Source organism: Alteromonas marina, assembly GCF_000808575.1.
Taxonomy (GTDB): Bacteria; Pseudomonadota; Gammaproteobacteria; order Enterobacterales; family Alteromonadaceae; genus Alteromonas; species Alteromonas marina_A.
The window spans coordinates 1-57,671 of sequence record NZ_JWLW01000002.1; the positions used below are offsets into that span (position 1 = coordinate 1).

The window sequence follows — 57,671 nt, forward strand, 5'->3', positions numbered from 1 at the left end:
AATTTTTAAAGAACATTCACCTAAAGCCGCTGCTTCTTAGTGACTCACCCTGTTCGAGTGAGGTGCGCATTTTACACCGTTTATTTTCGATGTCAACCATGTTTTTAAACTTTTTATTTGTTTGAAAACTTGATTTCGCACTTGTTGCTAAGTTGGCTTTGTTTTTCTCGAAGCCCCCTCAGAACGTGGAGCGCATTATAGATACCTCTTGTGAAAGATCAATACTTAAATCGGATTTTTTTGCTTTTTAAGCCACTTTTGGTGTTAACCGCTCATTTCTGCATCATTTCTATGGACTCAATGCATCTTTAGACTAGTTTTTTCACATTTTATTGTTCAAATTGTTACAAATGAGTAAACTATGTACAGCCTCCAACACCATAATAAACAATAGAAAGGTAGGTATATGAAAGTAGGCTTTATTCAATGCGCTGTTATTAGCGCTATTTTTGCAATTGCAGGTTACTTGTTATTTTCTTCTGCTAGTTTAAACGTCCATGTTCCATTGACCGTATCAGCAGCCCTGCTGATCAGCGGTATCGTTACTCCTTGGCTAGCGTCTCTTATTCAAAGTTCATCTTCCTCAGATGCTAGAGCACATTCTAATGACGGATCAGTAGAAACTTTATATGTAGGTAATTTGCCATACCGAGCAAACGAAAACGCGGTGAAAGAGTACTTCAGTAGTTTTATCGAAGTGCAGTCGGTTCGCTTAATGAAGGATCGTAAAACTGGAAAGAGAAAAGGCTACGGTTTTATCGAGGTTGTCACAGACGATCTTAACAGTGTTATTGATAAGACAAACGACTCAATCTTTCAGGAACGAACACTTAAGGTTCGTCCTGCAAAGGATAAAGTCGAACACGCATAGCCCTGTATACTCAAGTATCAGTTATTCAACAAAAGCCCGGTTAGCTTTCTTCCGGGCTTTTTATTTTGGTAGACCACTAACTTTCGCTAGTTTCAGCAGATTGAGGAAGACCCTCTAACAGGGTTTGGTTAAATGAGCGGAATCTATTTATTGCTGATATGAGGTCGGGTACCTGAACATCTTCCATTTCGTTAATGATACCAGCTATTAAAGCATTGTAGTCTTCACTGCTCTCTAGCTTGCTTTCTGCATTCGCAAAAGTATCCATCATCTTCTCTAAGTATTGAGCAATGGGACTAACCACATTTCCAAACTGCCCGTTATCGCTTTTATCCTCGTTGTAATGCTGGATATTCTCGTATGTTTTTAACACTTCGGTTTGCGTAGTCCTATTCAACTGCAACGCATAGCCAACCAACTCTTTATCGTCAAAGCCTAAACTTAGTGCGTCTTCGAAAGCTTTGTCTATATCTCCGCTGTAGAAAGTATCGGCAAGATCCTGAACTTGACCGACCAAATCAGCGATCGATTCCAACTCATCTGCATCAAGTTCGCCTTTCAATGAAAAACTAATACCGCTTCGTTCATAGTATTGGTAAGAAGTTTGTTGTTGGTATGATGCTGTAAAATTGTTTTCACCTTGCTCACCACTGCCGCCAGATTGCTCCTGAGATGCCTGGGCTTGGAAGTTAAGTTGTTGAGACGCTTGGAACGAGCGAAGACTCTCAAAACTAAAACTCACTTCGTCCCCATCTTTAGTTCGAATCAGCAAGCTCCCGCTTTTCTCATCCGATGCAGCTACTGCGTTTAAGGATGAAAGTGATACGGCGTTCGGCTGCTGGCGACCGAATATGTCACTTTCCAGATCGTTTATTCCTGTATCGATGAGATCGCGACTTCTTACCATTCCTTGTTCAATCTCTTCATTCATGAAACCCGCTAGGTCTTTTTCAGCCATAGCAAAGCCTCGGCTTACGCCTTCTCTCGCTTGGCTAAATAAACCATTTAACTTCTCATCGCTTGCACCACCATCAGCTGCTCCACGAATAACACCGCCTACAAACTTAAGTACATTTCTGGCAACCTTTTCAAAATCGAACAAACTGCTCGACTTCTCTTCAATATTTTTCTCTTTGGTTGCTTGCGGCTTTTGGCCATCTATTTCTAAGGCTTGATTAAGGCTACTACTTACCACACGCAAGCCAATGCTAGTTTGGCTACTTGAAACAGATACTGAAGCCGCCTGTTGTTTAGAAAATTCAGCTGCTTGCTGCAATCCATCTTGCTGCAACTGTTTTTTTAATGCTTCATTCGGGTGAACAGATGCCTTTTGATCTGCTTTTTGATCAACCTTCTGATCGCCCATGAAAGCCTTAATTTGACCCACGTTCATAATTTGATCCTCACTATCCTCTTTCTTATTATCGGCTAAGAATCAGTATTGTTTAATTTTAATACAGATTTTTTTCTACCTGCTCCTCAATAATAGTGCAGAAGTGGATTGCGCTTGTTGCAGTTATTTTCTAAGAGACTACAATTCGCGACCTCAACAGTGACTGGAGAATTTTATGACCGCGACCGACCAACAAGGCTATCAAACTCAGTTGGACGAAAAAGTAGAACGTCTTACTGCGTTACTTTCTCCGTTCAATGCGCCTGACTTGTCCGTATTTCCATCGCAACCAACTCACTACCGTATGCGTGCCGAATTTAGAGTATGGCATGAGGGTGATGATTTATTTCACATCATGTTCAATCAGGAAACGAAAGAGAAGTATCGCGTAGATAGTTTTCCTCCTGCTTGTAAAACAATAAACGATGCTATGGCATTGTTGCTTGAAGAAGTAAGACCGAATGAAGCGCTAAGAAAGAAGCTTTTTCAAATCGATTATCTCTCTGCGCTGTCTGGTGAACTTGTTATCAGCCTTTTATACCACCGTCAGTTAGATGAAAATTGGGAACAGGCTGCAAGAGAGTTAAAAACGAAACTCGAGGCTCACTTTCCGAAAGTAAACATTATCGGCCGAGCGAGAAAGCAAAAGCTTATTATCAATGACGATTTTGTTATTGAGCGCTTACCCGTTAATGGCAAAGAATTCATATTCAAACATATAGAAAATAGTTTCACCCAGCCCAATGCTGAAGTGAACTGTAAAATGATTGAATGGGCGCTAGATTGTGTAAAGCCGCTCTCAGGCGATTTACTGGAAATGTATTGCGGTGCAGGTAACTTTTCGCTGCCACTAGCACTTCACTTCGATAATGTAGTAGGTACGGAAATAGCTAAGCCTTCCGTGCAGGCCGCGCAGTTTAATATTGAGCAAAATCAGCTTAACAATGTGAAAATCGTTAGGTTGGCCGCTGAAGAATTCACTCAGGCTATGAAGGGTGAGCGCACATTTAGTCGCTTAGAAGGCATTGACCTAAATACCTATAATTTCACGACTGTATTGGTGGATCCGCCAAGAGCTGGGCTAGATGAAGACTCACTTAGAATGATTCAAGATTACGATAATATCGTGTATATCTCGTGTAACCCTGAAACCTTGGCGCAAAATCTTGAGCTTTTGAGTGAAACTCACATCGTTGCTCAATCGGCGCTATTCGATCAATTCCCGTTTACTCATCACATTGAGGCTGGCGTTTTACTTACACGCAAGAGCTAGTGCATCGTTAAAATCGATGGGCCTTTGAAAAGACAAAGGCCCCTATCACTATAAGGTTGTATTAGAATAAGAAGGCTTTTGATTAAAGCTAGCGATAGAGACCTCAATGGTCGCACGCCACTGATTCAACTATGCGTTTTTTTGCGTTGCGCCAATTTGAACAAAACGTAGTTGCGCTTTCACTCTCTCACCAATTTCGCGGCGAAGTTTATCATCAGCTTCTAGTGCTTCAGCACCAGCACTGAATACAAGTCTTACCATGGCATCAGCTTGCAGCTGCGCACACGCATATTCCACACCTTGCTGTTCAATAATGTAGTCGGTCAACTCGTCGATGAAATGCTGAATCTCTCTAAATACTGCTAGTCGATAAGCTGACGAGGTACCGGTATGTTCGCGAAGTAATAGACGAAATACGTTAGTGTTGGCAGCGATAAACTCCATGAAAGTCTCAACGGAGGTGTGGATGACGCCGCCACCAGAGGCAATACGTCGCCTTGCCTGACGCATAAGCTGACGCAGTGCTAAACCAGCTTCATCTACCAGAGTTAAACCCAATTCATCCATATCTTTGAAGTGTCGATAAAAAGACGTAGGCGCTATACCAGCTTCTCTGGCTACTTCACGCAAGCTGATTGCCGATAAGCTGCGGTTTTCATCTAGCAAAGAAAATGCAGCATGGATGATATTTTGGCGGGTTTTTAATTTCTGTTCTTGTCGACTCACATTAGCACCATATGTTGATTTAGCTTTTAACGGCCTGATGATTTTTAGCGCTCGGGATTGAAGCCCTAGCGTCATCTGAATAGCCATTAACGCAATCAAACTCCGCACATCAAAGACTAGCACGTGTAGTTTATCGCAACACACACCAGTGGGGAAATAGAAACAGAATCATCTCTTTTATAAACAAGGATTAAGCAGAAAAATCCGTAAATAACGAGCGCTTCAGCGTAGCTTTACTATAATTAAACTTTACACATGTAAGCAGAACTAATCGGGGTTTTGCTTGCCTGAAGCCTCGTAAAACGATAAATTAGCGAACAGTTGTAAGCCAAGTTGTATAAAATGAAAAAACCTCCTCTTATCCTAACGAATGTGCTGGTATTTATAATATCAGGCGCAATTGCATTTATAGGTGTGCCGCTTTGGGTGGCATATCAGGGTATCGATTGGGCAGAAATCGGTACCGCTATATTCCTATTCTATTTCACCGGTATGTCGATAACTGCTGGGTATCACCGCTTATGGTCGCATAAAACCTACGATGCCAACATTGTAGTTCGTGTCGTATTAGCGATTGGTGGGGCAATGGCCCTGCAAAATAGTATTTTGCACTGGTCGTCAGATCATCGCATTCACCATCGCCATGTAGACGACAACGACAAAGACCCCTACTCTGCAAAGAAAGGGCTTTGGTTTGCGCACATTGGCTGGATGTTACGCGAGTATCAAGCTAAGCGTTACGACGATTACAGCAACTGTAAAGACCTACAAAAAGATAGCGTTGTGATGTGGCAGCATAAGTACTACTTACCTATTGTACTCGCAGCTAACTTTGGAATTACTGGTCTGTTGGGTTATCTTAACGGCGACGTGATGGGCATGATTTTGGTAGCCGGCGTACTTCGACTAGTGCTAGTCCACCACGTAACCTTTTTCATTAATTCCCTTGCTCACTTCTGGGGTAGTCAGCCATATACAGACAAGAATACCGCTCGTGATAACGGCATACTTGCATTCTTTACCTTTGGTGAGGGCTACCACAATTACCACCATATTTTTGAGTACGATTATCGGAATGGCATTCGCTGGTACCAGTTCGATCCTACCAAGTGGCTAATCAGAGGTCTGTCTTTTGTAGGTTTGACGTCGAACCTTCGTAAAGTACCTGAAGAGCGCATCGAAAAAGCCCTAGCGGCGATGCAGCTTCAAAGGGCAAGTGAAAAAGTATCACTACTGCCGAACGCGGAAGAAATGATGCACACTATTCAAGAAGAGTACGACTTGTTGATGCAGCGTATGAGTGAATACTATGCCACGAAAAAACGCGTGATGCGCGTTAAGCAACGCACCTTAAAGCGGAGTATTGAAGGACTTGAGCTTGCATATAAATATAAAGAGCTGAAACACGCCTTTGCTGTTCAGAAAGAAAAATGGACACAATTGCAGAGTTTGTCGCTTCAAATGGCATAACTACTTTCTTTACCCTTGTATTCGTAAAAAACCACATAAGTCTATGCTTATGTGGTTTTTTTTGATCTATAGTTGGAATGACACATCAAGTAAGGTAGTTATACTGGAGTTTGTAAGGTTGGGATAAAAACTTAGCTTTATTCTGAGTTAGATGTTCAAGCTACATCATAAACTGAATTATGGCGGTTACTGTGATTTCAGACGCCACATCATAGAAGTAATAATACGGGAAGGTAACATGGCAACGAAGCAAAAAACAAAAGCTCCATCGTATCACTATGACGCAATAGTTATCGGCACAGGTCCTGGTGGAGAAGGTGTTGCAATGCAGCTTGCCAAAGCCGGAAAAAAAGTGGCGGTTGTTGAGCGCTACGAGGCAGTGGGAGGGGGCTGTACCCATTGGGGTACCATTCCATCGAAAGCCCTTCGTCACTCAGTAAGCCGTCTTATTGAATATAACTCTTCTCCCTTGTTTGCCGACAACCACTTAAGTAAAAGTCTTACGTTCTCTGACATCATGCGCCATGCTAGCGGTGTGGTAAAAAGCCAAACTAGACTTCGTTCTTCATTCTACGATAGAAACCGCGTAACGCTATTTCACGGCGAAGCCAGTTTCGTAGATGCGCATACGTTAGAGATAACCCGTAAAGATGGCTCTAAAGATACAGTCACTGCTGGCCAAATTGCTATTGCCACAGGGTCGCGTCCTTATTGTCCTAAAGACATCGACTTTGGTCACCCGCGTATTTATAACTCAGACACTATCCTATCTTTAGATCACGATCCTAAGTCCATCATCATTTATGGTGCAGGGGTAATCGGCTCCGAATATGCCAGCATCTTCAGAGGTTTAGGTGTCAAAGTTGACCTGGTAAACATGCGCGATCGACTTTTATCTTTCCTAGATGACGAGATCTCTGACGCGCTCAGTTATCACCTGTGGAACAATGGCGTACTCATTCGTCATAATGAAGCCTATTCTTCGGTTGATGCTACCGATGACTCGGTTATTTTAAACTTAGAGTCAGGCAAGCGCATGCGTGCAGATTGTCTTCTGTTTGCTAACGGAAGAACGGGTAATACAGATACACTTAAACTCGAAAATATTGGTTTGAAAGCTGATGGCAGAGGTCAGCTTAGAGTGAATGAAAATTATCAGACCGACGTAGACAATGTCTTTGCGGTCGGCGATGTGATTGGTTATCCAAGCTTAGCATCTGCAGCTTACAACCAAGGTCGTTTTGCCGCGGAAGCTATGCTTGGCATAAAAACGCATTCGGCGTTGGTAGAAGATATACCCTCTGGTATTTATACTATTCCGGAAATCAGTTCTGTAGGAAAAACAGAGCAAGAACTTACCGCAGCAAAAGTGCCTTATGAAGTAGGAAGAGCCCAGTTCAAACATTTGGCCAGAGCGCAAATTGCGTCTACGCAGACAGGAAGTTTGAAAATTTTGTTCCATCGTGAAACAAAAGAAATCTTAGGTATTCATTGTTTCGGCGAACGTGCCTCAGAGATTGTTCATATCGGCCAAGCTATCATGCAGCAAAAAGGCGAAGGAAATACCATAGACTACTTCGTTAACACCACATTTAACTATCCGACCATGGCCGAAGCTTATCGAGTTGCTGCTATTAATGGGCTGAATAGGATTTTCTAGCAGGCACAAAAAAGCCGGCGAAATTGTCGCCGGCTTAATATGCGTTAACTATAAAATTAGTTACGGTTCGCAGCAAGCGCGTTAAGCGAATCTTTATGTGCTACGATGTCGATGTGCATATTTTCTTGATCGAATGTCATTGTTGCAATGGCGTAGTCACCCTGACTGTCGCTTGCAATGTCAATCAACTTTGCTTGTGCATCACGGAAACGAATGTTATTGCCGATTTGATCAGACATACATTGGTTATTCATTTCGAATGTTTTCGCATCCATGCAATCGAAAAGCTGGTTTTCACCAGATTCCGCATGCGCAATACCAAAGGCTGCTGAAAGAGCTAATGTTAGTACTACTTTACGCATGTTTCTTCTCCTGTGCTACAGTCTACTACTGTCACTATTAAACATACTGTATATACATAAGATAGTCAAACTGAGATCATAGTTTTGTGACAAAAGTATGACAAAGAGAAATATTTGGAGAAAAATGTGAAAGGCCACGATGCATTGGTGGTTAAAGCGAGAAATTGTAGACTGTGTACCCCTCACCTACCGCATCAACCCAACCCCATATTTAGCACTGCACCATCAACCAAGGTGCTTATTATTGGGCAAGCACCGGGGTTAAAAGCTCATGAACGCACCATTGCGTTTGATGATCCCAGCGGGGATCGGTTACGCGATTGGTTGTCTGTCTCGAGGGAGATCTTTTATAACCCACGCTTAATTTCGGTGCTGCCAATGGGCTTCTGCTTTCCAGGTTATAAAAATGGAGCCGATGCCCCGCCAAGAAAAGAATGTGCCCCCGCTTGGCATAATGACTTTCTTCTTCATTTAAAACCTAAAGTAACGCTTTACGTGGGACGTTACTCGCAACAGTATTATTTACCGAAACACAAAACGTTAACTGAGGCGGTACGCAGTCCAACTGAAACACATTTCGTACTGCCCCATCCGTCTGGTAGAAACAACAGGTGGCTCACTAAAAATCCTTGGTTTGAATTAGATATCCTTCCGAAGTTGCGAGACACTATAGAGTCTGTATTGAAAGTTTAATCGTGCTCTTCAAGAAACGCTAAAAGCGCGTCGAACGGCATGGGCTTCGCGTATAAGTAGCCCTGGGCCTCATCACAACCGAGCTTTATCATGTAACTCGCCTGCTCTCTTTTTTCCACGCCTTCAGCAATAGTCAGTAAGCCTAGCTTGTTACCCAGCGTTACTATGGTTTCAGCTAACACTGCACTTGCGCCTGGCTTAATATCTTTAACGAATGAACGATCAACCTTTAGCCGGTCTAGCGGTAGCTGCTGTAGATAACTCATGGAGGAGAAGCCTGTTCCAAAGTCATCAATGGCTATTTTAACGCCGAATTCTTTTAGTGAACGCAATGCATCAATAACAATTTGTGGTTCATCCATCACCACACTCTCTGTTATTTCGAGCTCTAATAAGCTCGGGTCGCAGTTAGCTTTGGAAAGTGCTTGTTGCACTTTCTCCACAAATAACCTGTCGCGAAACTGCGGAATAGAAATATTAACCGCTACTCGGAGATGCCCATAGCCTTTTTCTTTTAACGCTTGAAGACGTCGGCATGATTCTTCTAATACCCACTCACCGATATCAACGATAAGACCTGAATATTCAGCTAGTGGTACAAAAACAGCTGGGGAAATATAACCACCCTCGCCATCCGGCCAGCGCAATAGACCTTCCATCCCAACCACTTTTTCACTAAGTAAATCCACTTGCGGTTGAAACCAAAGCTGTAACTTCCGTGCCGCAAAGTCACTGCGAAGTCGGCGAATCATATCTAGACGCCAAGTGGTCTGATCTTCAATATCTTTGGCGTAATATTCGAAGTTATCTGTCAGATTTTTCTTAGCACGGTTTAACGCAATATTCGTGCGCTTTAATATTTCAATGCCGATGTGGCGTTTATTATCTAACTTGCACAATCCAAGTGTTATATTCACCGGAAGTGTGTGATCACCGACTGTGAATGAAGACTGAAAAATCTTGTTGATTGATTTGGGGCAAACTAATTCATCTGGACCAATTAACCCGAACACGTCGGCACCTATACGCCCCTTTTGAACCTTGGCATCTAGAGAAGATTGAAAGCGATCGCTAATTGCTCGTAAAAGCTCATTCCCTGCCTCTTGTCCAAGACCGTCATTGATATCTGAGAAGTGATTCACGTCGATAAGAGCGACCGTATAATTTTCACCAGCGAATATATGAGGTTTATCTAGCATGTTGATAAACTCGTTACGGTTAGGTAAACGCGTTAACCAATCTCTAAACGCAGCATTTCTTAGCTCATGAAAAAGATTAACGTTTTCATAACCCACAGAGATGCTGGATAGGAAAACTTCTAGTAAGTTTTTATCTAATTCACTAATCTCGTGCGTTTGCTTAACGTAAACCGCTGCTTCAAAGCCAGCTCTACTTATGAAAAGAACGGAACAACTAGGCTCAAAGACATGCTTTTTAAGGCGTAAACAGCGACTCACATTCTCTTCGATTTCACTATTTTTGACATCTACAACCGGGTGGTTAATAAATTTGGCATATTCCCCCGCGGCTCCGAGTACATATACTTGTTCGTCCTCTCTGTCTAGCAATGATCCTGCTCTAGCGCATAATAGACCTTCAGAATCGAGCCCGATTAAAGAACTGATTTGGGTAACCACCCCTTCGCAGAATTCTTTAACTGAATGTTCTTCAAATAAGTTAGCCGAGGACGTAATAATCTTTTCTAAGCCAGCACGGCTTTGACTTATGGTGATAATCTGCTGGTAAGAGCGAAGTGAGGAGATAATGGTCGTAAGCAGTTTAGCGCGGGTAAGTTCTGTTTTCGTTTTGTAGTCGTTAATATCGTAAACTTTAATGACCTGCTCTTCTGGAGCATACCCTGGTTGCCCTGTACGCAGTATTATGCGGGGCTCGAAGAGCTTCATATCTTCGCGAATGTATTTAACAACGTCGAAGCCAGCATCGTCAGTTTCCATCACCACATCAAGTAGAATGATGGCAATACTGTTACCATGCTCATGGAGCTTCTCTTTGGCCTGTTTTGCAGAATAAGCGTGGATGAAATTTAACTTTCGATCATTTACGATGAGGTCAGACAGGGCAAGGCGCGTTACCGTGTGAATCTCTTCATCATCATCGACAATAAGAATATTCCAGTCTTTACCGAGTAAAATCTGCTCTTCAACTGAACCATCATCGTCTAAAAAAACTAACTCGTCGTTATCGTAATCCATTGCCGACATTACCGCTCATTTCCTCGATACATACAAAACAAGAATGCATGACTTACTGTATTAAGGAGACGATTACATTGATAAATGGGTTACGCAATGCAATAGTGCTCACATGGTACATGCTAATTTACATTCATTTTATTTAAACAAACATGAAGATAACACCTCAGCACATTTCTCCTGAGATGAAAAAAACTCAGAAGACAGAAGTCAATGGCACAATAACAGCGACTAGCCAACCTGCAGCTGAGAAAGTAGCAAACTCTACACAAACCGATGCAAGTCGCCAACGCATGCTAACGTGGTTCGCTAGAGTGGGAATTAGCCCTTCCATGTTGTCTCCCGATCCTAAAAAGCAAAAACACGCCTTAGAACGAAGAAAACAAATTCTAGAAACCCAAAAAGCGAGCAATCTTCAAGCTGTTCTAAATATAGCACTAAATGTCTCAATCAACGAACAAACTAGCGATAATCTTGATCCCGACTGGTTTTTTGCATTTAGTACGATGGCTGAAGAGATTTATAGCCCACCAATGCAGGAATTATGGGGAAAGATTTTTGCCGTAGAAGTAGCGCGTCCAGGCAGCTTTTCACTACGCACCCTGCAGCTACTTAAGACACTCACTCACAGAGATGCAAAGGTATTTAACAAAGCAGTTAACATAGCAAGTCGAAAGAGTAATGATACCGTTCCGCGCATATTGGTAGGGTATCATAAGCGCAAGGGTCTTTTATCGTTCCTGAGAAAGCCTATTCCAGAGCAAATAAACTTAGCCTCTGTTGGCCTCAGTTACCCTGATTTACTCTCTCTGCAAGAAATGAAATTGATTTATGCCAGTGAAATCGAGAGTGCAGAGTACTCTGAAGGGCAGCAGGTTACTTGGCGATGTGTTAATGAGAACATAACACTCACATGTAAAGCGCCGGGAGTGGCATTAGTTTATTATAAATTTACTTCAGTGGGTAGCGAGCTTTATAAACTAGTGACTAAGTCTACTAACGAAACGTATCTACAAGAAATCAAGCAAGTATTGAGTGAGGTATTCAACATAAGTTAAATACCGTCACCAAACTCGTGTAATCCACATTCGCGCTTCAAACCAAAGAAACGGGTATCTTGTTCACTCATTCCTTCTTGAAGCGATTGGGTTGTGTGCCAGTCACCAATTGAAACATAACCTTGTTCCCACAGCGGGTGATAAGAAAGGTTATTGTCTTTAAGATAATAGTGAAGGTCTTTATTACTCCAATCGATAATCGGATACAGCTTGAACTGCTGCCCTACTTTCTGTAGAACAGGCAGCTTGCCACGGGTATCAGATTGACTTCTGCGCAACCCCGCAAACCACGTACCTGCTTTTAGATCACGTAATGCACGCTGCATTGGCTCAACTTTGTTCATCTTGTTGTATTTTTCAATACCGTCGATGCCTTGCTCCCAAAGTCTGCCAAATCTAGCTTCCTGCCAAGCAGATGACATTTCTGCGCTATAAACGTGTAAGTTTAAATTAAGCTTTTCGACTAGCTCATCAATAAACTTATAGGTTTCTGGAAACAGATACCCGGTATCGGTAAGCACAACAGGAATATCCGGTTGTGCTTGGGTAAGCATATGCAGCATAACCGCCGATTGTGCTCCAAAGCTTGAAGACACAATATGAGTATCAGGCAAGTTGTCCAGCGCCCAAGCTACTCGCTCCTGCGCTGTCATTTTCTCCAACGTTTCATTGATATCAGCAAGGGCTTCCTTACTGATATCAAGCGTTAGTGGTTGCTGCTTAATCGCTGTATTATTCGTCATAGAAATCCCGTGCGGAGTCTATTACTGGTTTTACAACACCAGCGCGAACGACATAATCACCAAAAGCTTCACCAGATTCACGCTCTTTGGCCCATTGACCAAGCAGCGTATCTAGTTCCGCCATGATTTCCTGTTCACTAATGTTTTCTCGATACATACGAGGAATGCGTGTGCCTTCCCGGTTGCCACCTAAGTGCAAGTTGTACTTGCCTGGGCCTTTCCCGACTAAGCCGACTTCTGACAACATCGCGCGACCACAGCCATTAGGGCAGCCAGTTACGCGGAAGATAACACTGTCTTCTTCTAACCCGTGCTTGGCAAGCAAGCCTTCTAGCTCGGTAACAGCATCTGGCAGGTAACGCTCAGCTTCTGCCATAGCCAGTGGACAAGTTGGCAATGCAACACAAGCCATTGAGTCTAGACGCTGGTTAGAAATTGATGGAGCTATTAGTCCATGTTCCCGAGCCAAGGCTTCTACTTTGTCTTTCTCCTGGGGTGGAACACCAGCAATGATCAGATTTTGGTTTGCGGTTAATCGGAAATCCCCTTTATGGATTTTGGCAATTTCTGCACAGCCCGTTTTCAGCGTTTTACCCGGGTAATCTAAAATACGACCGTTCTCAATGAATACCGTAAGGTGGTATTTACCATCAATACCCTCTACCCAGCCAAAGCGGTCACCTCGGTCAGTAAACTCGTAAGGACGACTATCCTGGAAAGTCACGCCCGCGCGTTTTTCAACTTCAGCTTTAAAGTTGTCTACGCCAACACGCTCTAGGGTGTATTTGGTTTTTGCATTTTTACGATTAACACGGTTACCCCAGTCACGCTGTGTGGTTACCACCGCCGCGGCAACATCTAGCGTATTTTCAAGTGGAATAAATCCAAAGTCAGAGGCTTTGCGCGGGTACGTGCTCTTGTCGCCGTGAGTCATTGCAAGGCCACCGCCAACAAGTACGTTAAAACCAACTAGCTGACCATTTTCTGCAATCGCCACAAAATTCAGGTCGTTCGCGTGAACATCTACGTCGTTTTGCGGAGGAATAACCACGGTAGTTTTAAACTTACGCGGCAGATAGTTATCACCTAAAATAGGCTCAACAGGTTTTTCAGTAGTCTCAACCTTTTCACCGTCTAACCAGATTTCAGCATAAGCGCGAGTCTTAGGAAGTAAGTGTTCACTTATCTTTTTCGCCCATTCAAATGCCTGAAGGTGAAGCTCGGATTCAACTGGGTTAGATGTACATAGTACGTTTCTATTTACATCGCCCGCTGTTGCAATAGAGTCGATGCCAGCTTTATTTAGCATTTGGTGCATAGACTTAATCTTAGGCTTTAACACACCGTGAAACTGAAATGTTTGACGAGTGGTTAAACGAATACTGCCGTACATAGTGTGGTCAGCGGCAAACTTATCGATCGCTAACCATTGGTCAGGCGTGATAACGCCGCCCGGTAATCGAGCGCGCAGCATCACATTGTGAAGTGGCTCTAGTTTCTGTTTTGCACGTTCAGCCCGAATGTCACGGTCGTCTTGCTGGTACATACCGTGGAAGCGAATAAGCTGGAAGTTATCAGCTGTGAAGCCACCGGTAAGATCATCTTTAAGATCGGTAGTGATGGTACCGCGCAAATTATTACTCTCGCGCTTTAGACGCTCGTTGTCAGCCAGTTTGCCCTCAACGATAAATGGTGATTTTTCGTTACTCATTAATAGACATCCTTCTGATAACGTTTCGCTTTACGTAACTCTACAACATAGGCTTTTGCATCGGCTTCAGATTTACCGCCGTGCTCTTGCACAATACTAATAAGGGCATTTTCAACATCTTTAGCCATGTGCATTGCATCGCCACACACATAGAAGTGTGCGCCCTGCTCTAGCCATTCGTACACTTCTTTACCGTTTTCTAATAAGCGGTGCTGAACATATACTTTTTCTTCTTGGTCACGAGAAAATGCCAGCGTAATTTTATCTAGTAGACCTTCTTTAACGTAGCCTTGCCACTCTACCTGGTATAGGAAATCTTGGGTGAAATGTGGGTTACCGAAGAACAGCCAATTTTTACCTTCAGCGCCTTGCACATCACGCTCTTGCATGAAAGATCTGAACGGCGCAATACCTGTACCCGGGCCTACCATGATCACTGGCGTGTTAGGGTCTGCTGGTAAACGGAAGTTATCATTGTTTTCAACGAAGACTTCTACCTCACCATTTTCTTCTAAATATTCGCACAAGAAGCCAGACGCACCACCTTGATGACGGTGACCAAACGCTTCATAGTCAACGTGAGCTACAGTGAGATGTACTTCTTCTTCCACCTCAGCCTGGCTTGATGCGATAGAGTACAAACGAGGTGTTAATGGACGCAATGCATCTACTAGCTGCTGTTCAGACAATCTACCTGGGTGGTCGCGCACAATATCGATGATTTGACGTTCAGCCATATAAGTACGCAGCTGCGCCTTATCTTCCATCAAAGCAGCTAATGATTCAGAACCTGTTGCAGCCTGATATGACTTAATAAAGTTAGGGTAACTTAACGTTAATTCAAGTTTAGACGTTAAGGCTTCAGTTAACGACATTGACGCATCACCTACAGATACTTCAGCATTACCATCTAACGACAAAATGCTAATAAGCTCTGATACCAAAGAAGCAGCGTTCTTGAACCAAACACCTAGCGCATCACCTGGCTTGTAGGTAATGCCGCTATCTTCAAGGCTAATTTCGATGTGACGGATATCTTTAACTGAATCGCGCCCCGTAATCTTCTGTGCGTCGATTAACGTTGCTTTGAACGGTGCTTTTTTGGTGTAAGTTTGTGCTGCTACGCCTTGTACTGCTGCACCAGTTTGCGCCGCTACCGCAGTCTGTGGGGCAGCGCTAAAATCATCTTTTAATGATTCAATAAGCTTGTTTAGCCATGCTTCGGCCTCAGCTTCATAATCAACATCACAATCCAAACGCTCAACGATAGACTTACCGCCAAGCTTACCTAAACGCTCATCAAAGTCTTTACCCGTTTGGCAGAAAAACTCGTAACTGCTATCGCCTAATCCCAACACCGCGTATTTGGTACTTGCCAGCTTAGGTGCTTTTTTGCCAGCCAAGAATTCATGTAGCTCAATAGCATCGTCTGGTGCATCACCTTCACCATGGGTACTAACAAATACCGCAACGTGAGTTTCTGCTTTCAAGTTACGTGGCTTGTAATCTGCCATGCTAACCAGCTTGCTATTAAAGCCCGCTTCTTCTGCTTTCGCTTGACACTGTGCTGCAACACCTTTTGCATTACCGGTTTGTGAACCGTACAAAATAGTAAGCGTTGGCGCGTCACCCGCTACTGCAGGCGCGCTTTGTAACATTGGGGCAACCGAACCGCCTTGTGCAGCCGCCATGCCTGCCGCATAGCCACTTACCCAAGTAAGTTGATCACGATTTAAGCCTGCAATGGCTTGCGTAATCGCATTCCACTGCTGTTCGTTTAATACCGCGCCTGGCGCTGAGTTCGAATTAGAATCTTGTGACATAGTCTTTTAGCCTTTTATCAATGGCGCTAAGGCTAACGGCTTTCTACAAGAAGAGAAAAGAATAAATGAAACTTTTTTATTACTGAAAGTGCTAATGACTGTGTGAATAGGTAATAACGCGCGTAAACATTTTCCTTGGAAATTAAAAAAGGCGTGAACTGCACAAGCAGCCACGCCTTTAAAAACAGATAGTTAGTGCTTAAAAATGAAGTTCTAAGCCTGCGAATACACCGTCAAATTCCATGTCAGCATAAACATCGTCAAGGTCTTCAATATCAACTGTTACGTTTCTGTAACCAACTTGAAGGGTCATATCGACGGCTAAGCTCTCAATAAATGAATATTGAACCGCAGCTTGATAGTCGCTTAGCTCGTGATCATCGAATGACAAATAGCTGCCTTCAAAATATGCAGACAATCCAGTAAATGGAAGACCCAGCTGTACTTTTGAATACGCCATTGGAACAATACCAGAGAACTCTGCAGAGCCACTCGTGTCGCTATCACGCTCTACAACGCTTAGTGCTCCGTCGATATACTTTGCATTTATACCCAAATCAAAGCTGACTAAATCATTGTCGAATAGCTCGTAATATAAAATGAAATCCGTTGTATCAATTTCAATGTCCGTATTTACAACAGCATCATTTCGAAATAATTCATCATCAAAAGTAAATTCGGATTGAAGCGCTGTAGTCCCAGAATTCTCTAACGTAGTGTGATTCACTTTCACGTTCGGTAAAAAAGGCACAGGATGTTCAAAGGCAATATATAACGCCGTATTGGTTTCATCGTCAAAATTGAAATCAGCGGTGTTATTGTTATCAGCAAAACCACCTTGTGTATCGGTTTGCCACATTTGTGCACCAACATACACGCCAGCAATAGTGTCTGCGTGAGATGAAACTGAAAATAATGCGCATCCCAATGCGGCAGCGATAAGACCCTTTTTCATTAATTATCCTTGATTAAGAAGTTCTGATATTTCAATTAAAGCAGCGTTTGCACGAGAAATATAGTTAGCCATAACTAAAGAGTGATTAGCTAACATACCAAAGCCACTGCCGTTTAAAATCATCGGACTGAATACAGACTGTTGTGTTGCTTCCAGTTCGCGAATAATCTGCTGAAGACTTACTAAAGCATTTTTATCTTCTAGCACATCAATAAATTCAATTTCTACGGCTTTAAGAAAGTGCAGTAAAGCCCATGTTGCACCGCGCGCTTCATAAAAATTGTCATCGAGTTTCCACCAGCTAGTCTGAACAACACGTTGGTTAGTGCTTGGAGTAGATTGCTTTGCATTTGCATCTCCAGCTAAATCCGTATTAATCCTAGCAGACCCTACGCTGGCACTGAGTCTTTGTGAATAGCTACCCAACCGTTTTTCGACCTGTTTCAGCCATTCGCGCAAATTATCTGCACGGGTGTAAAACTGGCTATCGGAGTTTCGCGTATTTGCCAGTTCGTCGCGATATTTTTTCAATAATTCAATACCTTCGGCGTAGCTCGATTCAGACGAAGGCAATGCCCAGCTTTTGTGGTCCATATTAAACTTGGGGTGGGCTTTGGTGAGGTAAGGGTTTTCAATTGATTGAGATTGAGAACGGCTGAAATCTTTACGCATAGAAAGAGCCAGATCACGCACCATTTCCAGTGCACCAAACTCCCACGCTGGCATATTGTCTAGAAAAATTCCGGGAGGAAGAACATCATTTGAAAGGTAGCCACCAGGCTTATCTAGTAAAGTCTCTGAAACATCAATCATGGTGGTAGTTAATGTGTAACCCGCAATGCTTGTTGGGTTCTCTACAGGTGAATTCTGCTCCAAGCGTTTTCTTACATCGAACGTATCTGGCGACAAACTCCAATACCACCCGATTAACCAGAAAAGTAAAAAGATCACCACAGCGACAATCGCTATCCGTTTTGAGTTAATAGATTGTCTCATATAAACACCAACCTTCCTTTTTAAATAACAAATAGCCGACAGTGGTCAGCTATTTGAAACAACTAATATTACGTGAAAAATGCGAAACCTTTATGACGGTTACCGTTATAACACCACCTTTTACTACGTTAACACAATTTAAATTTATTTATGTTAATTATAAAGTATGGCGCATGTTTACGTCATTTTGTCGCTCATAAGCAGCAGATTTACGATTTTTAAGAGCATATAGGGCAATACCGATTAGTATAATTGGCCAGAAAGCACTGACACCCAATACGAGCAAAGCCAAAAAGCCTGCACCTAAAGCTAAAAGAATCGTCCCCATAACGCTTATAGCAACAACAAAGCCCACTATGGCAAGGGCAACACCGATTAACGAAAGCACTGCCACGTTTTCCCAAGGACTTAGCAACTCGTCAGATATAACAAGGTGCATGCCTAGCCAGCTATCTACAAGGCTTCCCAAGCAATTCACCAAAATAATGGCGATAACTAACGCAATTAAAAAGTTTTTCATTACACTAATCTCGGTAATAGAATAACGGCAGCCACATAGGCCACTAGTGTAATGGGGGTGGCGATGAATAAGCCCGCTACCGCTGCCGCTCTTACCCATACTGCATCAATATCAAAATAACGTGCAACCCCTGCACACACACCTGAAATAATGCCAGAATCAAGGTCTCTATAAATTCGTTTCTGTGATGGTACTTTCATCATTTTCTCCAAAATGTTTCTTCGATATCTACAATATAAGTTGGCGGCACCCAAGGTCGCTTAAGCGACCTTTTTCTTCTTAAGTTCTGCCAGTTCTTTTTCGATCGCTTCGTTTGCTTCCATCGCATCGAACTCGGCCTGCAAAGATGTTGCTTCATTCGACTTTGCTAGGTCGTACGCATCCACTTGCGCTTCCAGATGGTCAATGCGCTGCTCGTAGCTTTCGAAACGCATCATTGCGTCATCGATTTTGCCCTCGTGATCAGCTTGCTTCACTTTCAAGCGTGTTTGCGCTGAATGTTTGCGCTGAACTAAGGTTTTTTGCTTAGCTTTGGCTTCAGCCAACTTACTGTTCAAGCGAGCAGTATCGCCTTGAATCTTTTCGATACTTTCCGCAAGGTGCGCTTCCTGCTCTTCAAGAGACGCAAGTTTAGACACATATTTTTGCTTCTCTATAAGCGCCGCTTTTGCCAATGACTCTTTTTCGTTGTTCATTGCAATTTGTGCTTTGTGCTGCCACCCTTCTACTTCTTTATTTGCTGCTGCGATATGACGCGCTAAGGTTTTTTGCTGTGCAATAAAGCGCGCCGCGTCAGTGCGAACTTCAACCAGGGTTTCTTCCATTTCTTGAATAATCAAACGAATGATTTTTTCAGGATCTTCAGCTTTATCTAACATCGCGTTGATGTTTGCTTGAACAATATCGTTAATGCGTGAAAACATACCCATGATTCTTTCTCCGTTAAAAGTGGTGTTGTAGTTCCCAGCATTTATTCTTAAGTTCACACACTGCTGGTTACCGCTGACTGAGTTCTCCTCAACACTTTTAGTATTACAATGACCATGCCATTTATTTAAAGTATTGATAAGTATAGACTTATTTAAAAATAACAGCCTGACAATTTGTACACTTTAATAGCAGATACGATAAATTAGTGTATTTAACTAACTGAATTGTTAAATTGACCACTTCTAATCGTCAGCATTCAATCTTTAACATTTCAAACATGCTTACATCGTGATTTAAGCAAAAAAAAGCGCCTTTCGGCGCTTCTGCTAATTAACAATATTTATCTAGTCTGCATCTTCTTCTGTTGAACTACCGTCTGAAGTAGCGGCAGCCACTAAATCAGTCACACTGACCTTACCGCTTCCTCGTTCTTCTTGTGGGCTAAGTTCAAAGTGATAAGTTGCGTTTGCTACTGCTTGATATACGTCAGCCTTAATCTCTTGAGATGTGCTGGCGACTGCATTAGTAACTACATTGGTCAAAAACGATTGAAGCACTGACTCTTCTGCATTTGCTACGCTGCTTGCCATGCTTGCTGTCAGTAAAGTTGCTGCGATTAGTGAAGTTTTCATGATATCCCTCTAAATTTAGTCAGTGCAACAACACACCGTTGTTGCGATACTTAGAGGATTGCGAGAGCTGTGCCAACTCCTTAAAAACAACTTAAGCAGCTGATATATATAAACTTTAAGAAAAGCTCGCGTAAACGCGAGCCTTTAATGAAATTGAACAAACATTAAACTTTGGTCAAAAATACTAAGTTATTAGTCTTTTTGACTATTGTACTCAGCAACTTCTTTTTGCGCGCTCTCTACGGCATCTAATGCATTAAGAAGTAAATTAGGATCTGGATTCTTACCCGTACCATTTTGACTTAAATATCTACGCCAAATACGTCCACCCGCTTGCCCTTGATAAAGGCCCAATATATGCCGTGCAGCATGCCAGGGTTTAAAATACGGGTCGTCTTGGCGTTCAATGTATTGCTGCATTTGAAGCACTATCTCACGTCGCGACAAACTCTGAGCATTAGTATCGCCAAATATGTCTTTATCAACGGTAGACATGATATACGGGTTTGCGTAAACCTCGCGTCCTACCATTACACCGTCAACGTTCTCTAACTGTTGCTGAGTTTCAGCAAGTGTTTTAATACCGCCGTTAATACTAATAGATAACTCAGGGCGCGCCTGTTTAAGCCTGTGAACCCGAGGGTAATTCAAAGGCGGAATTTCACGATTTTCTTTTGGGCTTAAACCTTGTAGCCACGCTTTCCTTGCGTGAACAATAAAGGTATCGCATCCGGCATCTGCCACGGTATCGATGAAACGAGCGAAGTCTTCATCTTCGTCCATATCATCAATGCCAATACGGCACTTTACCGTAACGGGAATATCTACCGTTGCCTGCATAGCCTTAACGCAGCTGGCTACCACTTCAGGTTGCGCCATTAAACACGCACCAAAACTGCCATTTTTAACTCTATCACTTGGGCAGCCTACGTTTATGTTGACTTCATCGTAGCCGCGCTCTTGTGATAATTCAGCACACTTGGCCATGTCAGACGGATCACTGCCTCCCAATTGAACCGCCACAGGGTGTTCTTCTTGGTTATAACCAAGGTAATCGCCTTTACCGTAAATGATCGCGCCCGTTGTTACCATTTCGGTATAAAGCAGCGTATGCTTAGACATTAATCGTAAAAAGTAGCGACAATGGCGGTCTGTCCAATCCAGCATTGGAGCGACAGAGAATTTACGATTTAATGGGATGATAGACACGACAATAACCTCAAAAACAATTGGTACCTTTAGACCTCGCTTACACGAGAGCGGCGTATAGTACCTATGTTCAATAAAAAAACAATGTTGCTTTCTATTATTTAAGAGGCTTAATCGCCCCTCATAAAAGCAGCCTGATTTGCCATACCTTTATTTGATAATCATGAATAAGTTAACTTACTGAAAAGAAAATGTTTTTGCTTAAGGCGTTTTTACAGATATTCGCCATTATTATGCTTTTTGCGTATTTCCAAGTTAGCGATTAGTCGCTATTGTATAAAGCAACAATAAAAATTATTAGCACAGACAAAAATGTGATAGCAGTATGTAGGTATGTACAATCCTAAACACTGCACCTTCCGGAGACACTTTATGGCGGACAAGAAGCCGAAGGATCAGCACGCGCAAGACGTTTCTAAAACAGAAAGCGCTCCTCAACCCGCTGATGAGCTTGCACAACTTAGAGAAATACTATTCGGTCAAACAAACCGTGCTTTTCGAGCAGATCTTTCTGCCCTAGAATCACGGGTGAACGACAGTTTTACAAAACTAAACGCACATCTTGATGACCAGTTCAATGATATACGTAAGCTTATCGATCAGCAGATCACCGAACTTTCAAACCAGTTAGCCAGTGCCAATGACAACCATAGTAATGTGCAAGAGCAGTTACAGCACACTACAGATAAGCTACAAAGTGAATTAGAAATAGCCGAAACTGCTGCCAAGAATGACAACGACGCGCTAGAGGCGCATGTAGTTAAAGAACTGGAGTCACTGGACAACTTGTTTAGCAAACGTCATCAAGAGTTGTTAGAAAAGCTACAGCAGGTTACTAGCGAACTTTCAGAGAGTAAAACCGACAGGAAAACACTGGCAAACTTACTTTCAACCATGGCAACCAACCTCGCGACCGATCATTAATTAATGAGTGACAAGGTGCCGCCGTCTGAAATGCCGGACAGCTCTCTTGAAAAAGTCAGAGAGCTGCTTATTGGTCGGGATGACAAGTTCGTTCAAGAGCAGCTGCAGCGCGATGCCAAAGGCATCGTGACTAATGTTGTCTCCGAAGCGCTGTTTGATCGAGAAACAAAAGATGGTTCGGTTAACAAGGTACTCGTTCCCCTTGTAGAAAAGTCGCTGCACCGTTCTATAGAAGCCAATAGCGAAAAGATTGTCGGCACACTTTATCCGTTAGTCGGCACGCTGGTAAGAAAGGCGGTGTCTTCATTTCTTGTAGAATTTGTCGAGCGCACAAACGCGCTAATTGAAAATAGCTTCAGCCCTAAAAGTGTATCGTGGCGTTTCAAGGCATGGCAATCTGGGGTCGGATACTCAGAATACGTTGCGTCGCAAATTTACCAATATCAAGTTCAACAACTTCTTGTCATACATCGTGAAACCGGCACCCTACTGCATAGTATTTCATCTGATCCAGAAAAAGAAAAAGATGCTGACCTAATTTCATCAATGCTGGTAGCCATTAATGACTTTGTTGCCGACGCTTTTGGTGTTACCGCTACCGAGTCTGACAACGAGTTGGGCGAGATAAAAACCGAAGACTTCACGCTATTAATTAAAATTGGACCGCAAGCTCTGCTTGTTGCAGCTGTTACTGGGAGCATCCCGCCAGAGGTACGCGGAAAACTGCAACAAGCTCTAGAGGAGTTTCACCAATTTTATCAGCAGCCGTTAATTCATTACGATGGTGACAACGCTCCGTTTGATGGTTGTGAGGCTATTCTTTCTGATTGCTTGATCAGTGAAAGAAAAGAAGGTGAAGGTAAAAAATCAAAACGCATAGTAGGCGCTGCGGTGATAGTAGTTATCTTTGCCGCACTAGCAATATTGTCGTTTATGCGATTGTCACTTAGTATTTTAAAAAGTGATTTGCACGAGCTTACTCCTCCCCCAGGTATCATAGTAACAGACACCTATATTTCTAACGGCAACGTGCACGCCAAAGTGCTGCGCGACCCCGTAGCCATCAACATAGAAGAATGGCTAAATGAAAGTGCCATTGATGCGGACAAAGTCACCATTATTGAGGAGCCATTTGTTTCTTTAAAACCGAGTGTAGTCGAGCGCAAACTTGAGAGGCTAATTGACGACTATCCACTTAGTGAATCAGAAAGCATTTCAGTTGAAAAAGGTGATAATCGCCGCTTTGTTATCTCAGGCACCGTATTTACTCCTACCGCAGTTAACCTTACTCAGCAAATAAGCGCGATACCAGGTATTTCAGCGATTACCGTTGATACAAATACACTTGATGTACAAGCGGCTTATGAAGTCGATGATGCAGTCCTTCAAAAAGCTGCGTTAAATCGACTAGTTAACAAGGTTTCTTCACAAAATGTACTTTTTGCTACTAACCAAGAAGCGCTTTCTGAAGTACAGTTAGCAAAACTAGAAGCACTTGCAAACGACATAAAACAATTACTAACGTTTGCAGACAAGACAAGTACTGTGGTTAGTATTGTCGTGATGGGCGCCAGCGACAATTCAGGGTCAAGCGCCCGCAACCGCGCTTTGAGCCAAAAAAGAGCAGAGAATGTTGTGAATTCATTAATTTCACTAGGCATAGAAAGTGATATTCTTATACCCGTAAGCTTAGGAGAGCTACCATTGCAGAAAGCATCAATGGGGCGTTCAGTTATGTTGAATGTTTTAATATCCAGTGAGCAATAGTAAGGAAGCTATACGGTGATACAGAAAAAAGTTTGTATTTTAGGGCCCACTGGGGTTGGCAAAACAAGCCTAGTAAAGCAATTCGTTGAAGGTATTTTCTCTGAAAAGTACAAAACGACTATTGGCGTTAAAATTGACAAAAAACAAGTCAATAAAGAAGGCCGAGGCGTTCAGCTTCTGCTATGGGATTTAGAAGGCATCGATAGATACTGTGGTTTTAATCCCCGCTACCTTCGTGGGGCTAGTGCCTATATTATCGTGGTTGACCAGACTCGCTCTCAATCTTTGCTTGAGGGAATAGAAATTCTCGACCTTGCCAGAGAGCATTATCCCGACATTCCCGCATTTTTTGTTGTAAATAAAACCGATCTTCCTACAAGCTGGCATTGGAGTGAAGAAGAGTTAAATAACTACGCACAGAGGTTTGCTTCACTTACCAAAACAAGTGCGAAAACCGGTGAAAACGTAGAAAAGTTGTTCAGTACAATAGCGTTTTGGTAGGAGAATGGCATGGATATCCATTTGTTGAATGCGTTGGGCATAACTAACTGTGCGTTGTTTAAATATAACCCCGAAGATGACATCACGTGTTTAACACCGGAACTTCCATGGTTGGCAGACGTGGTTTCACTTGACGACAACAACAAACTGCAAAGAAAGCACATACCCTCTATTTTTTTAGACGACTTCTTTATTGACGTTGATGAAGTATGGAAAGGCGACACCTCGTTTACACTTTCTTCAGGCTTTTGGACCGAGCAAACCGAAGATGAAGTTTTGCGTCTTGAAGCCTTGGCTATAAATAGCGCATCAGGCTCTCGCTATCTTGTAGTGAAGAACGTTGAAGAGCAGTTCGACGAAAAACAACAAACGCTGCAAGCTGCTAGAGAATTACTGCTAAGCCACCATGAAATTGTGGGGCAGCACGAATATATTAGGCATAGATTGAATAGTGTACTGCGCAAGAATACCCGCCTGCAAAAGTTAGTACCGCCCATCCAGCAAGCTATTCATAATATAGAAACTGGCGTTGTTATTTTAGATAGCGAGGGCGCGTTAATTCTCGACAACAAAGCTTCTCACAGACTGCTTCTTTGCAATAGCACTACCCCAAGCTCTATTCGCATAGGAGAACTGATAGAAGACATTGATGCTCCATCGACTTTCCTGCCTGCATTAGTTCAACGAAAAGCGCCGTGGCAGGGAGAGATATACTGGCAACCGGTAGATGATTATAAAGTTTGGCTTCAGGTAACAATCCATCCGGTACTGCATGGAGATGAACTCACTCACTGGGTTTACTTGTTTACCGATATTACGCACATACACAATAGAGAAGAAAGCGTATTGACTGCAAGCGGCATGGATTCACTAACAAAAGTGGCCAACCGCAATTTATTTACCGATACGGTAAGGCGACTAGTACAAGAAGACACCCCGTTTAAGTTATTTATTATTGATATCTGTGACTTTAAAAAGATAAACGAAACACTTAGCTATCAATCCGGGGACGAAATATTAAAGTCTTTTGCATTACGCCTACAGACCTTTATTGGTAACAGCGGGTTTATTGCAAGGATAGGCAGCAACGAGTTCGCGCTTGTAAAACGACTAGATACCTTTACAGATGTAAATGGCGCTGACTACGTCCACCAGCTGCAGAGCAAAGTAACTCAGACATACACCGTACTTAACGGTAGCGAGCCAAATTTAGGCGTAAATATTGGCGAAGCAAGTTTTCCTGAACACTGTTCTTCAGCGGAAACGTTACTTCAGTGTGCAGATATTGCTCTTCAAGCGGCTAAATATCAAGGTCGAAATGTTGCGCTGGTATACAGTGACGAATTGCACAAGCAGCATCATGCCATTCACGAGCTTGAAACAGAGCTTCGCAATGCCATTAAAAATAATGAACTTAAACTATTCTTACAGCCCATTGTCGACCTATCTTCTGGGAAAGTAGTGAAATGTGAAGCACTGGCAAGATGGATAACACCTGAGGGTAAGTTTATTTCACCGGAAATATTCATCCCTCTAGCGGAAAAAAGCGAGCTCATTTTCCCTTTTGGCGAGTGGCTTATAAATGAAGCTTGTGATGCCATTGAAGCGCTAAAGGCATCTAATTTGGATATTAGATTGGCAATTAATATATCGGGCCGTCAAGTATCAGATTTAGCCCTACTTACACAAATAAAAAATGCGCTAGAGGATCACCAGCTACCTGGGTCCAATCTGTCTATAGAATTAACAGAGAGCGTTTTTGTCGAGAGCCTAGACACAGTGTCTGTCTTGCTTAATGAGCTAAGAGCTATGGGTATAACTGTGTCGATTGACGATTTCGGTACAGGTTTTAGTTCACTTGTTTATCTAAAGAAACTGCCAATTGATGAACTTAAAATTGATCGCTCTTTTGTGAGTGAACTTGAGAACAACACCGACGACCAGGCAATTGTGCAGGCTATTCTTGGGTTGGCAAGTAATTTGAACATCAAAATTATCGCCGAAGGCATTGAAACTCAACAGCAGCAGCAATTTTTACAAAACCATCACTGCACATACGGACAAGGTTATTTATATCAGCGTCCTGTGGAGATTTCTGAATTTATCTCGCTTGCACAGAAGCTCAGGTAAGCTCAGGGCCTTCTTTTTTTACAAACAAAAAAGCCGGAGCAATTTCCGGCTTTCTTCCACCTACACTTGGCGCTTAAATCAAGCCCATATGCCCAGCATGAAACTCTAAATGTTCTTCAATAAATGATGCAATAAAGAAATAACTGTGGTCATAACCTTCATGCATATTGAGCGTAAGTTGCGTATCTGATTGCTGCGCAGCATGAACCAGAGACTGAGGCTTTAGCTGTTCGTGCAAGAACTCATCCTTTGTTCCCTGCTCAACCAACAAAGGCACGCTATGGGTTTTGCTCGCTAATAGCAGAGATGCGTCGTAATCTTTCCACGTTGTCTTGTCTTCACCCAAGTAACGCCCTAATGCTTTCTCACCCCAAGGACAATCTGACGGATTTGATATAGGGCTAAATGCCGATACCGATACAAATTTATTGGGGTTTCGCATACCAATGACGAGCGCGCCATGCCCGCCCATTGAATGTCCGCTAATCGCACGCTCTTTGGTTACGGGGAATTCGCTTTCGATAAGCGCTGGCAGTTCATCAACAATGTAGCTATACATGTTGTAGTGTTTGTTCCACGGAGCTTGAGTTGCGTCTACATAAAAGCCAGCTCCTAAACCGAAATCGTAAGACCCTTCTTCATCATCTGCTACACCATCACCACGAGGAGAAGTATCCGGTGCAACAATGGCCATACCCAATTCTGCTGCAAGCTTCATTGCCCCCGCTTTCTGCATAAAGTTTTGGTCGGTACAGGTTAGCCCTGATAGCCAATATAATACCGGCACCGGCTTTTCTTTAGAGGCAAATGGGGGAAGAAAAATTGCGAAAGTCATATCGCATTGAGTGGATTCCGCTTTGTGGGTATAGCGCAAATGCTGTCCCCCAAATGCTTTATTTTCGCCAATAAGCTCCATTTCAGCTCCTTAAATTCATAAATTTGCACCTTTATTGTGGAATCAGTAAAGGCTCTATCGGATTTTAGATCAAGTTCGTTTACACTAAGCCCCTAATTTTTGAGGTAAGTACAATGGTAAAAGCCCTGTTGCATCATATTGTTGGCACTATTTCGGTTATCTGCTATTTCCTGAATACAGTTTTGTGGTCAACGCCTATATTCATACTAGCAATTTTTAAGTTAATCCCTTTTGCCCCATGGCGTCGCTTCATCTCCTATTTGCTTGATGCATGTGCCACTGCGTGGATTGGTGTTAATAATCTTAATCAGCGCATAAGTGGGCGTACCAAGTGGCAAGTTAACGGACTTGAAAAGCTTACTCGAGATGACTGGTACCTCGTTGTTGCTAATCATCAATCTTGGGTCGATATCCTCGTTCTTCAACGTGTTTTTAATCGAAAGATACCTTTCTTAAAGTTTTTTCTTAAAAAAGAACTGATCTATGTACCAATACTAGGCCTTGCTTGGTGGGCGCTGGACTTCCCATTTATGCGCCGTTATTCAAAATCATTTTTGGCTAAGAACCCTCATTTAAAAGGGAAGGATATGGAAACCACACGCAAAGCGTGTGAAAAATTCCGGAATAAACCAGTAAGCATAATGAATTTCGTTGAAGGTACCCGTTTCACGCAGGCAAAGCACGATAAACAAGCTTCACCTTTCAATCACTTACTAAAACCAAAAGCAGGCGGCGTTGCTTTTGTTTTATCGGCCATGGGAGAGCATTTACATAAGCTTATCGATGTAACCATAGACTATCCGAACGGCGTACCATCTTACTGGGACTTCGTATGCGGTAAAGTACGCGACATTCGGGTGAACATTAAGGTTATGCCTATCAAAGACATTATGGAAAATGGGGTATTTAACAACAGTTATTTTGACGACCCACAAGTTCGTGCCCGTTTTCAAGCATGGCTCAATGAGCAATGGCACGCCAAAGATCAACTATTAGATTCACTTAACGCAACTCAGAAACCATTATGATACGTGTAGTACTCGCGCCCTTTATTTTTATATTGCACACCACGCTGCAAATTCTTAATCTCGCCCTATGGGGCGGCCTTATCATTGTTTTAGGCTTGGTAAAACTGCTGTTACCAAATGGAAAAATACGGACTGCATGGAACAAAGTAATGCATGCGCTTATGTTTAGCTTTGGCCGTATTAGCGTGATATTGATTAGGTTGTTCAATAAAGTTGATATTGAGTGTTCGGTTCACGGTGAGCTTTCAAAGAACAGTTGGTATTTGATTATCGCCAACCATCTGAGTTATTTAGATATTATTCTGCTCATCGAGTTCGCCACACACCGCATTCCAGCACCAAAATTCTTTCTTAAAAAAGAGCTTATATGGCTGCCATTTGTAGGACTTGGAGCATGGGCTCTCGATATGCCATTTATGCATAGATACACCCGTGCCTATCTAGAAAAACACCCAGACAAGAAAGGTAAAGATTTAGAGACGACTAAAGCCTATTGTGAGAAATTCCGAACGGTTCCGACTACCGTAATAAACTTCGTTGAAGGAACCCGCTTTACTACGCAAAAACACTTGTCTAAGCAAAGCCCGTACGAAAATCTACTTCCACCAAAAGCCGGTGGGGTCTCTTTTACACTGTCTGCTATGGGTGAACTCTTTACTAATGTGTTAGATATCTCGCTGCTTTACCCGGAAAATAGACGTCACCCGATGATGGCAATGCTTAGCGGTCAAATGACTAAAATCGTCATCGACGTGAACGTAACTCCTGTACCCGAGCTGCAACAAGAATCAGAACGCACTGAGTCTGAGTTTCGTCTTTATTTTCAAAATTGGTTAAATGGTCTATGGGAAAATAAAGACAACCGTATTAAGAAACTGTTGGAGTCGTAAATAATGGAAGTTAGTGCTTCAGTACGCGATCACTTCATACATTTGGTAAAAGACATTTTTCCAAATTTAACCACCGAAGATCCGCTTTACAGTGTCATTGCACTTGGGTCTATTTTGTTCGTTGCCGCACTTATTTACATTGTAGCGCGCCTGTTAGTGCGCCCTCAAATTGCTAACTGGGTGTATAAGTCGAACAATAAGTGGGATAACGCGCTGCAAGAACATGGCTTCTTTAGACGCTTAATGCACCTCTTCCCTGCTCTCTTTATTTACATTGCCACCCCGGTACTTATTGATAACGAAGCTGTGATGCACGGAATGGTGATTAAAAGTGCTCAATTGTACATGCTGTATAGCGGGTTATTGGCCCTGTACGCCATGCTGAGCACGGTAGAAGACGTATACAATGCATCTGCGCTTTCACGGCGCGCACCAATAACAGGCTTCATTCAGGTTACTAAGTTAGCATTTGCTATTGTCACCATACTATTAAGTATTTCCTTAATTGTAGACAGAAGCCCACTACTTATTGTGTCTGGCTTGACCGCCATTGCCGCTGTTTTACTATTGATATTTAGAGACACCATTCTAGGCTTTGTTGCCGGCATTCAAATAGCCGCTAACCGCATGTTTAATACGGGCGACTGGATTGCCATGCCTAAGTATGAAGTAGATGGTGAAATACTCGAGATAGGCCTTACCAACGTCAAAGTACAGAACTGGGATAAAACCATTTCTACGCTGCCGACTTACAGCCTCACTACAGAAGCAGTTAAGAACTGGCGCGGTATGCAAGAGTCTGGCGGACGCAGAATTAAGCGCGCCATTTATATTGATGTGCACTCTATTAAGCTTTGTGACAACGATATGCTAGAGCGCTTTTCGAAAATTCGCTATATCAACGAATATATCGATAAGAAAAAAAATGAGCTCCGCGCTTATCACCGAGATTACTCCATTGATGAGTCGGATCTGCTAAACAGCCGCCGCCTTACCAACATCGGCACTTTTAGAGCTTACTTAGAGGCTTACCTGCGCAAGCACCCGGATATTAACCAAGAACTAACCCTAATGGTTAGGCAGCTACCGCCTAACGAGCTTGGTTTACCTTTAGAAATTTACTGCTTCAGTGCACAAAAGGAATGGGTGAGGTACGAAAAAGTGCAGGCGGATATTTTCGACCACGTTATGGCTATGCTGGATTTGTTCGACTTACGCGCATATCAACGTGATGGACATTTGTCATTGCTTGCTCATCGTGAACACAGCGCTTATGGAAACAGTAACGAAAGTCATAGTACGCAAAAAGATGCTCAGGAAAAGAGCGAGTCTAATCAAAAAAGTAACGACGAATAAAAAGACTCAACATTAAGGCTTAATTTACGCGAAAAAAAACCGGCTGATATAGCCGGTTTTTTTAATGCTTATCGCTTAAGCCAATGCGTAGGCCATCAGTAAGCAAAGTACTAAACCTGTAACGCCAAAAAAACCGTACTCGATTTTTTCCTGCATACCTTCAGCACCTGCTTTAGCAGTCATAAAGCCCATAACGATGCTGCTTAGCCCTAGCGTAAAGGCAATTAGCGCAACACCAAACATAATTGCATTAATCCAATCAGCCATTGTGATAACCCCTTAAAAATATTAGCGGTATTATGCACCAATAAATAAGATTTAACCATGCTTGGATTGGCTTTAATGTACCGCTATTGGTATTAATTGATCTTAGTCAAAACTACTAATTAGTTGGTAATCTCACTAAATAGTGTATTTAACAGAGCATAAAGAAATCACCAAATATAACTAACTATTTGAAAGATATAAACTTTAAATATTGGCAAGGCCATTGCTCTACCTTAGGTATAACAGCGAGTATCGTTAACGTCTATCTGACAGTGACACTACAACGCATTGCAGTTTGCTTCGAGCACTTTCGTTAACGCGTCACACGTAAATTAAGGAATGAACAATGTCTAAGAAACTATTACTTTCAGTTACCCTTACCAGTGCTTTAATGAGCGGCCATGCATTTGCGCATGACAGCAGCTATCAAAACAACAGTTGTGACATGGAGCTTGATGGTCATATTCAATATTACCAAGGTGATCTAACGGTACAGATGGACAATGGCTCAGTGATGACGATTGACTCCCATCACAATATGACCATTAACGGCGAATCAGTATCGCTTGACAGCGAACAACAGCGCTGGGTAAGTGAATATTACAACAACATTGATATTGCCATCCCTATGACCTTGAATATCGCCAGTGAAGGGCTGCAAATTGCCAACGTGGCAGTAACTGAAGTATTTACTGAACTGTTAGGCGGCGATCAAATGGGTGACGATTTTCGTGAACTGTTCGACTCCCTTGAGACCAAACTAAACACTTCATTCTATGATGACGCAGGGAATATTCGCGTTGATTCAACTAAATTCGATGAGCCAGGTTGGTTTGACGAAAGCTGGGAGCAAGAATTCGAAGCACAAATTGAGTCTTTAATCAGTGAGTCTATGGGTAGAATACTTATTGCCGTAGGAACACAAATGTTGTGGGAAGGCGGTGATATGTCTGAGTTTGAGCAAAAGATGGAGCGCTGGGGTGAAGATTTAGAATATCGCTTAGAAAGCCAAGCGGCTGCGCTAGAAGAAAAAGGTGATGCATTGTGTAAGGTACTAAAAAAAGCGGATTATGCCGAAGGCAAGATGCAGGCATCCATATCGGGGCTAGATGACTTGAACCTGCTAGATATTGATCAAGACAACCACCATGACCACAACGACGAAATGAAAATGTAGTTGGAGCATTTAGCTAACTAAACGCGCAAAACGAAACGACTTACTACTCTAACCACTCACCTTAGAAAACCGACTGTAACCCAGTCGGTTTTTCATTTTTTCAGTTAACGACAACCGCCCTCCAATTAATGTACTCTTAAGCCCTAAACAAAGGGGTATTTAATCGATGACTCAAAATGTAGTAATTAGTGGCTACGGCTGGTTAGCCAGCTATGTGGGCAAAGCACTTTCAGGTAAGGTCAATATTGTTGGCACCACTCGAAGCCAACAGAAACGTCTCGCGTTACAAGACCAAGGTATCACCGCAATTGAATATGCCCTGGGCGAAGATACATCAGCGCTTTGTAACCATTTGCCAAACGCTACCTTGTTGCTAAATATTCCCCCTGGCAGGAGAAACAAAGATCTCGCGTCATACACCAACAATATGCTGCAGTTGATAGACGCAGCCATCAGCGTAAAGGTGGCGCATATCGTGTTTATCAGCACCACGTCGGTTTACGGCGATGCAACAAATGAGGTAGTGTCCGAAGTCAGCACTACACAGCCGCAAACAGCCTCGGCCAAAGCCCACGTGACTATTGAAGACTATTTATTGTCTAAGCGAGGTCAGGTTGATATCAGTATTGTTCGCCTAGCCGGTTTAGTAGGCCCAGACCGTCACCCCGCCCGCTCGTTAAGTGGAAAACAGTTAGATGCAGGAAATAAGCGAATAAACCTTGTACATGTGTACGATATTGTATCTGCGCTGACGACCATCATTTGTGGCAAGCCGCTTAACGATGTTATTCACCTTTGCAGCTTGTCTCATCCTAAGCGCGGTATTTATTACGTGGATGCAGCGAAGGCGATGGATATTGATGCTCCTCGCTTTTCTGATACTGAAGCGGAACCTGCTGGCAAAGTGATTGACGCCGCACAAAGCTGGGCAAGGCTAAATATTACACCAGAGTATAGCGACCCCTATCTCATGTTTTAGGCTTTCACTTAGTGAAAATACATACTCTGACATAAACAAAAACGGCAAGCTTTAGGCTTGCCGTTTTTAAGTTGAGCTCACTGCTAGCTCACGTCATTGCTTGTAAAACCTGACTATCCGAATAGGCTCAACCCGAAGTATTTTACCGCTACCGTGTTTACAAAAATCACGAGTAAAATAAGCGGAATAAAGGTTTTAAGCGAAATATCCACGTACTTTTCAAACCAGCTGCCTTTGTAACCACTGCTGCCCTCTTCCAAAGAAGCATTGAAGTTTGCACTCTTCCAACGATAAATAACAAACAAACAAATTAGCAAGCCGTTTAAAGGCAAAATCGTGTCGTAGAACACATCGTAAATGACATCAAATAGTGATTTATCTGCGCCAGCGTAGTGCATAAAGGACGTAAGCATATCAACTTTACCGAATGACAACGCACTTAGGATGGCTAGCAAAATCATAATGCTTCCTAGCGACCCAAGCGCCCATTTACGGCTTACACCTTTTTCATCCATAAGCGCCGCAACAGGTACTTCAAAAATAGACACTAGCGACGTAATTGCCGCAAAGAACACTAATAAGAAAAACAAGCTAGCGACAATCGATGCGCCCATATATCCAATAGAGTCTTGTAATGCTAGAAAGATACTAGGCAGATAAGTAAAAATCATGCCCACTGACGATTCACTTAAATCATCAGGGTTAATGTCTGGGTTAAAAGAGAAGATGGCAGGAAGGATCATCAAACCCGCTGTGAACGCCACGGCCGTGTCTGTTAACGCCACCAGCTTGGCAGCGCTCGGTACATCTGCACGCTTATCAATGTAGCTACCGTAGGTAATAAGAATACCCATACCCAAAGATAGAGAGAAAAAGGCCTGCGATAGCGCACCATTCACCACTTCAGCAGTAATTTTTGAAAACTCAGGAACGATGTAGAACTCAACACCAGCCATCGCATTTTCGCGAGTTAATACGAAGATAACGAGACCGATTAGCATCACGAAAAGCGCAGGCATGAGCAGCTTTGCCGCTTTTTCTATCCCTTCTTTTACACCGCCTTGAAGGATGAGGTAGACCACACCAACAACGGCTGCCATGTATACAAAGATGGCTTCTGAGTTAATAAACAGCCCAAAGGTTTCTGGGTTAGCTAACTTATCTAGATTCCCGCTTACTGCTTCGAACAAATAGCCGAAAAGCCACACGGTAATAACCATGTAGAAAACGGCAATCATGAATGGCGTAGCAATAGCTAGCCACCCGGCGACTTTCCATTTCTTTTCATTACCGCTTATATCACTGTATGCACCAAGCGGGTCTTTTTTAGCATGGCGACCAACTGACATTTCCGCCAACATTACTGGTAAACAAATGGCAAAAACGAAAATAGCGTACATTAAAAGAAATGCACCACCGCCATTTTTAGCTGCACCGACAGGAAACCCCACCAAATTACCTATGCCTACCGCAGAACCTGCAGCAGCCAAAATAAAACCTATGCGCGATCCGAACTGTTCTCTGGCCCCGCTCATATCCCTTCCTCTTGTTGAGTTATTGTTATAGCAGTTCGCCGTATCACGCCTTGTGATACACAAACACGTCGTGTACTCACAATTCATGTTGGTTGTCGTTACTTACTATTTGTAAGGATCAAGCCGAGCAAACTGGTATTATTTATTATCAGGATGGCGTTTATTGTTATGACTCACGTGTGGCGTCAACGCGTTGTATTGCTACCTCTATGGGCTTATCAATACGCTGCACCATTCCCAAAATAGCATGGTAACAGCAGTGAAATGAAAAGTCTTGATGTTGAACTTGCTGAAATGATGTTAGACCGTATCACCAAGTTACCACTTCGCCATTCCAGTCGATAAAATGACAAGATTGGTCTCGATTAAGCGCCGAAAGGTGGTGAATGAGCTGTTTAGCGGTAAACTCAGGCGTGAACAGTTTCTTGGCGGCGACGTTCTTTTGAAAAGGCTTAGAAAGCCCCGTATCAACCGTCCCTGGGTGATAACAAACAAGCATGACATCTTTCAATCTACGCTTGTATTCTACCGACGCTGTTTTAACCAACATGTTAAGCGCCGCTTTCGACGCGCGGTAGCCGTACCACCCGCCAAGTCCATTATCTGAAATACTCCCTACTCTCGCGCTTAAGCAAACAAGGGTTGACCCTTCTTTACTCATAATATTCACCAAATGCTTGAGCCACATTGCGGGAATAATGCTGTTAGTCGAAAAATAAGCCGCTAAGGCCTGCTCGCTGACATCTTCCAAACGTTTCTCAGGATGAATGCCATCGCTTTCGCGGTGTAGAAAGCCTGTTGTGATAACTACCGTAGTTAACACAACCTGCTGTTCAGCCAGCTGTTCAACAAATTCGCTAATGTGCCTATCGTCCTGTTCGGCCAGCTGATGATAGGTAACATCCCCAGAATGATTGGTGTCAGATAACGGGGCGCGACTAACCGCAAATACCCTAGCACCTTCACTGCTATATTGCTCAATAAGCGCAGACGCAATACCGCCCGACGCGCCCACTATTAGGACGTTATTTTTCACTGGCTTCCCCTGGTATGCAGCGATCGCACTGGCGTTTTTTACCTGTTAACAGATATGAAATGGTGTATCTATGCTTTGCGAATACATTGTAGAAAGCATCGGCCACATGACGAATAACAGGCCAGCGAAGTGGTGCATATAGCCAACCCATGCCCACAGCTTTCCATGCTTCATGAGTGACATCAAGGCCAGTTATCAAGGTCCCGTCATCACGAAGTCCGTGAATTCTTGCATTGAGTGTATGCCAATCCATGGTTGGATAACGGCTCGAAAAATCGGGGGCCTGAATATCTACCAATGTTAATTTGTTGTGCTTGTCTCTTTTTCTTAAATGACCCATTTCAGCGATACACAACGGACAATACCCGTCATAAAAAATAATCACGACTGAATACCTCTGCCAAATTTTGAACACGCTTAATCGCATTCTTACCAGTTGCAAACTGCTTAAAAGAAAGCAGATAAGCTCACATGTTAAAACCTTTCTCTTAGCTCGCACGTTATTCTTATTTAATATTCGTTTATACGATAAAAAAACACGCTTGGATGACTTGTGTTGTGACCTACCCGCACCCACACTACAGACAAAGATTAAGAGAGGTTTTTACTATGGCAAATTTACAAGTCGCCACGTTGGCAGGCGGATGCTTTTGGTGTATCGAATCAGCGTTTAATAGCGTTGAAGGCGTAGAAAAAGCAATTTCTGGCTATGCTGGAGGCGAAAAGGCCGATCCAACCTATGAAGAGGTATGCAAAGGAAATACTGGCCATGCTGAAGTGGTACAAGTGACGTTTGATGCCGATAGCATTAGCTACCGAGAGATACTAGAAATTTTCTTTGCGCTGCATAACCCTACACAGCTGAATAGACAGGGCAATGATGTAGGCACACAGTATCGCAGCGCGGTTTTCTATCACGACGATACACAAAAAGCTGAAGCAGAAAAAATTATCGCAGAAATTACAGAAGAAGAGATTTGGCCCGATCCCGTAGTGACTGAAATAGTAGCAGTAAATAACTACTACGACGCCGAAGACTACCACCAAGATTACTTCAAAAATAATCCACAGAACCAGTATTGCTCTATGGTCGTGGCGCCTAAGCTTGCGAAGTTCAAAAAAACCTTCGCTTCTCGACTTCGCAGCGACGCATAGATAAAACAGCGATATTAAGCGCACTATCAATAGCGTTAGCCAACAATAAAAAGGGTTGCTTAAAAGCAACCCTTTTGTTTTTCAATCTATTCGTTTTCTTATTATTCAAACCAAACGCTGTTAATTTCTAGTGGAAATAATAAAGGCGCTAAGTCTTCATAACGCGTCTTATGCGCTTCACACGTCGCGTTTTTAAGGTAGTTTTTCTCCCAAGGATCGTTAATGATCCACAAGGTATTTTCAATGGTCACTAGTCCTTCCATCGACGAATTATCCATTGTGTATTGTTCGCAACTCTGGTCGCCGGCAACGTCGAAGGTAATAGGGATACGCTTTGTTGGCTTATTGCCACTCACATCAATTACCCACAGTTCATTGTCGTTTCTTGCTGCGCCGAACAAATAGGATGCGCCCGTTGAATGAGTATATAACGCCAGTCCATTGATAGGGTGATTACCTGAAGTAAACGAAGGAAGTTGAAGGTTAGGCTCGCTCACTGTGGCAAAATCATTCGACGAGAAAAAGTCTTCATCAACAGCCAATGTAAAAATTCTTGGCTGTCCTGCTTTATCTTTCTCTAGCGCCAAATATAAGGTGCCGTCGTCAGCCATAGTAAGACCTTCAATACCATCGTTTGGGAAGTTACCTACTTCGAACTCTTGCGGAAACTGGAGTGGGCGCACATCCGACATTTCAACCGAGCCATTATCTTTTCGTGTCAATTTTACCAACAAGGTGGGGTAATCGGTTGACCCTGTTTCCTCGTATTTGGTTTCACAGCGAGGGCTTAATGCGCCAGTACGGGTAGCATCTTCGGTAACCGTATAAATTACGTTAGTGTCCCTGGGGTCTACGGCTAACGCTTCTAAATCAGGTTGCTCACTCAAATAGCTATAAAAGCAGCTTCGGCGCACGGTAGTGGAAAATGAAAAGCGTTCGCTCGATGCGCTTAGTGTTGCGGTATCTGGTGAAATGCTATGAAGTTTCAACTGTTGAGTGTTATCAGCGCTAGCATCTGCGATAGTGACAAGTTGACCGTCTAGCACCACTAACCCAGAGGTTTGAGGATCAAACATAACCTTGCCTTTTTCATCAAGAATCCATTTACCCACAGTGACTTCGGTTAAGTCTTGAGGTTCAGGAGTAATAACAACGTCTTTCGGCTCGCTACAGGCGCTTATCAGTAAAGTGGTTAGCACAGCACTGGTTAAATATTTTAGCATAGTGTGAAGTCCTCTCTCCGTTGATTAAGACGAGAGCAAAAGGTAAAACTGAAAAAATTGTAAGGGAGTATATCGAGCATACCGTTTATTCACAAAAAAGAGTAAGGTTATGCGATAGACATCCGGTTTGCTGAGTACATATATGATTAAGCAACGTTAAATAGTCGTGCTGTCATCATGTTTTCAAATAATGTGCAGCATTTTTGTACCATTCATTATTAACACGCTACGTGTATTAATATCGATAAAAATTGAAGGAGAGCGTCATTTCTACGCAGCACTTGCCCCAAGTTATTGCAGGTCCAATAGTAAGAAAGGTGACATCTACAGAATGTCATATTTGGGTAGTAACCAGTAACGCCGATTCACCTGCGTTAAATTTATCTGCAAATGAAAACATCATCGACGGCAATTGTCAGCGCGAAACCGTACGGGTAGGTAAGTACGCATTTATACACTTGCTCTCTTTCACTGCGTCAGAACCCTTCGAAGATACTGCGAGGATAGGTTACGCGCTATCTTTTAACGACGACAAACAGCAGGCTTCATGGGAAGATGAACAACGCGGGCTTCTTTACGATGGGCAGTCTTCCTTAAGTTTCCACTACACTGAGACTCCCGAGACCATATTGCACGGCTCATGCCGTAAGCCTCACTTTCAAAGTGATGATGCCCTAGCACAAGTGGATGTACTCCATAAAAATGCGTTCAAAATGCAAAATGATTTTCCCGATCTTCTGTTGATGACGGGCGATCAAATTTATGCTGATGATGTCGCAGGTCCTATGCTTAAAGCCATACATAGCGTGATTGACCGTTTAGGCCTTTATCATGAAGCACTGGAAGGGGCAGTAGTAACCAACACTAATGAACTTGCCACACATGAATATGGGTATTACGAACGAGAGCAGCTTCTTCCTCAAATTGCGACCAATACGGTACTGTCTTCAATTTTCTTTGGTGCTAAGAAAAAACCGGTATTCACATCGGTAAACGCGCAAAACCACTTGATCGGCAGTGCGGAGATCTTCGCTATGTATTTACTGGTGTGGTCCGACGCGCTTTGGGCTGATATCAATATAGATAAAGATGGGATCCCCCAAAAATACCATGCTATCTTCGACAAAGAACACGAGGCGCTTAACGGCTTCGTAAAACAACTTCCGCAAGTACGTAGAGCGCTGGCGCACATTCCTACCTATATGATCTTCGACGATCACGACGTTACCGACGACTGGAACTTAACCCGGGGATGGGAACAAGAAGTCTACGGCAATCCTTTATCGAAACGCATGATCGGCAATGCGCTCATTGGCTATTTGCTTTGCCAAGGCTGGGGAAATGCACCAAAAAAAGTAGCGCCATTAATTGCTAAAGTACAAGAATCAATGGGAGAAAGCGGTTTAAACTCGCACGACGAAATCATTGATGATCTGTTGGCTTTTGATCAGTGGCATTACCGTTTAGATACCACACCACCTATTGAGGTTTTAGACACCCGCACGCAGCGTTGGCGCAGTGAATCGAATATGAACAAGCCCTCGGGGCTAATGGACTGGGAAGCACTGTGTGATTTCCAACACTCTATAATCGGAAAAGAATCTGTCATCGTTGTCTCTGCCGCTCCCATTTATGGCGTAAAGGTTATCGAAGCCATTCAAAAGGTGTTTACGTTTTTTGGCAAGGCGCTTACTGTTGATGCTGAGAACTGGATGGCCCACAAAGGCACCGCGAACGTTATACTAAACATATTCAGGCATTACAAAACGCCCCCCGATTTCATCATTCTATCTGGCGATGTGCACTATTCCTTTGTATACGATGTACGCCTGCGCTTTAGGCGCAACAGCCCCCACATTACCCAGTTCACCTGCAGCGGATTAAAAAACGCCTTTCCGGATGGATTGATCAAATGGCTAGATAGATTAAACCGCGTGCTTTATCGCTCCAAATCGCCCCTCAACCTTTTCACAAGACGTCGAAATATGTCAGTAAAAGCGAGAGAACCAAGTTTGGGCTATGGCGAATTATTCAACGGTTGCGCCATTGGTGTATTAAAAATTTCACAGAAAAACACCGATGTTCAGTGCAAAGCTTTGTTGAGCAACGGTAAAGAGGTAGAATTCCCAGCTTCTAAAGACGATTAGTTCAAAAGAGGTATCTAATGAGTGATAGCGCACTGTCCATCGGATTATTTTACGGCTCAACAACCTGCTATACCGAAATGGCAGCAGAAAAAATCCAAGCGCAGCTCAATAGCCTTTTTGATGAAGACATCGTTGATCTTCACAACATTAAAGACGTTAACCTAACGCGCACAGCCGAATACGACATTATCATTTTTGGTATTTCGACTTGGGACTTCGGTGAGCTGCAGGAAGACTGGGAGTCTCATTGGGAAGAAGTGCACGGCTTGGACTTGGCGGGGAAAACTATCGCTCTATTCGGACTCGGCGATCAACTTGGTTACGGAGAATGGTTTCAAGATGCACTAGGTATGCTGCACGATGCAGTATTGCCATCGGGCTGTAAGATCGTGGGTTATTGGCCAAACGAAGGCTACGAGTTTACCGCATCAAAAGCTTTGACCGAAGATAAGACCCAGTTTGTAGGTTTATCTCTTGATGATGAAAACCAATACGATAAAACAGACGCACGCATCGAAGCATGGTGTGAACAGTTATTGGTCTCGATGGCTTAACGCCTATTAAATTCGGATGTCAGTGTTGGAAAGTAAAGGCCGTATTCATCAGCAGTTTTATCGCAACGGCCCAAGCCACAGGGACGGCGCTGATGTTTCATTTCAAGATATTCGCAAGCTGTTTAATTTCGCGACGATCACCGTTGGTAGATGGGTGACGGCTGAAGAACAACAGATCGCTGCCAACCTGTTTTTCGATGCACTTTACGATCTAGTCGCGATCTTAAATATCAATGAACAGGTGTTGTCGCTGAACGGATCCCTGTCACTGGCTTTTGGCAGCGGTGGTCAAAAGCATAGTAGTGCCCATTACAACAGCGCCAAACGACAGCTTGCGCTTGCAAAAAACGCGGGCGCTGGCGCATTGGCTCACGAGTGGTTTCACGCCTTCGATCATTATATTGCACCACGGATGTTCAGCGGCATTGCTGCCGGTAGCTTTGCTACGCAAGCCTGGCTCGATAACGCGCCTATGAACGATCATCCATTGAATCAAAAATTGAGCGATTGCTTCTCGTTGTTATTCTTAAATGATCAAAAAAGACCAAATGAGTACTTTGTGCGATCCGTAGAAGCTGATCGCGCGCTAAAAATGTATTATTATGCTATGCCTCAGGAGATGGCTGCCCGTGCATTTGAGGCCTGCATTCAAGATCACGAGATCAAAAATGCGTTTTTGGTGCAAGGTACAAAAAAGTCAACGGAAGCTAGACTTGGCATTTATCCTCATGGTAACTTGCGTACATCACTCAATCAGGCATTGATGTTGTATTTTTACCAATTAGGTGTCGCTATTTCACACAAACAAACCTAGTTTGTTGTTTTATTACTGTGAAACTGAGTATTTTTTCAACAACAAGTGTTAATGAGCACACTGTTTTTGTACAAAACCCTGTATATTTTTGTAACAAGCAGTATACTAAAGCGCTCGAACGTAACAGAAGAAAGAAGACGAGATGAAAAGAAAGAAGCATACCTCGGCTGAAGACGAGGCTCAGATTGATATGACCCCCATGTTGGACATCGTGTTCATCATGTTGATTTTCTTCATCGTAACGACCTCGTTCGTGAAAGAGAAAGGTTTAGACGTAAACCGTCCAGAAGATAATCAAGCTAAAAACGATAAGCCTTCAAAAGCGCTTTCTATTCGTATTGATGCTGATGGCACAATCATGATGGGCGGCCGTGAGGTTGATATTCGTCGTGTGGTAGCTAACACACAAACATACCTAGCGGAAAACAACACGGATTCAGCTGCTATCCAAGCTCACGAAGACAGCGAGCACGGTACTGTGGTAGAAGTTATGAACCAAGTTAAAATTGCAGGTATCGATAAAGTATCTGTTCTGGTTAAGAAGAAAAGCTAAAGCGTTTCATTAACTAGACAAAACTTTACAAAAGCCACCTTCGGGTGGCTTTTTTCGTATAAGGTCTTATACCAAAGTATCTCTTGTGCTATCGCATGAATTTTGTTCAGATCGTACCATTCGGTGTGTCTGGAAAATCCATGTTGAAGCTCGGTTCCAGACTCGGATGTCACTGGAGCCATTATGCACAAAAAAATACTCTATACTGCTGTAGTTGCAGCGGTTATGTCAGCACCACAGGTGTCTGCCGCCAAAATTGAATTAAGTGAAGCGTTTGAATATAACGCATTCATTTTCGACAGCTTTACCGGCAAATCTTCCGATGTCGAAGGAAGGTTAGCAGTAGGCGGTAAGATGGACGTAACTGATTTCAATGTTGGCTTGTTGTTATCGCCAGGTATGTCTGATTCTGCGCTTGCCGTAGGCGGTAACCTTCATTTCACACGCGGTGATGTTCACGGTGGTTCAACTACCGTGTCAGGTATGGTGTTTGGTTCTGAACTCACATTCGATAAAGCGGTTAACGCCGAGCAGACCGTAAATCTCATCAATTCGACGGTGAAATCTGGCGGTATCTCATCGAAAGGTGATGTCAAGCTAGGTAACTCAAACGTTGTATCAGGTGATGTGTACGCCAATACTGTGAAACTTGGTGGGCCTAATAGTGTTTACGACAGTGTGAGCAACCCTGCTTTATATGGCTCCCAAGTTGAAAACGGGAACGTATTTGCCGAATCTAACGTTGAACTTGATAGCAGCGAAATTAACGGTACCGTAACGCTTAACGATGTTAACAATTACGCCGCTATTAACGGTTCGACAGCTTCATCTGTTAAACAAGGCAGCGTGAGAAAGGCTGACGTTAATAATATTGACTTCAATGCGATTGCTGCCGAGGTTACGGCCCAGTCTCAGGAATTTGCGTCAATGTCGGTGAATGGCACAACAAAATTATCGTGCACTGACGCTAAAGATTCGGACCAAGCTGTTGCATGTACCGACACTAGCAAGGATGTATTAAATACCATCACCTTCTCTGGCTCTGATGATGTCAATTTTTACAATATTGATGCCAGTTGGTTCAGTGCGGCTGATAAACGCATTGTTTATGATTTCTCAACCACCAGCTACAACATCATCAACGTGTACGGTAAATCAGTTGAGTTATTTAACACAGGCTTCTTTAATACGGCCTTTACACAGGAAAATGAATATTTCAGAGAAAATGGTCAGTACAGAGACAACGACAACAATGTAGGTCAGCGTCATGACGGCCTTTATACCAACAACATCTTGTTTAATTTTGTTGATGCTGATTTTCTTACACTACATAGCGTGGGTGTTAAAGGTAGTGTACTGGCGCCATATGCAGAGCTAAGTTTCTACAATGGTCATGTGGATGGAAACGTCATTGCTAATCGTTTGGAAACGCCGTTTAAGGAACTGATTAATGACGATGGTGAAACCTACGTTGCACCAACAGGCCAAATAAACAACTATCAGTTCGGCGCCATTAACGTAAGTGAACCAGCCTCAATCGCTCTTTTATTTGGCGCTGGATGTTTTATGCTAGCTAGACGTAGAAAAGCGAACTAACGCTTTAAAAGAGAGTAAATCTTCATCCAAAAGCGGCTTTATAGTGCAAAGCCGCTTAATCTTGGCGAAGACAGCAACAGCTCATCGCTTGTTACACCGCCGCCTTGCCCTTCTCGCCACCTAACCTGAATACCCGCTTCAAATGCTTGGTACTCAACCGCAAATGCTTTTCCCATGTACCCAGCCACAATCCAGTTGTGATTGATTCGATACTGACCTTCAGCCATAAGATTTCCGCTTAAACCCGTATCTGAGCTTTCACCAAGGGTCGCGTTCTCGTCTGCCGTTGGAAATGCACCTCCAATCGGAAAGCGCAGATCGTCGTCTTGTTCTACACGTGAAAGCGCAAGCGAACTTCGAAGTTTAATTTGCCAGTTTAGCGCCTCAAGCGTTAACAGCTCTGAATAGCCCCCAATGCTGACAAACTGACTGGGGCTAAAGTAGCCTCCATTGCCAACCGTAAAGCCACTTAAATTTTTATCGTAGCTTGTATAGCTCAAGAATGGCCCTACACGCCAGTAATCGAGCTTTGGAGATATCATGGTAGCAATATCGTAACTCACATCACCCCGTAGAGAGAGCGCGCTATTATCGGCAACCTGCTCGCCTTCTAAGCGACTAATCTGAGCAGTACCTGCAACAGACCAGTTGTCGGCCACTGCATGCGCTACTAACCCTCTTATGCCACTTTCTATCACGTAGCCCCAAGGTTTCGCGTGGTCAGCATTGAAGGTTCCAGTTTGGCTTAATAAACTGTCTTCTTTTGCCTTTCTAAATAAGGTTGCAGCTACCGTTGTACTGGTAAGAAATTTGGTTGCAGATATTTGCCCGGTTACTTTAGCGCTAACGGGTTGATCGAACATGGCATATTCAAGATTAGCGTAAAAATTGAAATCAGGTGCCTGATAATGCGCTTCGGCGCGAAGCCCCTTATCTTTAAAGCCGCTTATTCCCGAAAATGCTCCACTCAATTGGTTGTTACCAAACCAGTCGCCAACTTGAGGGCGACCGCTGTAGAATTGCTTATAGTCGAGTGATACTTGCCACAGCCAGTTTCCATAACCGCTGCCAATACCAATATATTGCGACAGAACATCGAAATTACCGAGCCCCTCACTTCCGCTTCGACTGCGAGTATTAATACCGTAGACTGCACTTAGGCCATCTTTTGTTTGTGCTGTAACTCCCCTCGCATCGCGATTTTGATAGGCTAGCCAAAACTGTTTTCTGGGCCAGGCGTTACGTGTGGTGCGTTCTTGCAATATGCTTTTTACCGCACTGTATCTCAGCGCCAATCGGTTCAGTGTGGCTTCGTCGTTTTGATTAATTGTAACCAATTCATTGGCAATTACCGCATCGGTTGGCGTCTTCGCTAGCACTCGCTCGAACGCTGCAGTAGCGGTTGTGGTGTCTTGTATCTCTTTAGCAGCCCACCCAATTAGTGCTTGCTCATCTACACTTAACGGTCTCAAACGGGCAAGAGCTTCGCCTGACTCAATACTTTGCTTATAGCGACGTGTATCATAAAACTGAGCCTGTCGGCTAGCCAGACCATCAGCACAGCGTCGAATGAAAACTTCGGTATTGATACTACATGCTAGGTCGAAAGCGCGCTTCTTTGCAGTGTCGCTGCTCTGCGCGCTAAGTGACAAATACCTGCCTTCATAATCGTTCACCAAACTAAATAGCGCATCGGCAAAGTCGTAATTATTCAAGTCATATTGTTGCCATGCCGCGCCCTGCAGCACTTCTTTCACGTAGCCGCTGTTATCAGATTTGAGAAACTGCTCCAGCGTTGTCGTATCCCGCAGAGACAATGCCTGCTGCAGCTTAATACCAGTGACACTGTTAAGGCCTTGCTGAGCAGATTGTTTATCGATATCCCGAACTGCCGATTGTAAGGCCTGAGAGAATTGCTGCGTTGCCATTTCTAACATACCTTTATCAATGGCGGTCCACCCCATAAGCAAGTAAAAATCAGTACGCTTAATTTGATTGCTCAATGCAATAAGCGTTTCTACTTTTTGCTTCGGCGTATTTGCTCTGGCTTTCGGCGTTAACTGAGCAAATTGTTCGAGCGGGAGGGCTTTAGAAGCGGGCTTATCTGGCTGCTTTTTTAAAGCCTGAAGCGATTCTGTTGATTCTGAAACCACAGGCTTGATAGTACCTTTTAAGCGGCCGTTTATTCTGTTTAGTTCGGTTTCAACTTCTTGTGGTACCTGCCACGCAGGGTAACGAGCTTTTAAGCGCGTAAACTCTTCATTGGCTTGCTGAATCTGTCGCTCATTAATATGGTACCAAAGCCCTGTTAAATCTGGCTGTTCTTGTTTTGCAGGTAATATACCCAGATCTTTTTCTTTGTACGTTGTTTTAGCTTGTCCGTATGCCTGCACCGATACAAGTGACGTGGCCAAAGCGCCTAGTGCCAGATACAAAGACGTGCGAGTAAACCGAGTTTTCACGATGCGTTATCCAAAACTGCTAGCATAGAAAGCAGCGTTAAACTTGCCGAGTAATAATCCATGTTTCGATTGATCTCAGGCCACTCTGGCCTTTGCTTTTCTTCTGATTTCATCAAGCTGTTTACGGCCACCTGCACTGAACGCATTCCCTTAGACATTTCGTACTCAGCGGTTTCCTCGTTTAACAGGTTGATGGTAGCTGGCGTAGGCGTTATCGCCCACCATGCATAGTAGGGAGAGAGTAGCTTCTCAGTTAACCTAGCGTTTTGGCGAAAACGCGGGGACCATACAAGCTGAAGCGGTATTCGGATCGCATTAAAACCAAACTCGGGCGATATCACATTATCTAAACTTAACGCACCAATTTTACTGTTATCGGACTCAGCACTATTAGGGGTGAAACGCACCCAATCACTGGGCAATTGGTAGGTAGAAAACTGCATATTCGACAGCAAGGTCAAGCCCGACTCGAACAGGCTTTCCCAACGTGACGGTGTATCCGACAGCGAAGACAGGTCAGTTATGGCGGGAAAAACCCAATAGGACAGATTCAGCTGAAGGCTGGCATTTCCGGTTTGGTCAGATGCAAATCCGTATTCCCCTGGCAAGAGCACTACACTGTTATTATTCACCACCAGAAGTTTCTGCTCTACAGCACGTACAATATTCCTGGCGTCCTCCTCATACTTACCAACGCCCCACTTTTCACTTGCACGCAATAATGCCCAGGCAATAAGAATCTCACCATCAGAGGCATTATTAGGGTCATCAATACAAGAGGATGAATTATCCACACAAGGTCGGTAGCGCCAGCTAAATAGCCCGTCTTCGCGCATGAGCGTACGTTGGGTCCAGTGCCATAATGCATCAAAGGTGTCTTTATCGTTGGCGGCGACGGCAAAGAGCATACCGTACCCTTGCCCTTCACTGTGAGACACATCATCATTTCCCGTGTCTACTACGCGCCCACCGTCAACAAACAATGCCTTATACGCTATGTACTGGGACTTGAATTCGCTATCTTCCTTGTTAGAGCACGACACTAGAAGGAATAAAACACCTATCACTAGCGTCGCCCTTGTTGCGTAATGCAGATTTACCATGAGTCTTGTACTTGTTTATTTCTGCGTTTAAGCAACAAATAGATAAGCAGGCTGACAACAAATACCACAAATACAAAGCCGATTAACCAATACCACGGGTTGTTAGACAGCCATAGTCGTAAATGCAGCCAGCTGTCGTCGGCTTCACCCACTTCATATTTATCGCTTACCTGCATGATGAGTGATGGCGAAAGACCATCTTTCCATGCGAAGAAATCTCCTGCCATCTGCCCCCACATCGACAAACTAACCAGGTCCTCGACTCTAGCTTGAAGAAGTTCTGGCGTCTGTGCTGCAATAATGAACAAGGTATCGGTTTGTGACGAAACTGGGTTTACCTGTGCAGTAAGCACAGCTTGCTCGCCTAAGTCGCTTTCTTGAACGGTATGGCCGTCTACACGCATTTCTTTGAAAGACTGATCGTCAGTCAGGTTTCTTACGCGATTGTAAAGATTGTTCTGTAACCGATAAGACCAGCGTTTCGTGGCCTCAATGGCCGTACTGAATTCAGCCTGCTCAATATTCGTTAAGCTTTCAGGGGTGCCTAGAACAAACACAGAACCTTCGGTTGTAATGTCGTTTCCAGTTGCTATTTTCACATTTAGTAAAGGCACTTGAGCTACTTGCGCTAATTTTGCTGAAAGAGTCAACGCTGTATCTAAGTAGTCATCTGAAGGAATCGCAATGGTTGACGTTGGGGCTGACTTAAAGCGCACAAACGGGTAAGCCGTTTCTGAAAGCAAAACAAGGCTGGGCTGAACTGCCACGTTTCCTGCATCAGGGAGCTTTATAGCCGAAGAATCATCAAGTTGGAATACGAGGTGGGAACCAGGTATATCATCACACGGCACGCCTGCCAATGGCGCTCTCATGGTTACCGCAAAGTCTAAATTATTCGTCCCGCCTTTGAAGAACCGTGCAGGTATTCTTAGCTGATAGTCTCGGTAGGATTGTCCGTTAATATTATTAAGAGACAAACCGTGTACAAGTTCGTCATTCACGCTTACATTCATAACCGACCCTGGCCCAAAACCTGCGCCATATCCAAAGTCTAAGAGCAAGCTCACGCTCGCGTTCTCAGGTACATAAAAATCTGCAGGCAATCTGAATGACACCCGTTTGGTGAAGTTCCCCTCATCCCTAAATTGAGTGGTCGCCACACCAAAGTCTTGGAATGTGTAGTGATTGTCAGGGTTTAGAATGCGATGACGCTGCAGCGTTTCCGCCTGCATTTGTGACTGTGAAAGTACGGTGACTTGTGAAATAGGGTTAATCGCATCGTCCATTACCGCCAAGGCTTTCGCTGCTTCAAGTACTTCATCTTGCGTAGTACCGCTGACAATAAGGCGGTAGCTAGCCGGTACAATAACCTTGCTGTCCTTAACGAACGCTGGGGTGCGCTGTGCTTTTAGAAACGCGCCATCAATGTCGTTAATCACTTCGTCAGATAGCACAGGTGATAACGCGTCGACTGTACCAACTAGAATATGAACAGGCTGCTTTTGCTTGGCTTTCAAATACCACGCAGCACGCTCGTAGCGAGCAACATTTTGGTCGTTCCAAAAACTATTTTCTGTGTCTTCTAGCTGGGGCAAAACGTAACCATCATCAAAGCTGTCATGCTCGATAATAAGCGGCTGATATTGATTCCTAAGAGACAGGGCTTGCGCAACAATGGGAAGTGTCTGATATTTAATTTGCTCATCAGCTTCTCGCGCCGTGTAAAGCTGAACGTTTCGCTGTCCGCCAATTCCTGGATTAAAGAATCCGCTCAGCTCATCTAATGTGAAGCGCTTTTCATTCACCGACGTCGCAATTTTTAGCGTTGAATTGTATGCATTAATTTCGCTCCACAACTCAGGTGCACTGCCGTCAACACATTGCTCGGCGTAGTGCTGACTTACCGCTAGTGTCAGAGAGTTAAACCCGGCTCGCCATAATGAAGTAGGGATCGCAATTTCAGATACGAGAGAAGGTCTGTCTGGGTCGAACGCAATCTGTCCAATGGTCGCATTATTAAATCTCACATACAGCTTAGAACGCTTTTTGATTAACGCCTGCGAGCTAACCACTTCTAATGTTAATAACGCGCTATCTACATCAGTGACTGAGCTCAGGGGGATTGATATATCAATAGAGGCGGATTTTCCCAACAACCGCACGGTACTTTCACCGCCAAAGAAGTCAGTTAATCGGTACGTGTCGGTTTGCGCCGCCAGGGTAAAAGGCATGCACAAGCACACGATAAACAAAAGGTATTTTTTTATCATTGTTTTTCCTTTGGCAGTTTAACAAGCAAGCCTAATTTCATAGCGAATTTCCCAATCAATACAAGCAAATGCAATAAAACAGGCTTTAACCCAACTTTCAATACATGTTTTGCGCCGAACCAGTAAGAAATAGCTCTAGTTCTTCTTCGTTGAAACGACATCCAGCGCAGACTATCGCACAGTGAATAAGCGACGACTTCGTTTTCCTGTTCTTCGGTTTGAGGCATAAAGCGTACACGGAGCATTTTTGACTTACTATCGTAATGCAGCACATTTATAGGAATATGTACGTTTCTACTTAGTGCGTGGCTCCATGAGGTTAATATCGCCCCCTCGGGCACGTAAGCGCCTTCTCCCTTTAATCGAAGCCGAGCCCCGCCAAGCGACATGTCTACTAAATCACCCACCCATCCTTGACCGTTCTCACTCTTGATAACCACACTATTGGTAGCGGGCAAGCGTGCCTGGCTACGAACTTGCTTTCTTTCTAATAATACACTGAGTACAGACAGCAGTAATATTAAATTGAACACGTTCCAAAGCATTACCACTACAGTTAATTCTCGGGTGATCGGCTCAGTGATAAATTTATAAACACCAGAGCCTAGTGCGAAAGTGATGACCAGAATAAGCCAATAAAAGACGGTTGAAAGTGGCGACACAAATGTCTTTTCCAGACTTTCTCCTTTGGGCGTTACAACGAAAGAAGGAGCACGAGGTTTTAGGAAGACTTTTACCAAGGCATTCAACGTAAAAGCACATTGTAATATTTCATATAATTCTGAGACCAACGGCCACCGCGTTCGACCAAAAAGCATGGTTGATATCATGTAGGTAGCGATAACGTGAGGTATAGTGAAGGCAAAAATTTCAAGTAATGACGCGTGATACACCTGAAGCCCAAAAACCAAGTATGCCAGCGGCATTAGCAAGAAAATAATACGGGCGAAAGGAAACAGCCAAAACATGATTGAACTCATGTAACCCACCCGCTGGTACCATTTCAGGCCTTCCGCTTTGAATGGTTTTTTTAGTAATAAAATTTGCGTCATTCCCTGCGCCCAACGCATACGTTGCTGAATGAATGCATCAAATGTTTCAGGGGCGAGTCCGCTTACCATTGGCCGATCAACATATACTGATTCATAGCCCATTTTATGCAAATCAAGCGCAGTTTCCGCATCCTCTGTAATAGAATCGCCCGAGATCCCACCCACCAAGTCAAGATGCTTCCTTCGCATTAAAGCAGCTGAACCGCAAAAGAATGAGCTCCCCCAATAATCTAGCCCCTTTTGGATGGTGCCATAGAACATGTCATTTTCAGACGGCATACGGGTAAATGCCGAGAAATAGTTTCGCTCTACAGGATCGGGATTAGCCATAAAATGAGGGGTTTGGACCAAGAACACTTTTTCATTTCTAAGCATCCAAGGAACAGTTCTATCTAGAAAATCTGAAGTGGGCACATGATCTGCGTCAAGAATTACAATTAAATCACCCGTAGTGTTTTGTATTGCGCTATTAACATTACCCGCCTTGGCGAATTCATTTTTTTCACGCGTGTGATACGTAACACCAAGGCGCGAACAAAGCGCTTGGAGGTCCTGTCTTCGCTGCTTTGCTGAGGCCGCTGAAACCGGATTATCTGCATTGATTTTTTGATCTGTTCCGCCGTCGTCAAGCAAATGGATGTAAAGCTTATCCTTTGGATAATCCAGCATTTGTGCGGCACGAATTGTGACCTCTAGTATCTCTTCATCTTCGTTATAACTTGGGATCATTACGTCAACGCTCGGCAACGTAGATTTGTCTACGCCTTCCAATGTCAGAAGAGGACGACTTAAAGGAAAAGCATTCACGATTGCGCCCAATACGGAAGTTATCCCAGCGTAAATTTCTGCGCCAAACAATAGCCAAACTGCAATCATTGAAAGCACATCAGAATACGTGAGCGTGTAAATACCACGCCATAATAAATACCTCACGCTAAGTGCTATAGCGAGAACGAGCGCAAGTACTCTGAATAAGTTCTGGTATTTTTGAGAATGCCTCGCTTCTTTACTGCAAAGCGATATGAAAATGAGAATAGTAATGGAAGCTAGGAGTTGCCCGAGTGCATCCATCGGAGCCAAAAGTAGCGCCCCAAGAAAGAGCGACGCTACTAGTAGAACAGCAGTAAGGTGTGACGTGTAGTGATGTTTATGTGTTTGCGAATGATCCAACGTTGCGATCCAGTATGTGTATGTGCGTTACACTTGCATAGTTCGCCCTGTTGATTAAGGTCATCTTTCCGTCTGCGATCTCTACCTCATGATTGCTCTTGTAAAACAAACTAGAGATATGATCTCTGCGCTTTCTGTCGCTCTTAGATACTAAGAACCACGCTGGGTACGTCGCAATTCCGAAAGCGGCGACCGCACTTAGAACATAGAAAACGACTGGCGACATAGACGGTGCTAAATACAGGGAAAATAAAAACATAGCCATGCTCAATACCGTAAATATACCAGTAATTTTACGTAAACGTATAACTTTAATAAGTTTATTCTCTGCATCAAGTAGCAGGTTGAGACGTTTCTTCCACAGTTTTTCAGTTTCTAGACTTGTTCGAGTCTCAACTAGACGAGGTTGCTCGCTTGCCGAGACAGCATTGCGAAAATGCCTTGCGCGCTCAAATACGTTAACCGCAGTGCCTTTGTCTATCGCACTTTGAAACGATTGCTCAAGCAAGTCAGACTGATTAGATTGTTGTGTATTTTCCACTAATTTCACTGCGCATACTCCCCTCATTACTACACGTCGAGTTTACTTCCACATATTCAGAGGAAAAATTGCTGAAACCATACTTACTGATAGGAAATGATACGCTTATATTAGGAATATGATATTGAACTTTAGCCCATTGAACTTTGGTATCCCCCTTTAAAAACGCGGCATAGAGAAACAAAACAGAAAATTAACTGACCATTTGGTTAAGTAATTTCAAGTATTCTAAACGCAAAAACACGTTCTTTTTTGAGCAAAAAGAGAGGAGAGTTAGACTAATTGATAAGATAAGGGTATTGAACGGTATATTTATGGCTTGCGAAGCTTACTAATAATGCTGATCAAGTTGCTTACGTTGAATACTGTGCCAAAAATACTGCCTACAGATATGGCGTACAGCAGCCCCAAAGTTTCAGCTAGAAGAAAGACTTTTCTAATAGTATGTGTGTTGCGAATAACCAGTGATCCCACTGTAAAAAAAAGTGACGACGCATAGGCAATGAAAATGATCCAGCTGTGATCTAGTACAAACCATTCATAAGCCAGAAAGCCTAAATTCACCGTAACAAAGAAAAATAAAATAGCGTTGCTTCTGTGTTTGATAGCAATGAAGTTACGAACGCTGGCAAGTAGAGTACCGATGCCTGCGGCCATAGCGTCTAGCATAAAAAAGTGCACGCTAAGTGCGCTTAAGGCAAAGGCAGAAATAAGCAAATATCTGTCTACATTGGTTTGGCGATACCCAATAAAATTCAATACAACGGCTATCGCGCCAAAGCCTTCTGCGATTATGTTCATTTATATAAGCTCATTCAAAATTTAAGGTAAAAGGGCTGACAAAGGGCTTTGTATTCAATTGTGTAATTGCCCTGCGCGTCTCTAATCGTTAATGTCGTCTTACTCGCCTCTTCAGTAATTACCCCGACATTTTCAATTGGCGAAAGTGTGGAAGTTAACGCTAGTTTTCTAAAGTGGAATGCACAAAGGTAAGGAGCGCTTTTAGATTCATGCTTGACGTAAAGCTGCTTTTCCAACACCAAGCCATAGGAAGCGGCGATCTGAATTATCCTTGCTTCTAGCGAAAAAGGATAAACGCAATACAAATGCCCGTTTAATTCAAGCATTTCTTGGCTGACCTCAAAAAACTCTTCTGCACTAAGCGCCAAAGTCTGTCTTGCCAAATTTCGAGATTGGCTCTGCTGGTTGTAAGCATTTGAACGTTTGGCGGGCGAATCGAAGTAAGGCGGATTTGAAATGACGACATCGTACAGATAGGGCGATGTAAAACTATTTACATCACAACAGCGGGCAAATAATTGGTTAGCCCACTTTGAATTTTTAAAATTCAACGCGGCCTGCGCCGTTGCATCTTCATCAATTTCTATCGCATCTATTCGAACGGCTCTCTGATTGTCAACACGCTGTTCATCGGCACTACTATGAAAACTATGCTCCGACTTTTGCGCCATCATCAGCGCAAGAATGCCACTACCCGTTCCAATATCTAGAATATGCGTCGCCGGACCTGGCTCAGCCCAACTTCCTAAAATCAGGCTGTCGGTGTTCACTTTCATGGCGCACTTGTCTTGCGCTACTGTGAATTGTTTACAGCGGAACATAAGAAAGTCGTATTACCTAATGCGTTAGAAGGCGCGCATTTTATACCAAGTCGGGTTGTGCTTCACGTTAACGTTGTGACATTTACTACGAGCGCTTATTTCCAGCGCTGCAGCGACATCATGTTTCTAGCCACGTCAACGGCATGAACGGGGCGGTATTTCTTTAGCGGCCCTTTCATAATACTTTGCCAAATAGGCGCGGTTTTCTGCGCTATATCTTCCAACGTTCGAGATTCATCGCGCTCGCCCAACAGTAATGAAGGACGCACTGCAGAGGCATGGGGTAATTGCGGCATTCGCATGATCGCGTTTTCTAGCTCACCTTTTACGCGCAAATAAAAGTTACTGCTTTTAGCATCAGCGCCAACCGAAGATATCCATACAAAGCTGTCTGCGCGCTGTGCACGGGTAAGCTGTGCGGCAACATGAACATATTCAAAATCAACGCGGCGAAACGCTTGTTTCGATCCCGCCTTTTTAAGTGTGGTGCCCAGACAACAGTACACATGATTTACGCTAAAGTAGCCTTGATAGTCCTGTAGATTGTCGAAGTCGATAACTACAGGTTTTAGGCGATTGTGAGGGTCGTTAAACATACTGGAGGAGAGCGGTTTTCTGACTAAGCAGGTTACCTCATTGTACCGTCTATCCTGTAACAGCATATTTACAAGCGTTCGTCCCACTAAACCTGTCGCTCCTAGCACCATTGCGGATTTCATATGTCGCACCTTGTATCATAAATTGATATAACTACAATCAAACCTTCGACAGTCAAATATGCAGATAAAAATGAAAAAAGCCCTTTTAATTGGAGCCGCTATGCTCTCTACTGCTTTAAACGCTGAAACGCTCACTATTGAGCGTATTTTCTCTTCTCCTTCACTCGATGGCAACGCACCCCGTTCGTTAAAAGTATCACCTGACGGTCAACGGGTAACATTTCTTAAAGGTAAGCAAACCGACTACGAGCGCCTAGATCTATGGGAATACCATATTGAAAGTGGCCAAACTCGCATGCTTTTCGACTCAAACGACCTACAAAGCGGCGAAGAGGTGCTTTCTGATGAAGAGAAAGCGCGACGCGAGCGTATGCGTTTATCTGGCAGCGGTATTGTAAGCTACCAGTGGTCGGACGATGGTAAAGCATTACTTTTCCCATTAGGTGGCGATGTGTTTTATCACAAGCTGGGCGAAAAAGGGGCGAAGCAACTTTTAGATACTGACGCTTTTGAAACTGATATTAAATTATCACCAAAAGGTAACTACATCTCTTTTATTCGCGACCAGAACCTTTATGTAAAACACATTGAATCGGGTAAAGAAACGGCAATTACCAAAGAAGGTGGCGACAACATTAAATTTGGTATGGCCGAATTTGTGGCGCAAGAAGAAATGGGCCGTATGACCGGATACTGGTGGTCGCCAGATGAAACTAAAATCGCTTTTACCAAAGTTGATGAAAGCCCGGTAGATGTGATCACGCGTTCTGAAATCTATGCTGACGACATCAAACTTATCGAACAAAAATACCCGAAAGCGGGTACGCCAAACGTATTGGTGGAACTTGCTGTTCAAGACATCAACTCTGGCGATCGCACCTGGGTTGATTTAGGTAAAGACAAAGACATTTATTTTGCCCGCGGTAAGTGGATGCCAAATAGCACCACCTTTACCTACCAGTGGCAGACTCGCGACCAGCAAACACTGGAGCTTCGCGCGTTCGACCTTAACAGTAAAAAAGAAAACGTGCTGCTTACAGAATCAAGCAACACGTGGGTAAACCTGCACAACGACCTTTACTTCCTAAAAGACAAAGGCCAATTTATTTGGGCGTCTGAGCGTGACGGTTTTAAACACCTTTACCTATTTAACAACAGCGGCAAGCTGGTTAAGCAATTAACCAAAGGCGACTGGGTAGTGGACAGCGTTGAAGCTATTGATACTGCAAACAACCGTTTGTATTTCTCTGGCCGCAAAGACACGCCACTAGAAAGCCATGTTTACAGCGTGCCATTAGATGGCGGCGAGATTTCGCGTATCACTGAACTAGGCGCGTATCACAGCGCGGCATTCAGTAAAGATGCCTCAATCTTTATCGACCGTTTCTCAACCATTAACTCTCCTGCACAAGTTAGCCTGAATAGTGCCACCGGCGAGCGAATTACCTGGCTTGAAGAAAATAAAGTTGAAGAAGGCCACCCTCTGCACGCTTACATGGATAGCTGGACGGCACCTGAGTTTGGTGACATCACTACAAAAGATGGCGCAACCCTTAAGTATCGAATTTACACGCCTGACAGTGCCAAGCAAAATCCTAAACAGAAGCACCCTGTTATTGTTTACCTTTACGGCGGCCCGCACGCACAGGTTGTAACAAACAGTTGGGCGGGTAACCGTGGTTTGCTATTCCAACACTGGGTTGACCAAGGTTATGTGGTATTTACGCTAGATAACCGCGGCTCTAATTATCGCGGCAAAGGCTTTGAAGATCCTATTTATAAAAAAATGGGCTTTATTGAAGTAGACGATCAGGTTGCAGGCGTTGAGTTTTTGCGCACACTTCCTTTCGTTGATGCTGAGCGTATTGGTGTTCATGGCCACAGCTATGGCGGCTACATGACGCTAATGACCATGTTCAAAGCGGGCGATTACTTCGCAGCGGGCGTGTCAGGTGCGCCGGTTACCGACTGGCGCCTATACGATACCCACTACACTGAACGCTACATGGGCAACCCAAATACGGATGACGATGCTTACACTGCGTCATCAGTATTCCCTTACGCAAAAGATCTGAAGGGCGACCTTTTGATTTACCACGGCATGGCAGATGACAACGTGTTGTTTACCCATTCAACAATGCTCTACAAGCACCTTCAAGACTTGGCAATTCCATTTGAAACTATGGATTACCCGGGCAAGAAACACAGCATCCGTGGTAAGCAAACGGGCATTCACTTATATAAAACGATAACTAACTTTTTCAATAGAACGATTAAGTGGCAATAAGTAAATGAAATATAAGGGTATAAAGAGAACTTATCTTTATACCCTTTTTTTTGGTTATTAAACTTTATAATAATTTTTTGCTACAAGGTTTGTTAAATTTTTTTTCATAGTGTAGGTTCAAAAACGAGCATTTTGCTTACCCACCACACAAAAACAATCAAAAAGGTGGGAATGAACAACAGGTGAAATAGAGTGGTACCTATGAAAAATAATAAATTTACCCCTTCTTTAATCGCTGCTGGTTTGGCACTTTCAAGCTTCGGCGCTCTTGCAGACAACGACCGTTATATTATTCAAGTAGACAACAACGCCAAAGGCATTGTCAAAGCACTTGCAAAACAGTCTGGTGCAGAAATACACGTTGATGCCGATGGCTTTATTGCTGCAACCTTCAGCGGTAAGTCATTAGATGACGTTAAAGGCTTACTCAACAATCCACATGTAAAACTGGTTGAGGCTGACCAAAAGCGTATACCACTGGCCTTATTTAACGATGACGCTGGCGACCCAACGCAAACTCAATTAACTCCGTACGCAGTTTATCAATCACAGGCTGACCAAGTTGTATTTGATAGCAACGCAGGCATGAAAGTGTGTGTCATCGACTCGGGGCTAGATTCCTCGAATGCTGATTTTAATTGGTCTGCAATTACCGGTGA

At 43.5% G+C, this 57,671-nt stretch carries 51 protein-coding genes (1 of these 51 running past the window's edge); 23 read left to right on the plus strand and 28 right to left on the minus strand.

Translation table 11 applies throughout. The features are described from left to right. Positions 1-406: 406 nt before the first annotated feature. On the plus strand, positions 407-871 hold the full coding sequence (locus RJ41_RS00905; protein ID WP_039216320.1) for an RNA recognition motif domain-containing protein: 465 nt from the start codon (positions 407-409) through the stop codon (positions 869-871). Positions 872-947: 76 nt separating this feature from the next. Here RJ41_RS00905 and RJ41_RS00910 read toward each other — a convergent pair whose 3' ends face one another. Then, positions 948-2,264, minus strand: a complete 1,317-nt coding sequence (locus tag RJ41_RS00910; RefSeq protein WP_039216321.1) for a DUF5610 domain-containing protein — start codon at positions 2,262-2,264, stop codon at positions 948-950. A 175-nt stretch (positions 2,265-2,439) separates the two neighbouring features. On the opposite strand from RJ41_RS00910, the gene trmA reads away from it, so the two are divergent. Beyond that, positions 2,440-3,537 (plus strand): tRNA (uridine(54)-C5)-methyltransferase TrmA, encoded by a 1,098-nt coding sequence (gene trmA, locus RJ41_RS00915; RefSeq protein ID WP_039216322.1) that lies wholly within the window; start codon positions 2,440-2,442, stop codon positions 3,535-3,537. Between the two features lie 129 nt (positions 3,538-3,666). Here trmA and fabR read toward each other — a convergent pair whose 3' ends face one another. Then, complete coding sequence (fabR, locus tag RJ41_RS00920) at positions 3,667-4,263, minus strand: HTH-type transcriptional repressor FabR (RefSeq protein ID WP_014999555.1); 597 nt, start codon at positions 4,261-4,263, stop codon at positions 3,667-3,669. A gap of 342 nt (positions 4,264-4,605) precedes the next feature. Here fabR and RJ41_RS00925 point away from each other — a divergent pair, with 342 nt between their 5' ends. Next, positions 4,606-5,733: an acyl-CoA desaturase gene (locus RJ41_RS00925; protein ID WP_039216323.1), complete on the plus strand. Its 1,128-nt coding sequence runs from the start codon at positions 4,606-4,608 to the stop codon at positions 5,731-5,733. 238 nt (positions 5,734-5,971) lie between these two features. Continuing rightward, on the plus strand, positions 5,972-7,393 hold the full coding sequence (gene sthA, locus RJ41_RS00930) for a Si-specific NAD(P)(+) transhydrogenase (protein WP_039216324.1): 1,422 nt from the start codon (positions 5,972-5,974) through the stop codon (positions 7,391-7,393). 56 nt (positions 7,394-7,449) lie between these two features. On the opposite strand, the gene RJ41_RS00935 is transcribed toward sthA, so the two are convergent. Next, positions 7,450-7,755, minus strand: a complete 306-nt coding sequence (locus tag RJ41_RS00935; protein WP_039216325.1) for a hypothetical protein — start codon at positions 7,753-7,755, stop codon at positions 7,450-7,452. 114 nt (positions 7,756-7,869) lie between these two features. Between RJ41_RS00935 and RJ41_RS00940 the strand changes: the two genes are divergently transcribed. Further along, the gene (locus tag RJ41_RS00940) at positions 7,870-8,448 is read left to right on the plus strand and encodes a uracil-DNA glycosylase family protein (RefSeq protein ID WP_052235375.1); all 579 of its coding nucleotides are present in this window, start codon (positions 7,870-7,872) and stop codon (positions 8,446-8,448) included. Here the strand turns inward: RJ41_RS00940 and RJ41_RS00945 are convergent. Further along, positions 8,445-10,670, minus strand: coding sequence for a bifunctional diguanylate cyclase/phosphodiesterase (locus RJ41_RS00945; RefSeq protein ID WP_039216326.1), 2,226 nt, complete (start codon positions 10,668-10,670; stop codon positions 8,445-8,447). The two genes, RJ41_RS00940 and RJ41_RS00945, sit on opposite strands and share 4 nt — an antisense overlap. A gap of 212 nt (positions 10,671-10,882) precedes the next feature. On the opposite strand from RJ41_RS00945, the gene RJ41_RS00950 reads away from it, so the two are divergent. Further along, positions 10,883-11,719: a TIGR03899 family protein gene (locus RJ41_RS00950; protein ID WP_052235378.1), complete on the plus strand. Its 837-nt coding sequence runs from the start codon at positions 10,883-10,885 to the stop codon at positions 11,717-11,719. Here the strand turns inward: RJ41_RS00950 and RJ41_RS00955 are convergent. The 10 genes from RJ41_RS00955 to dusA form a co-directional block, all read right to left on the minus strand. Beyond that, positions 11,716-12,462 (minus strand): phosphoadenylyl-sulfate reductase, encoded by a 747-nt coding sequence (locus RJ41_RS00955; protein ID WP_039216328.1) that lies wholly within the window; start codon positions 12,460-12,462, stop codon positions 11,716-11,718. The two genes, RJ41_RS00950 and RJ41_RS00955, sit on opposite strands and share 4 nt — an antisense overlap. Beyond that, a complete protein-coding gene (gene cysI, locus RJ41_RS00960; protein ID WP_039216329.1) occupies positions 12,452-14,173 on the minus strand; it encodes an assimilatory sulfite reductase (NADPH) hemoprotein subunit in 1,722 nt (573 codons plus the stop codon). The genes RJ41_RS00955 and cysI overlap by 11 nt, the downstream gene beginning before the upstream one ends. Continuing rightward, entirely contained in the window at positions 14,173-15,996 is a 1,824-nt protein-coding gene (locus tag RJ41_RS00965) for an assimilatory sulfite reductase (NADPH) flavoprotein subunit (protein WP_039216330.1), read from the minus strand. The genes cysI and RJ41_RS00965 overlap by 1 nt, the downstream gene beginning before the upstream one ends. A 199-nt stretch (positions 15,997-16,195) precedes the next feature. Beyond that, on the minus strand, positions 16,196-16,951 hold the full coding sequence (locus RJ41_RS00970) for a TIGR04219 family outer membrane beta-barrel protein (protein ID WP_039216331.1): 756 nt from the start codon (positions 16,949-16,951) through the stop codon (positions 16,196-16,198). Between the two features lie 3 nt (positions 16,952-16,954). Further along, entirely contained in the window at positions 16,955-17,947 is a 993-nt protein-coding gene (locus RJ41_RS00975; RefSeq protein WP_039216332.1) for a DUF2333 family protein, read from the minus strand. Between the two features lie 157 nt (positions 17,948-18,104). Beyond that, a complete protein-coding gene (locus tag RJ41_RS00980; protein ID WP_039216333.1) occupies positions 18,105-18,467 on the minus strand; it encodes a hypothetical protein in 363 nt (120 codons plus the stop codon). After that, a complete protein-coding gene (locus RJ41_RS00985; protein WP_025254029.1) occupies positions 18,467-18,667 on the minus strand; it encodes a PspC domain-containing protein in 201 nt (66 codons plus the stop codon). The genes RJ41_RS00980 and RJ41_RS00985 overlap by 1 nt, the downstream gene beginning before the upstream one ends. Before the next feature lie 60 nt (positions 18,668-18,727). Beyond that, a complete protein-coding gene (gene pspA / locus RJ41_RS00990; RefSeq protein ID WP_039216334.1) occupies positions 18,728-19,396 on the minus strand; it encodes a phage shock protein PspA in 669 nt (222 codons plus the stop codon). 345 nt (positions 19,397-19,741) lie between these two features. Further along, positions 19,742-20,029: a hypothetical protein gene (locus tag RJ41_RS00995; RefSeq protein WP_039216335.1), complete on the minus strand. Its 288-nt coding sequence runs from the start codon at positions 20,027-20,029 to the stop codon at positions 19,742-19,744. Between the two features lie 192 nt (positions 20,030-20,221). Further along, entirely contained in the window at positions 20,222-21,238 is a 1,017-nt protein-coding gene (dusA, locus tag RJ41_RS01000) for a tRNA dihydrouridine(20/20a) synthase DusA (RefSeq protein WP_084081745.1), read from the minus strand. A gap of 372 nt (positions 21,239-21,610) precedes the next feature. Here dusA and RJ41_RS01005 point away from each other — a divergent pair, with 372 nt between their 5' ends. Genes RJ41_RS01005 through RJ41_RS01020 form a run of 4 tightly spaced genes read left to right on the plus strand, consistent with a single transcriptional unit; the run spans position 21,611 to position 26,560 of the window. Next, entirely contained in the window at positions 21,611-22,162 is a 552-nt protein-coding gene (locus tag RJ41_RS01005) for a hypothetical protein (protein WP_039216337.1), read from the plus strand. A 3-nt stretch (positions 22,163-22,165) separates the two neighbouring features. Continuing rightward, on the plus strand, positions 22,166-23,929 hold the full coding sequence (locus tag RJ41_RS01010) for an OmpA family protein (protein ID WP_039216338.1): 1,764 nt from the start codon (positions 22,166-22,168) through the stop codon (positions 23,927-23,929). A gap of 15 nt (positions 23,930-23,944) precedes the next feature. After that, positions 23,945-24,430: a Rab family GTPase gene (locus RJ41_RS01015; RefSeq protein ID WP_039216339.1), complete on the plus strand. Its 486-nt coding sequence runs from the start codon at positions 23,945-23,947 to the stop codon at positions 24,428-24,430. Positions 24,431-24,439: 9 nt separating this feature from the next. Beyond that, complete coding sequence (locus tag RJ41_RS01020; protein WP_039216340.1) at positions 24,440-26,560, plus strand: putative bifunctional diguanylate cyclase/phosphodiesterase; 2,121 nt, start codon at positions 24,440-24,442, stop codon at positions 26,558-26,560. Between the two features lie 73 nt (positions 26,561-26,633). Here RJ41_RS01020 and fghA read toward each other — a convergent pair whose 3' ends face one another. Beyond that, on the minus strand, positions 26,634-27,476 hold the full coding sequence (fghA, locus tag RJ41_RS01025) for an S-formylglutathione hydrolase (RefSeq protein WP_039216341.1): 843 nt from the start codon (positions 27,474-27,476) through the stop codon (positions 26,634-26,636). Between the two features lie 113 nt (positions 27,477-27,589). Between fghA and RJ41_RS01030 the strand changes: the two genes are divergently transcribed. Genes RJ41_RS01030 through RJ41_RS01040 form a run of 3 tightly spaced genes read left to right on the plus strand, consistent with a single transcriptional unit; the run spans position 27,590 to position 30,750 of the window. After that, positions 27,590-28,504, plus strand: a complete 915-nt coding sequence (locus RJ41_RS01030) for an acyltransferase (RefSeq protein WP_039216342.1) — start codon at positions 27,590-27,592, stop codon at positions 28,502-28,504. Continuing rightward, positions 28,501-29,394 carry an acyltransferase gene (locus tag RJ41_RS01035; protein WP_039216343.1) on the plus strand — a complete coding sequence of 298 codons (894 nt, stop codon included), beginning with the start codon at positions 28,501-28,503 and terminating at the stop codon, positions 29,392-29,394. Before RJ41_RS01030 ends, RJ41_RS01035 begins: the two co-directional genes overlap by 4 nt. A 3-nt stretch (positions 29,395-29,397) precedes the next feature. Beyond that, entirely contained in the window at positions 29,398-30,750 is a 1,353-nt protein-coding gene (locus tag RJ41_RS01040; RefSeq protein ID WP_039216344.1) for a mechanosensitive ion channel family protein, read from the plus strand. A 75-nt stretch (positions 30,751-30,825) separates the two neighbouring features. Here RJ41_RS01040 and RJ41_RS01045 read toward each other — a convergent pair whose 3' ends face one another. Continuing rightward, on the minus strand, positions 30,826-31,017 hold the full coding sequence (locus RJ41_RS01045) for a hypothetical protein (protein WP_014950735.1): 192 nt from the start codon (positions 31,015-31,017) through the stop codon (positions 30,826-30,828). Positions 31,018-31,363: 346 nt separating this feature from the next. Here RJ41_RS01045 and RJ41_RS01050 point away from each other — a divergent pair, with 346 nt between their 5' ends. Further along, a complete protein-coding gene (locus tag RJ41_RS01050) occupies positions 31,364-32,194 on the plus strand; it encodes a DUF2884 family protein (protein ID WP_039216345.1) in 831 nt (276 codons plus the stop codon). A 166-nt stretch (positions 32,195-32,360) separates the two neighbouring features. Continuing rightward, the gene (locus RJ41_RS01055) at positions 32,361-33,173 is read left to right on the plus strand and encodes an NAD-dependent epimerase/dehydratase family protein (RefSeq protein ID WP_039216346.1); all 813 of its coding nucleotides are present in this window, start codon (positions 32,361-32,363) and stop codon (positions 33,171-33,173) included. A gap of 113 nt (positions 33,174-33,286) precedes the next feature. On the opposite strand, the gene RJ41_RS01060 is transcribed toward RJ41_RS01055, so the two are convergent. The 3 genes from RJ41_RS01060 to RJ41_RS01070 all read right to left on the minus strand — a co-directional run bounded on the left by RJ41_RS01060 (position 33,287) and on the right by RJ41_RS01070 (position 36,129). Next, positions 33,287-34,708 (minus strand): sodium-dependent transporter, encoded by a 1,422-nt coding sequence (locus RJ41_RS01060; RefSeq protein WP_039216347.1) that lies wholly within the window; start codon positions 34,706-34,708, stop codon positions 33,287-33,289. Positions 34,709-35,018: 310 nt separating this feature from the next. Next, positions 35,019-35,744, minus strand: coding sequence for an SDR family NAD(P)-dependent oxidoreductase (locus RJ41_RS01065; RefSeq protein ID WP_039216348.1), 726 nt, complete (start codon positions 35,742-35,744; stop codon positions 35,019-35,021). Beyond that, complete coding sequence (locus RJ41_RS01070; protein WP_039216349.1) at positions 35,734-36,129, minus strand: thiol-disulfide oxidoreductase DCC family protein; 396 nt, start codon at positions 36,127-36,129, stop codon at positions 35,734-35,736. Before RJ41_RS01070 ends, RJ41_RS01065 begins: the two co-directional genes overlap by 11 nt. A gap of 224 nt (positions 36,130-36,353) precedes the next feature. Here RJ41_RS01070 and msrA point away from each other — a divergent pair, with 224 nt between their 5' ends. Then, positions 36,354-36,899, plus strand: a complete 546-nt coding sequence (gene msrA / locus RJ41_RS01075; protein ID WP_014950741.1) for a peptide-methionine (S)-S-oxide reductase MsrA — start codon at positions 36,354-36,356, stop codon at positions 36,897-36,899. A 101-nt stretch (positions 36,900-37,000) separates the two neighbouring features. Here msrA and RJ41_RS01080 read toward each other — a convergent pair whose 3' ends face one another. Beyond that, entirely contained in the window at positions 37,001-38,122 is a 1,122-nt protein-coding gene (locus tag RJ41_RS01080) for a hypothetical protein (RefSeq protein ID WP_039216350.1), read from the minus strand. A gap of 281 nt (positions 38,123-38,403) precedes the next feature. On the opposite strand from RJ41_RS01080, the gene RJ41_RS01085 reads away from it, so the two are divergent. The 5 genes from RJ41_RS01085 to RJ41_RS01110 all read left to right on the plus strand — a co-directional run bounded on the left by RJ41_RS01085 (position 38,404) and on the right by RJ41_RS01110 (position 43,786). Beyond that, positions 38,404-40,269, plus strand: coding sequence for a metallophosphoesterase family protein (locus tag RJ41_RS01085; protein WP_039216351.1), 1,866 nt, complete (start codon positions 38,404-38,406; stop codon positions 40,267-40,269). 17 nt (positions 40,270-40,286) lie between these two features. Then, a complete protein-coding gene (fldB, locus tag RJ41_RS01090; RefSeq protein WP_014999589.1) occupies positions 40,287-40,823 on the plus strand; it encodes a flavodoxin FldB in 537 nt (178 codons plus the stop codon). 25 nt (positions 40,824-40,848) lie between these two features. Beyond that, positions 40,849-41,637, plus strand: coding sequence for a CLCA_X family protein (locus RJ41_RS01095; protein ID WP_083653884.1), 789 nt, complete (start codon positions 40,849-40,851; stop codon positions 41,635-41,637). A 142-nt stretch (positions 41,638-41,779) separates the two neighbouring features. Beyond that, positions 41,780-42,190, plus strand: a complete 411-nt coding sequence (locus RJ41_RS01100) for an ExbD/TolR family protein (protein ID WP_014999591.1) — start codon at positions 41,780-41,782, stop codon at positions 42,188-42,190. 183 nt (positions 42,191-42,373) lie between these two features. Further along, positions 42,374-43,786, plus strand: coding sequence for a collagen-binding domain-containing protein (locus RJ41_RS01110; RefSeq protein WP_039216354.1), 1,413 nt, complete (start codon positions 42,374-42,376; stop codon positions 43,784-43,786). Positions 43,787-43,824: 38 nt separating this feature from the next. Here RJ41_RS01110 and RJ41_RS01115 read toward each other — a convergent pair whose 3' ends face one another. The 8 genes from RJ41_RS01115 to RJ41_RS01150 form a co-directional block, all read right to left on the minus strand. Then, entirely contained in the window at positions 43,825-46,248 is a 2,424-nt protein-coding gene (locus tag RJ41_RS01115) for a cellulose synthase subunit BcsC-related outer membrane protein (protein WP_039216355.1), read from the minus strand. Then, the gene (locus RJ41_RS01120) at positions 46,245-47,315 is read right to left on the minus strand and encodes a family 8 glycosyl hydrolase (protein ID WP_240485703.1); all 1,071 of its coding nucleotides are present in this window, start codon (positions 47,313-47,315) and stop codon (positions 46,245-46,247) included. The genes RJ41_RS01115 and RJ41_RS01120 overlap by 4 nt, the downstream gene beginning before the upstream one ends. A 29-nt stretch (positions 47,316-47,344) precedes the next feature. Next, on the minus strand, positions 47,345-49,621 hold the full coding sequence (locus RJ41_RS01125; RefSeq protein ID WP_039216357.1) for a cellulose biosynthesis cyclic di-GMP-binding regulatory protein BcsB: 2,277 nt from the start codon (positions 49,619-49,621) through the stop codon (positions 47,345-47,347). Continuing rightward, positions 49,618-51,843, minus strand: a complete 2,226-nt coding sequence (gene bcsA / locus RJ41_RS01130; protein WP_039216358.1) for a UDP-forming cellulose synthase catalytic subunit — start codon at positions 51,841-51,843, stop codon at positions 49,618-49,620. The genes RJ41_RS01125 and bcsA overlap by 4 nt, the downstream gene beginning before the upstream one ends. Next, a complete protein-coding gene (locus tag RJ41_RS01135; protein ID WP_039216425.1) occupies positions 51,821-52,393 on the minus strand; it encodes a hypothetical protein in 573 nt (190 codons plus the stop codon). Before RJ41_RS01135 ends, bcsA begins: the two co-directional genes overlap by 23 nt. A gap of 303 nt (positions 52,394-52,696) precedes the next feature. After that, positions 52,697-53,185: a YgjV family protein gene (locus tag RJ41_RS01140; protein WP_039216359.1), complete on the minus strand. Its 489-nt coding sequence runs from the start codon at positions 53,183-53,185 to the stop codon at positions 52,697-52,699. Between the two features lie 14 nt (positions 53,186-53,199). Then, a complete protein-coding gene (locus RJ41_RS01145; protein WP_039216426.1) occupies positions 53,200-53,961 on the minus strand; it encodes a tRNA1(Val) (adenine(37)-N6)-methyltransferase in 762 nt (253 codons plus the stop codon). Between the two features lie 140 nt (positions 53,962-54,101). After that, positions 54,102-54,725 (minus strand): NAD(P)H-binding protein, encoded by a 624-nt coding sequence (locus RJ41_RS01150; protein ID WP_014980341.1) that lies wholly within the window; start codon positions 54,723-54,725, stop codon positions 54,102-54,104. Between the two features lie 70 nt (positions 54,726-54,795). Between RJ41_RS01150 and RJ41_RS01155 the strand changes: the two genes are divergently transcribed. Together RJ41_RS01155 and RJ41_RS01160 are read left to right on the plus strand one after the other, a co-directional pair. Next, complete coding sequence (locus RJ41_RS01155; RefSeq protein WP_039216360.1) at positions 54,796-57,012, plus strand: S9 family peptidase; 2,217 nt, start codon at positions 54,796-54,798, stop codon at positions 57,010-57,012. A gap of 201 nt (positions 57,013-57,213) precedes the next feature. Then, positions 57,214-57,671, plus strand: partial view of a S8 family serine peptidase gene (locus RJ41_RS01160; RefSeq protein ID WP_039216361.1) — the 5' portion only. It continues 1,390 nt past the right edge of the window; the window shows 458 of its 1,848 coding nt (coding positions 1-458); it begins with the start codon at positions 57,214-57,216; the stop codon falls past the right edge of the window.

What these genes read in the sequence shown, in the direction of transcription:
- RJ41_RS01050 (WP_039216345.1), top strand. Translation starts at nt 31,364, where the DNA reads ATGTCTAAGAAACTATTACTTTCAGTTACCCTTACCAGTGCTTTAATG.
- RJ41_RS01125 (WP_039216357.1), bottom strand. Translation starts at nt 49,621, where the DNA reads ATGATAAAAAAATACCTTTTGTTTATCGTGTGCTTGTGCATGCCTTTT.
- fldB (WP_014999589.1), top strand. Translation starts at nt 40,287, where the DNA reads ATGAGTGATAGCGCACTGTCCATCGGATTATTTTACGGCTCAACAACC.
- RJ41_RS01045 (WP_014950735.1), bottom strand. Translation starts at nt 31,017, where the DNA reads ATGGCTGATTGGATTAATGCAATTATGTTTGGTGTTGCGCTAATTGCC.
- RJ41_RS00945 (WP_039216326.1), bottom strand. Translation starts at nt 10,670, where the DNA reads ATGTCGGCAATGGATTACGATAACGACGAGTTAGTTTTTTTAGACGAT.
- RJ41_RS01010 (WP_039216338.1), top strand. Translation starts at nt 22,166, where the DNA reads ATGAGTGACAAGGTGCCGCCGTCTGAAATGCCGGACAGCTCTCTTGAA.
- fghA (WP_039216341.1), bottom strand. Translation starts at nt 27,476, where the DNA reads ATGGAGCTTATTGGCGAAAATAAAGCATTTGGGGGACAGCATTTGCGC.
- msrA (WP_014950741.1), top strand. Translation starts at nt 36,354, where the DNA reads ATGGCAAATTTACAAGTCGCCACGTTGGCAGGCGGATGCTTTTGGTGT.
- RJ41_RS00985 (WP_025254029.1), bottom strand. Translation starts at nt 18,667, where the DNA reads ATGAAAGTACCATCACAGAAACGAATTTATAGAGACCTTGATTCTGGC.
- RJ41_RS01140 (WP_039216359.1), bottom strand. Translation starts at nt 53,185, where the DNA reads ATGAACATAATCGCAGAAGGCTTTGGCGCGATAGCCGTTGTATTGAAT.
- RJ41_RS00965 (WP_039216330.1), bottom strand. Translation starts at nt 15,996, where the DNA reads ATGTCACAAGATTCTAATTCGAACTCAGCGCCAGGCGCGGTATTAAAC.
- RJ41_RS01060 (WP_039216347.1), bottom strand. Translation starts at nt 34,708, where the DNA reads ATGAGCGGGGCCAGAGAACAGTTCGGATCGCGCATAGGTTTTATTTTG.
- RJ41_RS01110 (WP_039216354.1), top strand. Translation starts at nt 42,374, where the DNA reads ATGCACAAAAAAATACTCTATACTGCTGTAGTTGCAGCGGTTATGTCA.
- RJ41_RS00970 (WP_039216331.1), bottom strand. Translation starts at nt 16,951, where the DNA reads ATGAAAAAGGGTCTTATCGCTGCCGCATTGGGATGCGCATTATTTTCA.
- trmA (WP_039216322.1), top strand. Translation starts at nt 2,440, where the DNA reads ATGACCGCGACCGACCAACAAGGCTATCAAACTCAGTTGGACGAAAAA.
- RJ41_RS00905 (WP_039216320.1), top strand. Translation starts at nt 407, where the DNA reads ATGAAAGTAGGCTTTATTCAATGCGCTGTTATTAGCGCTATTTTTGCA.
- RJ41_RS00925 (WP_039216323.1), top strand. Translation starts at nt 4,606, where the DNA reads ATGAAAAAACCTCCTCTTATCCTAACGAATGTGCTGGTATTTATAATA.
- pspA (WP_039216334.1), bottom strand. Translation starts at nt 19,396, where the DNA reads ATGGGTATGTTTTCACGCATTAACGATATTGTTCAAGCAAACATCAAC.
- RJ41_RS01100 (WP_014999591.1), top strand. Translation starts at nt 41,780, where the DNA reads ATGAAAAGAAAGAAGCATACCTCGGCTGAAGACGAGGCTCAGATTGAT.
- RJ41_RS00975 (WP_039216332.1), bottom strand. Translation starts at nt 17,947, where the DNA reads ATGAGACAATCTATTAACTCAAAACGGATAGCGATTGTCGCTGTGGTG.
- RJ41_RS00980 (WP_039216333.1), bottom strand. Translation starts at nt 18,467, where the DNA reads ATGAAAAACTTTTTAATTGCGTTAGTTATCGCCATTATTTTGGTGAAT.
- RJ41_RS01055 (WP_039216346.1), top strand. Translation starts at nt 32,361, where the DNA reads ATGACTCAAAATGTAGTAATTAGTGGCTACGGCTGGTTAGCCAGCTAT.
- RJ41_RS01020 (WP_039216340.1), top strand. Translation starts at nt 24,440, where the DNA reads ATGGATATCCATTTGTTGAATGCGTTGGGCATAACTAACTGTGCGTTG.
- RJ41_RS01155 (WP_039216360.1), top strand. Translation starts at nt 54,796, where the DNA reads ATGAAAAAAGCCCTTTTAATTGGAGCCGCTATGCTCTCTACTGCTTTA.
- cysI (WP_039216329.1), bottom strand. Translation starts at nt 14,173, where the DNA reads ATGAGTAACGAAAAATCACCATTTATCGTTGAGGGCAAACTGGCTGAC.
- RJ41_RS00995 (WP_039216335.1), bottom strand. Translation starts at nt 20,029, where the DNA reads ATGAAAACTTCACTAATCGCAGCAACTTTACTGACAGCAAGCATGGCA.
- RJ41_RS01080 (WP_039216350.1), bottom strand. Translation starts at nt 38,122, where the DNA reads ATGCTAAAATATTTAACCAGTGCTGTGCTAACCACTTTACTGATAAGC.
- RJ41_RS01040 (WP_039216344.1), top strand. Translation starts at nt 29,398, where the DNA reads ATGGAAGTTAGTGCTTCAGTACGCGATCACTTCATACATTTGGTAAAA.
- RJ41_RS01035 (WP_039216343.1), top strand. Translation starts at nt 28,501, where the DNA reads ATGATACGTGTAGTACTCGCGCCCTTTATTTTTATATTGCACACCACG.
- RJ41_RS01145 (WP_039216426.1), bottom strand. Translation starts at nt 53,961, where the DNA reads ATGAAAGTGAACACCGACAGCCTGATTTTAGGAAGTTGGGCTGAGCCA.
- RJ41_RS01005 (WP_039216337.1), top strand. Translation starts at nt 21,611, where the DNA reads ATGGCGGACAAGAAGCCGAAGGATCAGCACGCGCAAGACGTTTCTAAA.
- RJ41_RS01150 (WP_014980341.1), bottom strand. Translation starts at nt 54,725, where the DNA reads ATGAAATCCGCAATGGTGCTAGGAGCGACAGGTTTAGTGGGACGAACG.
- RJ41_RS01030 (WP_039216342.1), top strand. Translation starts at nt 27,590, where the DNA reads ATGGTAAAAGCCCTGTTGCATCATATTGTTGGCACTATTTCGGTTATC.
- sthA (WP_039216324.1), top strand. Translation starts at nt 5,972, where the DNA reads ATGGCAACGAAGCAAAAAACAAAAGCTCCATCGTATCACTATGACGCA.
- RJ41_RS00955 (WP_039216328.1), bottom strand. Translation starts at nt 12,462, where the DNA reads ATGACGAATAATACAGCGATTAAGCAGCAACCACTAACGCTTGATATC.
- RJ41_RS00935 (WP_039216325.1), bottom strand. Translation starts at nt 7,755, where the DNA reads ATGCGTAAAGTAGTACTAACATTAGCTCTTTCAGCAGCCTTTGGTATT.
- RJ41_RS00910 (WP_039216321.1), bottom strand. Translation starts at nt 2,264, where the DNA reads ATGAACGTGGGTCAAATTAAGGCTTTCATGGGCGATCAGAAGGTTGAT.